Origin of the sequence: Micromonospora sp. C51 (genome assembly GCF_018070435.1) — a bacterium.
Lineage (GTDB): Bacteria > Actinomycetota > Actinomycetes > Mycobacteriales > Micromonosporaceae > Micromonospora > Micromonospora sediminimaris.
In genome coordinates this window covers 1-56,539 of record NZ_JAGPXQ010000024.1, presented here as the reverse complement: position 1 = coordinate 56,539, position 56,539 = coordinate 1, and the positions used below count along the sequence as shown (strand labels likewise).

Below are 56,539 nucleotides of genomic sequence, written 5' to 3'. Positions count from 1 at the left end.
CACCAGGTGCACCATGAGCGCCGGCTTGTCCTCCCGGTACACGGCGAGCAGATTCAGCTTCGCCGGCGAGCAGGGCCAGGCGGCCCCGCAGGCCCGGCACCGCCACGTCGGGCGGGACGGGACGTGTGCCTCGATCCGGCCGTTCATCCGGTCACGCTCGCGACGCCGGAGCGGGGCCGGGAGCGACGCTCGGCGTACGGGACGGGCGGGACGTTCACCGGCCGCATCCCCGCGGGCCGCAGGAACAGCGCCCGCCGCTGCGTCGCGTCCCCGTGCCGATCGAGCTGGTAGACGTCGACCCAGGCCCACCCGTCGTACGTCGTGCGTTCCAGGTGCCGGATCACTCGGACCAGGATCGGTTGGTGGAACTGCGGGGATGCTTCCCGGGCCAGGAGGTACACGCCGGGACGGACCCGAGGTGTTCCGCCCTCCCGCCCGGTCACCTGCCACGCGCCGGCTCTTGCACGGACATGGGTGCCTCCTCGGTCGTGGTTGGAGGGGGTCGCCCCGGTTGCTCGCCCAGGGGCGACCCCCGGCGACCCGGCGAGCGGGATTGCCGTCCCAAGGCCCGCACGCGCCGCCCACGAGAACCATCGCGTGGCGAATGTGGACGACTACAGGGCGTAGGCATAGGTTCTTCAGACGTCAAGGACGTCATGTGGGAGGCGGGCATGAATCAGGCGCTGAGGGCAGCCATGGCGGACGCGGGGGAAACCGCTGAGAGTCTCGCCGAACAGGTAGGCGTGGATCCCAAGACGGTCGCGCGGTGGGTTGCCCCGGGGCGGGTGCCGCATCCCCGACACCGCGCGGCGGCGGCTGCGGCACTAGGGCGGGACATCGAGGACATCTGGCCGGACGTTTTGAAGCGGCGCGAGCCGTCCTGGCTCCGGCCGTGGGTGGAGACGGAACTCCAGGCCACCGCGCTGCGGTCCTTTCAAGTCGCGGTCATCCCGGGCCTGTTGCAGACCCCCGAGTACGCCTCGGCGGTGCTCAGCAGCGGCCTGCTCGCCCCGGACGAGGTGGCCGGTTACGTCGAGACCCGGATGCGCCGGCAGTCGTCGGTCCTGGAACGGCGCAAACCGCCGCTCTTCGTCGCGGTCATCGACGAGTTCGCGCTTCGTCGCGGCGCCCCGGACATCATGCACCCGCAGCTGGATCACCTGGTGCGGTTGGCGCAGCGGCCCAACATCCTGCTGCACGTACTGCCGCTCGACGCCGGCCTGCACCCCGGGCAGGCGGGGCCGTTCGTCATCGCCACGACGGAGGACGGCGACGTCGCGTACCTGGACGACCAGGCCGCCGGCCGGCTGACCAACGACACCGCCGCGCTCTGGTCCATTTGGGATACGCTGCGCTCGGTGGCGCTGCCGCGCCGCCAGACCATCGACTTCCTTGAGGCACGATCATGGCTGACCTGACCGGCGCCGTGTGGCGCACAAGCACCCGTAGCAGCTCGAACGGTGGCGACTGTGTCGAGGTCGCCGACAATCTTCCCGGCGTCGTCGGTGTCCGCGACTCGAAGGACCGGACCGGTCCGGCGTTGGTCTTCGCCCCAGCGGCCTGGCAGGCGTTCGTCGCCCGGGCCGCCGGGCGGTCCTGACCCGACCCGCGCGCAAGCGCCCGTCCCCACCGGGCGGGCGCTTCATCGCGAGCGCAGCGACGCAACCCCCATCACCATCGCCCGATGATTCGGGTACCACGCTGAAATCTTGGACAGTTTCCGTTCTTCGCTAACGGATTCTGTCCAAGATTCACCCGGCGAGGTGCCGCGGCGGTGCCGCGACCGCGGTGGCTCCGGCGACCATCGCTGGGGCTGGGGGGGGGGGGGGGTGGGGGGGGGGGGGGGGGGGGGGGGGGGGGGGGGGGGGGGGGGGGGGGGCGGGGGCTGGGGCAGGTGACGGTGGCTCAGGTGATCGGGAGGGCCCGGGTGCCGGCGCCCTTCACCGATCGGGTCAGGGTGCGGTCGCTCATCCAGAGGAAGCATTGCACCGACCGGTTGCCGCTGCGCCACTCGCCTTCCGACGGGTGGTAGAAGATGGTGCCGACCCGGTACTGGAGATTGCCGTCGTCCGGCAGCTTGGCGTAGCGGGCGATGGCGCTGCGGCAACCGCGGTGGCTTCGCCCCGGGTTTTCCAGGAACTCCGACCAGCTGCTCTCCGGTGCCTGCCACAGACCCACGAACTCGGCCCGATGCTTCGCGGTGCACTCGACGGCGACCATCTCGGTCACCTCGTCGCCCTCGGTGCGGGCGTTGAAGCAGCCGTGCCGCAGCGGCGACGACCCGTCCAGCGCACCGGCCAGGCTGGCCGTGCGTCGTACCGGTATCGGGGTGTCGAGCCCGCGCAGCTCGTGGACGTCGCAGCGGAACCACCGGGCGCCACCGGTCCACGCCTGCGGCGAGGGTAGGACGACGGTGAGCCCGATCCGGGCGCCGCGCCAGTCGCCGCCCAGTGTCTCGCGGACCTCGCGGTCGCATTCGCCGAAGGCGGCGCGCATCCCCTTGCTGCCGACCGCCGGCAGCCGGGCCCCGGTCGCTTCGGTGAGCGTTCCGACGTGGAGGGTTTCGGCCCGGTGCGGCTGCGCGCAATCCACCGGTGCGTACGCGCTGAGGTAGCCGACCTCCTGCGGCTGCCCGTGGCAGGTGCCGGAGCCGGGCGTGAACACCGCCGGTGCGCCCATCGACGCCCAGTCGTCGACCAGATCACCATCGGTGCCGGCCGGCCTGGTGCAGCCGGTCGCCACCAGCGCCACCACGGTCGCCAGGGCGACTCCGGTCAGCCATCGTCGCATCCCCGTCGACCTCCCGCTCCCCGCCCGTCGAAGCGGCAGCATACGGCACGGGCTCAGCGACCGTTCGAGCCGTTTCCGCACCGTGCTCAGGTGACAGGCAGTCCCTGCGGGCCCACGCCGCGCATCGAGCCGGTGAGCTTGCGGTCGTCGCTCCACAGGATGCACCGCACCCCCCGGTCGCCCTCCTCCCACTCCCGCTGTGACGGCGGGTAGAAGATGGAACCGGCGCGGTAGGGCAGGTCGGCGTTGTTGGGCACGTCCGCGAAGGCGGCGATCAGTTCCATGCACCGCTTGTGGGCCTGGCCGGACGACCGGACGAACTGCTCCCAGCTCATGTCCTGCTCGACGTAGACGCCGACGAACTCGGCGCCGTGCGGCTCGGTGCAGAGCACCGGGGCCATGTAGTTGAGGCTGTCGCCGATGAGCTTCGGGTCGAAGCAACGGTGCACCAGCGGTGAGTCGCCGATCAGTGCGCCGCGCAGGCTGCCGGTGCGGTTGACCGGCCGGGTGTTGTCGATGCTGTCGGTCTCGCTCAGGTCGCAGCGGAACCAGCGGGCACCACCGTTCCAGGCCGGCGCCGACGGCAGCGAGATGTTGAGCGTCAACCGGGCGGTGTGCCAGTCACCTCCGAGCACCAGGCGCGCCCGCTGGTCGCATTCCGCGCGGGCGGTACGCAGCGCCGCCGACCCCGGTTCCGGGCGTTCGCCCTCGGCGGCGGCGTCGGTGAACGAGCCGACGTGGACCGTCTCGGCGAGATGGTTGCGAGCGCAGTCCACGGTCTCGTAGGTGCCCGCCTGGACCACCGCGGTGATCCGGGGCAGACAGGCGTCGGTGGCCGGCACGAACATGGTCGGTGCCCGCAGTGTCTGCCAGTCGTCGGTGAGATCGCCGTCGGTTCCGCCCGGCCGCACGCAGCCGCTGAGCACCATCGCAGCCACACTGGCCAGCGCCAGTGCCGCGAGCCACCGTCGCATCGTCCGCCCTTTCCGGGAGCTGCCGCCCGGCTGCCGGCTCCCGCGCCCACCGGCCTGCACGATACGTCACCGTCCCCGATGGAGTGTTGCCGCGAATCGGTTGTCTGGCCAGTGGAAGCTGAGCTTCATTCCGTTTCATCGGTACCGAAGGGGGTCATTCTGCACCATTGGTCACCTCCGGGTCACGGGGTGTCCCGGTTGCTGGCACGCTGCCGCGGCTGCTGGCCGCGTTCGTACACTGGCCCTGTGACCGTACCGCCGCCGATCGTCGCGCCCAGCATCCTCGCCGCCGATTTCTCCCGTCTCGCCGAGGAGGTCCGTGCCGTCGAGGACGCCGCGGACTGGTTGCACGTCGACGTCATGGACAACCACTTCGTGCCGAACCTGACCATCGGGCTGCCCGTGGTGCAGAGCCTGCGGGCCGCCACCAAGCTGCCCTTCGACGTACACCTGATGATCACCGACCCGAAGCGTTGGGCGCCCGGCTACGCCGACGCGGGGGCGTACAACGTCACCTTCCACGCCGAGGCCTGCGACGACCCGGTGGCGTTGGCCCGGGACCTACGGGCGGCCGGTGCCAAGGCGGGGCTGGCGATCGACCGGGACACCCCGATCGAGCCGTACCTCGACCTGCTGCCCAGCTTCGACACGCTGCTGGTCATGACCATCAAGGCCGGGTTCGGCGGGCAGCGCTTCCTCCCGCAGCTGTTGGACAAGGTCCGCACCGCGCGTCGCCACGTCGACGCCGGCCACCTGGAGCTGCGCATCGAGGTCGACGGCGGGATCGCCGCCGACACCATCGAGCAGGCGGCCGCGGCGGGCGCCGACGCCTTCGTGGCCGGCACCGCCGTCTACGGCGCCGACGACCCGGCCGAGGCGGTACGCCGGCTGCGCGGGCTGGCCGAGCGTGCGGCGGCCGGGGCCTGACGTGGACACCCCCGACGACGATCGCAAGGACGTGATCCTCGTCGTCGACGACGACGAGGACATCGCCCGCTTCGTCGAGTTCAACCTGCGTCTACAGGGCTTCGACGTGATCCTCGCCGCCGACGGCCAGGAGGCGTTGGAGCTGATCGAACGCCAGCGGCCCGACCTGGCCGTGGTCGACCTGATGATGCCCCGGGTGGACGGGCTGGAACTGACCCGGCGACTGCGCGCCGACCCGATGACCGCCGCCCTGCCGGTGATCATGCTGACGGCCAAGGGAATGACCCAGGACAAGGTCCACGGACTCAACGCCGGCGCCGACGACTATCTGGTCAAGCCCTTCGACAATGCCGAGCTGGTCGCCCGGGTCAGCTCCACGCTGCGGCGCAACAAGGAGTTCCGGGAGGTGTCCCCGCTGACCGGCCTGCCGGGCAACAGCCGGATCCGCCGGGAGATCGCCGACCGGGTCCGCGGCGGCGCGGACTACGCCGTCGGCTACATCGACATCGACCGGTTCAAGAGCGTCAACGACCGGTACGGATTCGTCCGGGGCGACGGCTTCATCTCCGCGCTCGCCCGCAGCCTGCACCGGGCGGTCGTCGCGGTGGCCCTGCCGCCGGCCTTCCTCGGCCACGTCGGTGGTGACGACTTCGTCTTCGTGTGCACGCCCGAGCAGGTACGGCCACTGACCCTGCGGGTGTCGTCGGACTTCGAGAAGGCCGCGGACGCCCTCTACGATCCCACCGACCGGGAACGCGGCTACGTGGAGTTGAAGGACCGGCGGGGCAACATCCGCCGGGCGGCGCTGGTCACCCTCTCCATCGGGGTCGCCATCTCCGACGCCGACAAGCGCATCACCAACCCGCTGGAGGCGATGACCGTCGCCTCCGAGATGAAGACCGTGGCCAAGAGCCAACCCGGCTCGTACGTGGCGGTGGATCGCCGTCGCGGCGTCGCCGACCCCGGTAACCGTCATGTGAAGTAGCTCGCCCGGGTGGCCCGGCACCCCGCCGGACGTGTAAGACTTTGCTCAGTACCCACCACGCGCTGGCGGGACTCGGTGTAATTCCGAACCGGCGGTGATCCACGGTCCGACCGTGGTAAGCCCGCGACCCGGGAGCGGTTCGTCCGCCCGGTGGACCTGGTGAGAATCCGGGGCCGACGGTTGGGGGCGGCTCGTCCGCGCCCAGACAGTCCGGATGGGAGACAGCGCGCGGGACGGAAGGGGGCCGTGTGGCTCGCCGGGCTCCGGCGTGCGCGCGTCCCGGCCGGGGCGGCTGTGCCGTACCCGGATTCCGCTGCCTGCCCGTGGCCACCCGGCCGACCTCCCCGCCCGCGCGTACGAGCGAGAGGGCAGCGGCAGGCGATGGCAAGCGTCTCCGTGGACGAGGCGATGCGTCGCGCGATCGAACTCGCGGCGCGCGGGCTCGGCACCACCAGTCCCAATCCGGTCGTCGGCTGCGTGTTGCTCGACGCCGACGGCGAGGTGGTGGGCGAGGGCTTCCACGCGTACGCCGGGGGACCGCACGCGGAGATCGTCGCGTTGGCCCAGGCCGGCCAGCGGGCCAAGGGCGGCACGGCGGTGGTCACCCTGGAACCCTGCGACCACGTCGGCCGCACCAGCCCCTGTAGCACCGCGCTGGTCCAGGCGGGGGTGGCCCGGGTCGTCATCGCGGTACCGGACCCCAATCCGGTCGCCACCGGCGGCGCCGCCACGTTGCGCGCCGCCGGGGTCCGGGTCGACCTGGGGGTACGCGAGGCCGAGGCGGAGAGCGGCAACGTGGCCTGGCTGACCGCCATGCGTCGGGGCTGGCCGTACGTGATCTGGAAGTACGCCGCGACCCTGGACGGCCGCTCCGCGGCGGCCGACGGCACCAGCATGTGGATCACGTCCGAGGCGGCCCGGATGGACGTGCACGCGCTGCGCGCCACCGTCGACGCGGTGGTCGTCGGCGTCGGCACGGTCCTCGCCGACGATCCCCGCCTCACCGTGCGCAACCTGCGCGACGGCAGCCTGGCCATCCGGCAGCCGCTGCGCGTGGTGGTCGACTCGGCCGGGCGTACCCCGGATGACGCCCGGGTCCGCGACGGCGCCGCCCGCACCTGGGTGGCCACCGCCGAGGAGGTGGGCACCGGCCCGGACGGTGGCGTCGACCTGCCGGCGCTGCTCGCCGCCCTGCACACCCGTGGGGTACGGGCCGTGCTGCTGGAGGGCGGGCCCCGGCTCGCCGGGGCGTTCCTCGCCGCCGGCCTGGTCGACCGGGTGGTCGGCTACCTCGCGCCCCGGCTGCTCGGGGCCGGGCCTGCCGCGCTCGTCGATGCGGGTGTGACCACCATCGCCGAGGCCATCGACCTGGAACTCACCGACGTTACGCAGGTCGGTCCCGACCTGCGGATCACCGCGCTGCCCCGGAAGAGGGAGGGCTAGGCATGTTCACCGGCATCGTCGAGGAACTGGGCGAGGTCGTCGGGGTGACCCCGACGGCGGAGGACTCGTCACTGGTAGCGGTCCGTGGCCCGCTGGTCACCTCCGACGCACGGCACGGCGACTCGATCGCGGTCAACGGGGTCTGCCTGACCGTCGTCGAGGTCGACGGCGGGGTGTTCACCGCCGACGTGATGGGCGAGACGCTGCGCCGCTCGGCGCTGGGCGCGTTGCGTACCGGCGACCGGGTCAACCTGGAGCGGGCCGCCACGCTGGGCAGCCGCCTCGGCGGTCACCTGGTGCAGGGGCACGTCGACGGCGTGGGTGAGGTGCTCTCCCGCGAGCCGGCGCCGCGCTGGGAGACGGTCCGGTTCCGGTTGCCCGCCGCTCTGTCCCGGTACGTGGTGGAGAAGGGCTCGATCACCGTCGACGGGGTCTCGCTGACCGTGGCCGAGGTGGGCGACGGCTGGTTCGCCGTCGGCCTGATCCCCACCACCCTCTCGGCGACCACGCTCGGCAACCGGTCGGTGGGTGACCCGGTCAACCTGGAGATGGACGTGCTGGCCAAGTACGTCGAACGGCTGCTGGCCGGCCGCACCGTCGACGGGGCGGAGGTGCCGGCATGACCTTCACCGATGTCGAGCAGGCCCTGGCCGAGATCGCCGCCGGTCGTCCGGTCGTGGTGGTCGACGACGCCGACCGGGAGAACGAGGGTGACCTGATCTTCGCGGCCGAGCTGGCCACCCCGGAACTGTTGGCCTTCATGGTGCGGCACACCTCGGGCTTCATCTGCGTACCGCTCACCGAGAGCGAGTGCGACCGGCTCGACCTGCCGCCCATGCACCACACCAACCAGGACCGGCGGCAGACCGCGTACACGGTGACCGTCGACGCCCGGGAAGGGGTCACCACCGGCATCTCGGCGGCCGACCGGGCGCACACCATCCGGCTGCTCGCCGACCCGGCCACCGGCCCGACGGACCTGGCCCGCCCGGGGCACGTGGTGCCGCTGCGGGCCCGCACGGGCGGGGTGCTGCGTCGTCCCGGGCACACCGAGGCGGCCGTGGACCTGACCCGGCTGGCCGGGCTGCGCCCGGCGGGCGTGCTCTGCGAGCTGGTCAACGACGACGGCACCATGATGCGGCTGCCGGACCTGGAGAAGTTCTGCGCCGAGCACTCGCTGGCCCTGGTCACCATCGCGGACCTGATCGCGTACCGGCGGCGTACCGAGAAGCAGGTCGAGCTGGTCGCGGACGCCCGGATGCCCACCGAGCACGGCGTGTTCCGGGCCCTGGGCTACCGCAGCGAGTACGACTCGGCCGAGCACGTGGCGCTGGTGATGGGCGAGATCGGCGACGGCCGTGACGTGCTGGTCCGGGTGCACTCGGAGTGCCTGACCGGCGACGTCTTCTCGTCGGTGCGCTGCGACTGCGGGCCGCAGCTCAACGCCGCCCTGGACCGGGTGGCCCGCGAGGGGCGGGGCGTGGTCCTCTACGTGCGCGGTCACGAGGGGCGTGGCATCGGGCTGCTGCACAAGCTCCAGGCGTACCAGTTGCAGGACCAGGGCCGCGACACGGTGGACGCCAACCTCGACCTCGGCCTGCCGGCCGACGCGCGTGACTACGGCACCGGCGCGCAGATCCTCTACGACCTCGGGGTCCGCTCGATGCGGCTGTTGACCAACAACCCGGCCAAGCGGGCGGGGCTGGAGGGCTACGGCCTGACCATCACCGGCCGCGAGGGGCTGCCGGTGCGTCCGCACCCGGAGAACGTACGTTACCTGCGGACCAAACGGGACCGGATGGGTCACCTGATAGACCAGCTTGACGAGGTGGCCGAGGCGCCGATGGGGCGTGCGGTTCCGGGCAGAGAGATCGGAGCATAGGAGAGATGGCGGGTTTCGGGGAGCCGGGTACGACTCCGGTGGACGCGGCCGGGATGACCGTCGGTGTGGTCGCCGCGCGCTGGCACGGTGACCTGACCGACCACATGCTCGACCGCGCGGTGGCCGCCGCGCGGGCGTGCGGTGCGCGGGCGGTGGTGGCTCGGGTGGCCGGCTCGGTGGAACTGCCCGTGGTGGCGCAGGCCCTGGCCCGGCGCTGTGACGTGGTGGTCGCCCTCGGCGTGGTGGTACGCGGTGCCACCGCCCACTTCGACTACGTCTGCCGCTCGGTCACCGACGGCCTGACCCGGGTCGCTCTGGACGAGGGCAAGCCGGTCGCTCACGGCGTGCTCACCGTCGACACCATCGAGCAGGCCCGCGACCGTGCCGGCCTGCCCGACTCCGCCGAGGACAAGGGCTGGTCGTCGACGGTGGCCGCCCTCGACGCCGCCCTCGCCATCCGCCAGACCGCCAGCGCCGGCAACCACCCCCTAGGCTTCACCACCTGACCCCACCCCACCCTCTCGACGATCATGAGTTGTTGTCCCGGGTAAACGCTCTCCGGGACAACAACTTCATGATCAACCGGGCGGGGCGTTGCTCACGTGAGTTCGGGCGCTCCGGCGTCCTGGGCGAGCCATCGCTCCTCCAACTGCTTGAGGACGCCCTCGGAGGCGAGCTGTCCGACCGTCGCGCTGACGCAACCGGTGAGCGGCGAGTCCTTCTCCAGCAGCAGCCCGAACGCCTCCGGGCTGCCCACCTGGGGTAGCTGTCCGACGATCACCGCGTCGTCGATCTCCGTCCCGACGATGGCGAACGCGGTGGGCAGATCCACCACCAGGCCGTCGATCCGCCCGTTCCGCAGCGCCTTCGTGGCCTCGTCGCGCGATTCGTAGGTCCGTGGATCGGAGCTCGGCCGCACCAGATCGGTGATGGCCTGGTGGCCGGTCGTGCCGGCCTGGGCGCCGAGCCGGGCGTCACGCAGCTCGGCCAGCGCGGCACTGCCGGCGATCTCGGCGGACTTCAGCGCGATCACCGCCTGCCGGACCAGGTGGTACGGCGCGGAGAAGTCGACCGCCTGCTTGCTCTCGTCGCTGATCGAGAATTGGTCGATGCCGAAGTCGAAGGTCTTCGGCCCGGGGGCGACGGCGGCGTCAGACCCCACCCGGGTCCAGGTGACGTCGTCGCGGGCGTAGCCGAGCTGTTCGGCCACCGCGTAGGCCACGGCGGACTCGAAACCCTGACCGTTGTCCGGCTTGTCGTCGACGAACCACGGCTGGCGGACCGCCTCACCGGTGGCGATGGTGAGCTTGCCCGCAGTCTCGGTGGGCAGGCTGTCCTTGGCGCACGGCATCGACACGGTCGGCATCGGCGCGGGCTGGGCCTGCGGCGTGCAGGCGCTGGCCGCGAGCAGAACGGCCGCCGCGGAGGCGAAGGCGAGGGTACGCGGGGTGGTGACCATGGCGGACAGCGTACGACCAACATAGGCGAGGATCGAAGGGTTGTCCCACCGTGCCGGTGGGGGATGCCGGTCCGTCCAGCGGTCACCACCGACCCGGTGCGCGGGGCGACCCGGGGCGACTGCGAGAATCCGTCTCCGTGAAGACGTTCGAGGAGTTGTTCGCGGAGTTGCAGGCCAAGGCCGCGGCCGGCACCCCCGGCTCGGGCACGGTCGCCGCACTGGAGAAGGGCGTGCACTTCATCGGCAAGAAGGTCGTCGAGGAGGCGGCCGAGTCGTGGATGGCCGCCGAGCACGAGGGGCCCGAGCGCACCGCCGAGGAGATCTCCCAGCTGCTCTACCAGGTCCAGGTGCTGATGCTCGCCACCGGTCTCGACCTGAAGGACGTCTACCGACATCTGTGAGTGCCCCCACCGTCGAACCGAAACCGATCGAAGGAGCACTCCGTCATGCTGCGTGTCGCCGTACCCAACAAGGGCGCCCTTGCCGACTCGGCCGCCCAGATGCTGCGTGAGGCGGGTTACCGCCAACGCACCGACACCAAGGACCTGGTCTGCCGCGACCAGGGCAACGACATCGAATTTTTCTACCTGCGGCCCAAGGACATCGCCACCTACGTCGGCTCCGGTGATCTGGACGTCGGCATCACCGGCCGGGATCTGCTGATCGACTCCGGCGCGCCGGCCGAGGAGGTCGTCGACCTGAACTTCGGCCGGGCCACCTTCCGGTTCGCCGCCCGGCCGGACGACGTCGACGACGTACGGGAGCTGGGCGGGCACCGGATCGCCACCGCGTACCCGGGGCTGGTCGAGCGGCACCTCGCCGAGCTGGGCGTCAAGGCTGACGTGATCCGCCTCGACGGTGCGGTGGAGAACGCCATCCGGCTGGGTGTCGCCGACGTGGTCGCCGACGTGGTCGAGACCGGGGCCACGCTGCGCCAGGCCGGTCTGGTGGTCTTCGGTGAGCCGCTGCTGCGATCCTCCGCGGTGCTGGTACGCCGCACCGGCGCGGCCTCCCACCCGCAGGCCGAGCAGCTGCTGCGCCGGCTGCACGGGGTGCTGGTGGCCCGCCGCTACGTGATGCTCGCCTACGACGTGCCGGCCGGGCTGCTGGAGCAGGCCAGCTCGCTCACCCCGGGCATCGAGTCGCCGACGGTCTCCCCGCTGCACCGGGAGGGCTGGGTGGCCGTGCAGGCCATGGTGCTCCGCGACGACGTGCACCGGATCATGGACGAACTCTACGAACTTGGCGCCCGCGCGATCCTGGTCACCAACATCCACGCCTGCCGGCTGTGAGCCGCTGCCCCGATGGCCCGTGAGGTCCACGTCAGTGTGGCGGCGGCCGACCGGCCGGAACCGGATGGCAGACTTGTGTCATGAGTGAGCGGCGGGACGCGACGCGGCCCGGTGCCGGCCCGGGCGAGCGCGAGCGGGCGACCGGCACCGAGTTGATCCGGCTGCGGCCGCGCCGGATCCGGCTGGTCTGCTGGGTGTCGGCCATCCTGCTGGTCGTGGTCTTCGCGCTGGTCGCCACCACGCTGACCGGCCCCACCGGCAACGGGTACGGCACCTTCCAGCGCGGTGACCAGTTCGCCATGATCGGGCTCGGGATCCTGTTCGCCCTGGGCACCCTGCTGTTCACCCGACCTCGGGTCGAGGCGGACGCGCGGGGGGTGCGGGTCCGCAACATCATCGGCTCGTACGAGCTGCCCTGGGAGGTCGTCCGGGGCGTCCGGTTCGACCGGGGCGCCCCCTGGGCGGCCCTGGAGCTGTACGACGACGACCTGTTGCCGGTGGTCGCCCTCCAGGCCGCCGACAAGCAGCTCGCCGTCGACGGGGTGCGCGCCCTGCGCCGGCTGCACCAGGAGCACCTGGCCGCGCTCGCCGAGCGGGCAGCGGGCCAGCGCCCGGTTTGAGGGGCCGCTGGCCGAGGGTGTAGTGTTGTCAAGTCGACCAGGCTGTCCGCTCCGGCGGATGGCCGTGAAAGCGGAGCGCCTGCTCCCACCCGAGTCGCCGCCTCTGGCGTCCGGGTCCGGTCACCGGTTCCGGGCACGTCCCGGCATCGGATGCGCGATCCTGTGATCGTGCCGACCGGTCGAGCAGGCCCTGGCATTCGCCGGGGCCTTCTACTTTCCGGGCCGGTTCCCACCGGGAGCCGCCGGGTCGGCCACGCATGAAGATCCGACTCGAGGAGGCCCCATCAGCGTCGAACCACGCGTGAACGATCAGATCCGGGCACGTGAGGTCCGACTGGTCGGCCCCGAGGGTGAGCAGGTGGGCATCGTCCCGCTGGAGCGCGCCCTTCAGCTGGCCGCGGACGTCGATCTGGACCTGGTCGAGGTTGCGCCGATGGCGCGCCCGCCGGTGTGCAAGCTCATGGACTTCGGCAAGTTCAAGTACGAGAGCGCACTGAAGGCGCGCGAAGCGCGGCGTAACCAGCAGCAGACCGTCATCAAGGAGATGAAGCTCCGGCCGAAGATCGATCCGCACGACTACGAGACCAAGAAGGGTCACGTGGTGCGGTTCCTCAAGGCCGGCGACAAGGTCAAGGTGACGATCATGTTCCGCGGTCGCGAGCAGAGCCGCCCGGAGCTGGGCTACCGGCTCCTGCGCCGGCTCGAGTCCGAGATCACGGAACTGGGATACGTGGAGTCCGCTCCGAAGCAGGACGGCCGAAACATGATCATGGTTCTCGCTCCGCACCGGGCCGTGAAGGCCTCCGCGGTCGCCGCCACGGCTTCCCGTGGTGGGCCTCGGGAGCGGACCGCGGAGGAGCCCGCCGCGACCGCCGAGCCTGCGGTGACCAGTGAGAGCGCAGCAGCCGGTGAGACCGGCACGACCGCTGACACCAGCGGTCAGTAACAGGGGAGAAGACGTTCCACATGCCGAAGATGAAGAGCCACACGGGGATGGGCAAGCGGGTCCGCGTGACCGGCAAAGGCAAGATCACGAAGCAGCAGGCCGGTCTGCGTCACAACCTGGAGAAGAAGCCCTCCACCCGCACCCGCCGGCTGACGGGCGTGGTCGAGGTGGCCAAGGCTGACGTCAAGCGCATCAAGAAGCTGCTCGGCCGCTGACGCGCGCCACCTGAATCCAAGAAGGAGTTGAGATGGCACGCGTCAAGCGGGCTGTTAACGCCCAGAAGAAGCGCCGTACCCTGCTGGAGACCGCGAGCGGATACCGCGGTCAGCGCTCCCGGCTGTACCGCAAGGCCAAGGAGCAGGTGCTGCACTCGATGCAGTACGCCTACCGGGACCGTCGCGACCGCAAGGGCGACTTCCGGCAGCTGTGGATCCAGCGGATCAACGCGGGTGCCCGCGCCAACGGGATGACCTACAACCGGCTGATCCAGGGCCTGCGCCTGGCCGGCATCGAGGTCGACCGCAAGATCCTGGCTGACCTGGCGGTCAACGACGCCGCCGCGTTCGCGGCGATCGTCGAGCTGGCCCGGGCTGCCGTGCAGGCCGAGGGCACCGGCGGCGCGCCCGCCCAGGCCGCCTGAGTCCCACACAGCGCAGCGAGGCGTCCCTCGGCCACGGGGGACGCCTCGCGCGTGTGGCGGAGAACATGCCTTTCACACCGCGTACGCCCCGGGTGGTGGCCGCGCGCCGACTTCAGCGTCGCCGCGAACGCGACGCCGCTGGTCGGTTCCTCGCCGAGGGACCGCAGGCGGTCCGGGAGGCGCTGAGCCGATTCCGCACCGTGCTGGAACTGTTCGGCACCCCCGCCGCCCTCGACCGGTACGCCGATCTCGCGGCGACCGCCGCCAACGACGACGTACCCGTCTCCGAGGTGACCGACGAGGCGCTCGCCGCGCTCGCCGAGACCGTCGCCCCGCAGGGACTGGTCGCCGTCTGCCAGCACCTCGACGTGTCCCTGACCGTGGCGTTGTCCCGCAGCCCCCGACTGGTGGCCGTACTCGCCGGCATCCGTGACCCGGGCAACGCCGGCACGGTGCTGCGTACCGCCGACGCGGCCGGCGCCAGCGCGGTGATCTTCGCGGGGGACGCCGTCGACCCGTACAACGGCAAGTGCGTCAGGTCGTCCGCGGGCAGCCTGTTCCACGTCGACGTGGTCCGGGAACGCGACCCGGTCGCGACGCTCACCGCGGCGCGGGCCGCCGGGCTGACCGTGCTCGCCGCGACCGGCCACGGCGAATCTGATCTCGACGACCTGGTCGACGCCGGCCGGCTGGCCGCACCGACCGCCTGGCTGTTCGGCTCCGAGGCGCACGGCCTGCCCATCGAGCTGGCCGAGGCCGCCGACGCCCGGGTCCGGGTGCCGCTGCACGGGCGGGCCGAGAGCCTCAACCTGGCTGCGGCGGCGGCCGTCTGCCTGTACGCTTCGGCCAGAGCACAGCGCTGACCTGAGGTCACGCGCATGACGGAGGAGATGCGGTCCCGATGATGAACGCACCACGGCGTTCGTTTAGCCAGCCCGCCGGTGTCGGCGGGCGGCGGGCCTGACCTGCTCTCCACGCGACTCCCACCGGCGGGCTGCGGCACAGCCGCGCGTCCGTAGACTCGCCTAGCCGCCCGCGAGGGCCGGCGCCGTCGTGAGGGAGTGCCCGTACGCCATGACCTACCGCAACGATCCGTACGACCCGAAGCAGGTCGCCCTGCTCGACCCGGCCGCGCTGGCCGAGGCCGTTACCGAGGCCGAGAAGGCGTTCACCGCCGCCGGTGACCCCGACGCGCTGGCCGCGGTGCGCCCGGCGCATCTGGGCGACCGGGCCCCGGTCTCGCTGGCCCGCCGCGAGATCGGCGCGCTGCCGCCGGCCGCCAAGGCCGACGCCGGCAAACGGGTCAACGAGGCCCGCCGCACCATCGAGCAGGCGTACGCCGCCCGCGCCGAGGTGCTGGAACGTGAGCAGGCCGAGCGGGTCCTGGTCGCCGAACGAGTCGACGTGACGCTGCCGTACGACCGGCACCCGCGTGGCTCCCGGCACCCGATCACCCTGCTGATGGAGCAGATCAGCGACCTGTTCATCGGGATGGGCTACGAGGTGGCCGAGGGGCCCGAGGTCGAACTGGAGTGGACCAACTTCGACGCCCTGAACATCCCCGCCGACCACCCCGCGCGTGGGCTGATGGACACCTTCCACATCGCACCAGAGGGCTCCGGTCTGGTGCTGCGTACCCACACCTCGCCGGTGCAGGCGCGCACCATGCTCACCCGCCAACCACCGATCTACGTGGTCGTTCCCGGCCGGGTCTACCGGACCGACGAGTTGGACGCCACCCACTCTCCGGTCTTCTACCAGGTCGAGGGTCTGGTGGTGGACAAGGGCATCACGATGGCCCACCTGCGCGGCACGCTCGACCACTTCGCCCGGGCCATGTTCGGCGCGGGTGCGAAGACCCGGTTCCGGCCGCACTACTTCCCGTTCACCGAGCCGTCGGCCGAGTTCGACGTGTGGTTCCCGGAGCACCGCAAGGGCCCACAGTGGGTCGAGTGGGGTGGCTGCGGCATGGTCAACCCGCGGGTGTTGCGGGCGTGCGGCATCGACCCGGAGGTCTACTCCGGCTTCGCCTTCGGCATGGGCATCGACCGGACCGTGATGTTCCGGCACGGGGTGGGCGACATGCGGGACCTGGTCGAGGGCGACGTCCGGTTCACCCGGGCGTTCGGCCACGGGGCTTAGTGCGGGCGCGAGTTACGGAGACGGTGGTTACACATCATGCGAGTTTCTCTCAGTTGGCTGCGGGAGTACGTCGACCTTCCCGACCTGTCTGTCGACGAGCTGGAGCGGGCCCTGGTCGACCTCGGCATCGAGGTCGAGTCCATCGTGGACCTATCCGGCACGGTCACCGGGCAGCTGGTGGTCGGTGAGGTCCTGGAGATCGAGGAGCTGACCGGCTTCAAGAAGCCGATCCGGTTCTGTCTGGTGAACGTGGGCGCCGCCAACGGCACCGGCGAGCCGCAGGAGATCGTCTGCGGTGCCCGCAACTTCGCCCCGGGCGACCGGGTCGTGGTCATCCTGCCCGGCGGGGTGCTGCCGGGTAACTTCGCCGTCGGCGCCCGCCGGACGTACGGGCGCAACTCCAACGGCATGATCTGCTCGGCCCGGGAACTGGGTCTGGGCGACGACCACGACGGCATCCTGGTGCTGCCCGAGCACGTGGTTGCCGAGCCCGGCGACGACGCCCGGCCGGTGATCGGTCTCAACGACATCATCGTCGAGGTGGAGATCACCCCGGACCGGGGCTACCAGATGTCCCTGCGCGGGCTCGCCCGCGAACTGGCGCACGCTCTCGGCCTCGACTACTCCGACCGTGGCCGGATGCCCGCGACGCCCGGCACGGCCGAGCCGGCGTACCCGGTCGAGGTGCGCGACCCGGTCGGCTGTGACCGGTTCGCGGCCCGGATGGTGCGCGGCGTCGACCCGGCGGCGCAGACCCCGGACTGGATGCGGCAGCGGCTGACCATCGCCGGCGTCCGCAGCATCTCGTTGCCGGTCGACATCACCAACTACGTGATGCTCGAACTCGGCCAGCCGATGCACGCCTTCGACGCGGACCGGATCGCCGGCCCGCTTGTGGTGCGCCGGGCGGTACCGGGGGAGAAACTGACCACGCTCGACGGGGTGACCCGCGCACTCGCCCCCGAGGACATGGTCATCTGCGACGCCGGGCTGCCGAACCCGCTCGCCGCCGAGGGCGACGGCATGCCGATCTCGCTCGCCGCCGTGATGGGCGGCGAGACCAGCGAGGTGCTGCCGGGCACCGTCAACGTGCTCTTCGAGGCCGCACACTGGGACCCGGCGATGGTGGGCCGCACCGCCCGTCGGCACAAGCTGTTCAGCGAGGCGGCGAAGCGCTGGGAGCGGGGGGTGGATCCGGCGTTGCCGCTGGTCGCCCTGGATCGGGCGGTCGGGCTGCTCACGTCGTACGCGGGCGGCACCGCCAGCGAGGAGGTGCTGGACATCAACCATGTCCGGCCGCGTACCCCGGTCACCCTGCCGGCCGACCTGCCCACCCGGCGGGTCGGGGTGGACTACCCGCCGGCCCGGGTGGCCGCCCTGCTGGAGCAGGTCGGCTGCACCGTGTCGCGCGGCACCGACCGGCTGGCCGAGGATCCGGGCGAGGTGGCGGTGGCCGCCGGTGGCGGCGAGACGCTCAGCGTCACCCCGCCCACCTGGCGGCCCGACCTGACCGACCCGGCGGACCTGGTCGAGGAGGTGGTCCGCCTCGACGGGTACGACAAGGTGCCGTCGGTGCTGCCGACCGCGCCGCCCGGCCGGGGTCTGACCGGGCAGCAGCGACGTCACCGGGCGGTGTCCCGCTCCCTGGCGGAGCGTGGCTACGTCGAGGTCCTGGCGCACCCGTTCGTCGCCACCGAGCTGGCCGACCAGCTCGGCCTGCCCGCCGACGACCCGCGCCGCCGGGCGGTGCGGCTGGCCAACCCGCTGTCGGAGGAGGAGCCGCTGCTGCGCACCACACTGCTCGGCCCGCTGCTCGGTATCGTCCGGCGCAACCTCGGCCGTGGCCTGCGGGACCTGTCCCTCTACGAGATCGGCACGGTCTTCCACCCCCGGCCGGACGCCGGCAGCCCGCCGGCGATGGGCGTGGATCGGCGTCCCACCGACGCGGAGTTCGCCGCCGCCGACGCGGTGGTTCCGCGCCAACCCCGGCACGTGGCCGTCGTGCTGACCGGCGACATCGAGCCGGCCGGCTGGTGGGGCGGCGGACGGGCGGCAGGCTGGGCGGACGCGGTCGAGGCGGGCCGCGCGGTGCTGGCCGCCGCCGGGGTGCCCGACCGGCAGGTCGAGGTGCGGTCGGCCGAGTACGCCCCCTGGCATCCGGGCCGCTGCGCGGAGCTGCTGGTCGACGGGACGGTGGTCGGCCACGCCGGTGAGCTGCACCCGCAGGTCGTGGCGACGCTGGAACTGCCGAGGCGGACCTGCGCCATGGAACTGGACCTGGACGCCCTGCCGTCCGCCCCGCCGGTCGGCGCGCCGACGGTGTCGACGTTCCCGCCGGCCCTGATCGACGTGGCGCTGGTGGTGGCCGAGTCGGTGCCGGCGGCGCAGGTGCGCCAGGCGCTCGTCGAGGGCGCCGGCGAGCTGCTGGAGTCGGTCAGCCTGTTCGACGTGTACGCCTCGGAGCAGATCGGCGCCGGCCGCAAGTCGCTGGCCTACAAGCTCACCTTCCGGGCACCGGACCGCACCCTGACGGTCGAGGAGGCGGTGGCCGCCCGCGACGCCGCCGTCGCCCGCGCCGCCGAACGCTGGGACGCCACCCTCCGCGGCACCTGACAGGCAGCGGAAGGGGCTCCTCCGCTACGACGTGTAGCGGAGGAGCCCCTTCCTTTCCAGGAGTGGGTACCGGCACTGACGATGTGTACGGTCGATGACGCCGGCAAGGCGCTCGGTGTGGGATCGACCGAAAGGTCGACACCGATGGCTGTTCGGTTACCCGCGAGTTACCTCAGAGCGGTTAGCCTGCTTGGATTCCGAGTGCCGTCATCCGCAGCACCCCCGCCACCCCCACGGGAGCCCCCTCATGTCCGATGATCCGCCCGCCTCGGTCGACGTCTGCATAGTCGGTGGTTGTGGCCGGGTGGGCCTGCCACTGGGCATCGCCTTCGCCGCCCGCGGGCTGTCGGTCGTGCTGTACGACATCAACGCCGAGGCTGTCGCGGGAGTCAACGCTGCCACCCTGCCCTTCGCCGAGCCCGGCGCGGCCGGTCCGTTGGCCGAGGCGGTGGCCGCCGGGCGGCTGCGCGCCACCACCGACCCCGCCGCTGTCGGAGCCTCGGAGCATCTGATCGTCGTGGTCGGCACACCGGTCGACGAGCACCTCAACCCGGATCTCCGTGCCGTGCCCCGCGCGCTGGAACGCTGCGCCGAGCATTTGCGCGATGGTCAGCTGATCGTGCTGCGCAGCACCGTCTACCCCGGAGTCACCGCGCTGACCGAGAAACTGCTGGCCGGCAAGGGCCTGCGCGCGGACGTGGCGTTCTGCCCGGAGCGGATCGCCGAAGGCCGGGCGATGACCGAGTTGTTCACCCTGCCGCAGATCGTCGCCGCACGGACCCCGGAGGCGCGGACCCGGGCGGAGCAGCTGTTCCGGCACCTGACCGACCAGATCGTCCCGCTCGAACCCGAGGAGGCCGAGCTGGCGAAGCTGTTCACCAACACCTGGCGGTACATCAAGTTCGCCACCGCGAACCAGTTCTGGATGATGGCCAACGACTTCGGGCTGGACTTCGCCCGGATCCGGCATGCGGTGGCGTACGACTATCCGCGCGCAGCCGACCTGCCGATGCCCGGTTTCGCCGCCGGACCGTGCCTGTTCAAGGACACCATGCAACTGGCCGCCTTCAACCGGAACAACTTCGTTCTCGGCCACTCCGCGATGTTGATCAACGAGGGGCTGCCGCTGTACCTGGTGTCCCGTCTGGAGGACCGGTTCGACCTGGCGACCTCGACGGTGGGTATCCTCGGCATGGCCTTCAAGGGCGGCAGCGACGACCCCCGGGAGAGCCTGGCGTACAAGCTACGCAAGATTCTGGCGTTGAAGACCCGGGAGACGCTCTGCACCGACCCGTACGTGGTCGACGAGCGCTTCGTCGATCTCGACGAGGTGTTGCGCCGGGCCGACCTGCTGGTCATCGCCGCACCGCACGAGCAGTACGCCCGCCTGGACACCGACAAACCGGTGATCGACATGTGGGGCCTCACCGGGCAGGGAGTGCGGGTGTGATGAACCCCCGGGTCTCGGTGATCGTGCCGGTCTACAACGAGGGCGAAGCGATCATCCGCTGCCTGGAGCGGATGTTGCGCGAACTGATGCTGCCCGCCGAGGTGCTGATCGTGCACGACATGCCCGAGGACACCACGGTCCCGTACGTCGAGCGGATCGCGCGTACCGACCCGAGGGTCCGGGCGGTGCTCAACACCTACGGCCGGGGCCCGGCCAACGCGATCCGGTTCGGCATCGACGTGGCCCTGGCGCCGGTCGCGGTGGTGACGATGGCCGACGGGTGCGACGATCCCCGCCAGATCGATGAACTGGCCCGGTTGGTGGACCGGGGCGTGGTGGTCGCCGCGGCTTCCCGGTACATGCCGGGTGGTCAGCAGGTCGGCGGACCGAGGCTGAAGCGACTGATGTCGCGCTGGGCGGGGCGCAGCCTCTACACCTTCGCGCGAGCGGGCACCCGGGACGCCACCAACAGCTTCAAGGCGTACGATACGACGTTCGTCCGCGAGGTCGGCATCGAGTCGCGGACCGGCTTCGAGATTGGGCTGGAACTCACCGCGAAGGCCACCCGGCTGCGCCTGCCCGTCGCCGAGATCCCGACCATCTGGCTGGACCGTCCGCTTGGCGAGTCCCACTTCGACCTCGGCCGCTTCCTCCCCGGCTACCTGCGTTGGTACCTGTTCGCCTACGGTCGACGGTTGAGCCGGGAGAAGTTGACCGCCCGGGTGCGGACGGCGGCCGTGCCGACCCCGCGTGGCACCGAGTACGAGAAGACGGCATAGGAGCGTACGTGGCGAAGGTCCTGGTAACTGGTTCGGCCGGATTCATCGGCGGCTATCTCGTCGCGGAGCTGCTCGACCGTGGCCACGAGGTGGTGGGCGTCGACAACTTCTCGAAGTACGGGCCGGTGACCCAGAGCCACGCGGGGCACCCCCGGTTCCGGTTCGTCGAGGGGGACGCCCGCGACACCGATCTGCTGACCGGGCTGCTCGACGGCTGCGACCACCTGGTCGCCGGCGCCGCGATGATCGGCGGGATCTCCTACTTCCACGCGTACGCCTACGACCTGCTCGCCACCAACGAGCGGATCATGGCGGCGACCTGCGACGCGGCGTTGCGGGCACACCGCGCCGGTCGCCTGTCGAAGGTCACCTACCTCTCCTCCTCGATGGTGTTCGAGTCCACCGAGCACTGGCCCAGCCGGGAGGGCGACGAGCGGCGCATCCCGCCGCCGCTGTCCTCGTACGGCTTCCAGAAGCTGGCCGTGGAGTACTACGCCCGGGCGGCCTGGGACCAGTACCAGTTGCCCTACACGATCGTGCGGCCGTTCAACTGTGTCGGCGTGGGGGAGGGGCGGGCGCTGGGCCAGGCCGAGGTGCACTCCGGCAACGTGAAGCTGGCCATGTCGCACGTGGTACCGGACCTGGTGCAGAAGATCGTCAAGGGGCAGGATCCGCTGCACATCCTCGGCGACGGCGACCAGGTGCGGCACTACACCTACGGCGGCGACCTGGCCCGGGGGATCGCGCTCGCCATCGAGCACCCGGCGGCGCGCAACGAGGACTTCAACCTCTCCACCGCCGAGTCGACCACCGTCCTGGAGCTGGCCGAGCTGATCTGGCGCAAGATCAAGGGACCTGACGTGCCGTTCCGGCATGTCAGCGACGAACCCTTCCAGTACGACGTACAAAAACGCGTACCGGACACCACGAAGGCTCGCGAGGTGCTCGGCTTCACCGCCACCACGACCCTGGACGAGATGCTCGACGAGGTCATCCCCTGGGTGACCCACGCGGTCGCCGAGGGCCGCCTCTGACCCCGGGAAGCTGTCGGGCCTGTTCCTGCCGCCGGGCGCCGGAACGGTACCCGGCTACCTCTCCTCGGCGTCGAGCTGCCCCACCGCCCGCAGCCGCGGCGGGTCGAGGACGGTCATCCGCCGGTAGTCAGTGTCGATGAGGCCCTCGGTTCGCAGATCACGCAGGCTCTTCTGGATCGAGGTCTCGGAGGCGCCGCAGATCGTGGCGAGTTCCGGTTGGGTGAGCCGAACATCGATGACGACACCGTCGGGCGCCCGCTGACCGTGGGTGCGGGACAGTTCCGCCACGACCCGTGCCACCCTGATCTTGACCGGGTACGAGGTGAAGTCGATCCGTCGCCGGTTCGACCAGCGCAGCCGGTCCGAGACCATGGCGGCGAGTTCGAGCGCCGCGTCGGGGTTCCCGCGTAGGAAGGTCCGGAAGCGGTCGCACGGGATCACGCTGTAGCGGGCCGGTCCGCACGCGGTGACCGTGGCCGACCGAGGCTGTTCGTTAAGCGCGGACATCTCGCCGACGAGGTCACCCCCGACCCGAAGTGACAACAGCGCGGTCCGGCCGTCCGGCAGCGCGGCGGTGACTTTGGTCAGCCCGTGCTCGATCAGAACCAGGTGTGACTCTTGACGACCCTCGTGAATCAGGATCTGACCGGCCGGCACCTGACGGCGGACGCCGAGTTCCAACAACGCCGCGCGGACTGTGGGACCCAGCCGCTGCAGGAATGTGCCGTAGGGCCACTGTGCGGGCTGAGGCGTTTCTCGCCGCATCAACGCTCCCACATTTCTCAACCAACGAAGGCGATCGAAGCGTAACCGTTCTCTCGCGGTGCGCGACGCCGGGCGGAACAGCGCCACCGCGAGCAGGTAGGCGACCAACAGCCCGAGCGTCGGCCACGCCGGTAGCCCCGACCCCAGGAGCAGGTCGATCGGCAGGGTCCACATGGGCCAACTCCATCCGTTCGGTCGGGTGGAGACACCCGCACAGGAAGGGATGACGGGTGGACGACAAACGCGGCGATGCCGTCTTTCTACGGGATCTCCGAGTTTCGTCGCGTCTTGGATGTCACCTGGTGCCCGGCTCTGACGGGCCATGGTGAGGAGGACCGACCACATGCGACATCCCGAGCGGCGCCTGCTGGTCTGCGTGGACATGGAACGCTACAGCCGGCGTACCAACCTTCAGCAGTACGAGGCTCAGCACGACTTTCACCGCCTGCTGCGGGAGGCAGCCGGCGACGTGGGCATGGACCGGGTGGGCTGGACGACGCAGCAGTCGGGCGATGGCGAACTGGCAATCCTGCCGCACGACATACCCGAGGCGAGAGTGATCGGCCGGTTCGTGCCGGAGCTGAATCGGCTGCTGCGGCGGTACAACGCCAGCCGGCTGCCGGCGGCCCGCATCCGGCTCAGGGTTGCGGTGCACCAGGGCATGGTGCACCTCGACGGTGCCAATGGATTTCCCGGGCAAGCGGTCGTGCTGGTCAGCAGGTTGTGCGACGCGGAGCCGGTCCGCCGGGCTCTGGCCGCCTTCCCCGAGGCCGGGATCGCGCTTGTGGTGTCCGCAGACATCTACCGTGACGTTGTCACCGAGTATCCCGAGGAGCTCCGCCCGGAACGGTTCCGTCGGATCGACGTGGTCCACGCGAGCAAGGGATTTCAGGAGCCGGCGTGGCTCTGCGTCGTCGACGAGGACCTGGCCTCCTGGGTGGACGGATCCCCGGAGTCCACCTCACCGGCTGGGGACACGTCGGATGTCTCTGCTCGCCGTTCGCGCGCGACCCGGGATGGCGACATCCCCGCCCCGGGCGGGATCCGAACCGGCGACATCACCGTCGAGGGGCAGAACGCCATCGGCCCGGGTGCCACGGCGATCGGGTCGATCGGTCGTGACGCGAATCTCGGTGGAGGTACGGACCGGTGAGCGACCACCGTCCGGATCCGGCGTGGTCCGCTTCCGAAGCCGTGCCGGCCGATGCTGGGCTGGAGCCACCGGGCGACCAGCCGCGGGAGGACCGCCCCGGACCCGCGCCGGACAGCGGCTCGACCGCTGCGGACCCACCATCCACGGAGCGGGAGCCGGAGGATGTCGAGGACACCGACGAGGCCGAGGAGCCGCTGGACTCCGCCGACGTGCTGCGTCGTCTCGCCGGTCTGCTCGGCGGCAGCGGGCGCATCGATGTCGGCGACATGCAGGTACAGGGGCAGAACGCGATCGGTCCTGGCGCGCTCGCCATCGGCACGGTCAGCGTCACCGCCGCGGCAACCGCCGGGGGTGGTCGCGTCTGGGCGGAGACACTGAGCGAATCGACCGTACGGGAGGTCGCCTTCGCGTACGCTCCCGCCGCGAGCGATCAGCAGCTCGACCGGCAGTTGAAGCAACGCCACCTGGTGTGCCTGTCCGGGCCGCCCGGCAGCGGCCGCTTCACCTCCGCGCTGGTCGCCTCGGCCCGCCGGCACGGCTTCGGCCGGGTAGGTGTTCTCGGCGTCGAGCAACTCGCCGACCTGCTCGGCACGAACTCCGTTCCCCGTAGCGGATGCGGCTACGTGCTGCGGCTCAGCGACGAGACGGTGCGCGCGGTGGACTCGTACACCCTCGTCGCCTTGGCGGCCCGCGCCGAGACCCACGGGGTGACCCTGCTTCTCGTCGGCGACTTCTCGCGGCGGATCCAGGATCTCAGCGGCCATGTGGTCGAGCATCGACCGCCGCCAGCGGAGGAGGTGTTTCGCACCCGGCTGCGTCGTGAGTTGACGGTGCCGTGCGTCGACTTCTGCGCGGACGGCTGTGACGGCGGGTGCGTCGAACGGTACGTCGACGAGGAGTGCGTCCGGCATCCCTTGCTGGCGACCTACCTCGGCGGGGAACCTCGGCCACGCGAGGTCGTTGCGGTGGTGCAGGCGATCGCCCGCACGGCACCACGCGCCGCGGCGCTGACCGCCCGGTTGGCGGAGCTACTGCCCCGGCAGCTGCGCGAGCGCGCGGCGCGCATTCTCGACGCGGAGGACGGCGCCGGTGCCTCGGTAGGTTGGTCCCGGGACCAGGTACGGGCGTTCCGGCTCTCCTGCGCGGTTCTGGTCGGCCTCTCCGCCTCGGAGATCCGCCTCGCCGCCGACCGGCTCGTGGCCGCTGACGGGCTCGGGTACGCCGACCGGCTCGTGTCGGCCGACGCGCCGATGCCACCGGCGACGGTTCCGCTGCGCCTACGCGGAACCACCGTCGATCAGCTGCTCGGCACGACGCTGCGGGCGGCGGTGGTGGCACCGGCCGACGGGTGGGCCGTGGGCGCTGCCCATCTCCAGTTCGCCGCAGGCAGCGAGCAACTGCGCTCCGCCGTGCTCGACGTGGCCTGGACGGACTGGTACCCACCTCGGGTGTTGCTCGGCTGGCTCGCGGATCTGGTCCGGGCCGAACAGCCGGCCGTACGCCAGGCGGCGGCCGGGGCGGTCGGTTGGACGGCGAGCAGAGACGTGCAGGCGGCCCTGGACACGGTACGGGATCTGGCCCGGGAGCGGCGGGCCGGAGTTCGGCAGGCGGCCGCGATCGTGCTGGTGGCGATGGCGATGCAACCCCATCTGAGACAGCGGGTCAGGGCCGAGCTGGATCGCTGGGCAGCCGGGCCGGCCGGCCATCTGCGGGACACCGTGGCCCGAGCCCACGAACTCGGGCTGGCCCGTCTCTGGCCTGACGCGGCGCTGGTGCAGCTACGCCTGGTGGCGTCAGCGCGCATGCAACGCTGGAACAACTCCGTGGTTCGGGGCCTGATCGAGGTGTATCAGAGTGGCCACGCCGCCGCCCTGGTGCCCGATCTGGTCGAGTGGACCCGGTCGCCCGACCGCGAGGTACCGCTGCACGCCGCCCGAACGCTGCGGGTTCTTGCCGAACGGTGGGCGCGGCCGCCTCGGGAACACTGGCCGGAACTGCTGGACCTCGCCCGTACGGGGGTTATCACCGACGAGGACCTGGCGACGCTTTGGGCGACGGCGCTGAGCCTGCCGGAAACGGCGTACCGGTCCTGGCGGACCCTCGGCTCCTGGCTCAACCGGGCGGACGGCCAACCGGAGGTCGCTGGGCACGTCCTGGCGCTGCTGCGACTCGTGGTGGCGGGACGGATTCCGTTGCGTCGGCGACTCCACCACCAGCTACGGCATGTGTGGCACCCGGTGATGCCCCGGAACGCCCTGCTTGCCGATGTCGGACAACTTATCGATGAGGACAACCGATGAGCACTCAACCCGCCGGGAACCCGCACGTCCACCACTCGGTGCCGAGGCAGGCCGATCGCCGATGGTGGCACTCCATCTTTCCGCCGTCTCCCGCTCCGCTGCCGCCCGTACCCGTTCGGGTGAGCTTTCGGCAGGACGTACCGCAACCCCTCCTGGTGCCGGCCAAGGGCGACGCTTTCGATTTCCGCCTGCACGTCGTCTACCTCTGGACCGCGTCGAACATGGGGTTCGAGGAACTGCGCCTGCGCGCCGAGCGGTTGTTGCCGTGGGCGGGTGGAATCGTCCGGGAGCGGGCGGTGGACCTCGCCCGCGAGCACGAACCGCACCGCGCTCACGACCTGGAGCGGGCGCTGAACAACCTCCTGATGCACCAACGGTGGCCGCAGGACGCGAGCCTGCCGCAGTTCGGAGTTCATCTACGGGTCAGCCCCGACGAGCGGGTGCGGGAGCGGCTGCGCCCGTACTGGGAGGAGCGGATCGAACTCGAGTGCCACCACGAGCTACAGAAGATCCGTGCCTGGCAGGCCGACGACCTGACCCGCCGGTGGGCTGCGGTGTTGCAGAGCCTGGAGGACGACCCGGTCACCGGGCATGCGGCGCGGCTGGCTGGGGAGCAGTTCGCCGAGGTCTTCCAGCGGTACGTGGTGGAGCGCCGTGACACCGTCCCGGATCTGGTGAGTCTGCTGCGGGAGGCGGTGAAGGGCCACGGTGATCTCGGTCTTGGGCCGTCCGAGTACACGCAGGCGTGGGACGCCGCGCTGCGGACGTACGAGCGTCAGCACGGGCTGTCGGGGCGAGCCAATTGATCGTGCGGTGGCCCTTCTTCGGCACCGGAGGGCCACCGCACCCGGCTTTACATCACCATGCGCACGACTGTATGACCTTGCAGTAACTTTCTTTCGAGGCTATCCTCGCTGCATAGTCATGCGGAGGTAGGTATGGGGATTCGGGCTGCGGTGGCCGGAGCGAGTGGGTACGCCGGTGGTGAACTGCTCCGCCTGCTCGCCGGACATCCCGAGTTCGACCTGGTCGCGGCGACCGCGCACAGTCAGGCCGGGCAACGGCTCGACGCGGTCCACCCGCAGCTGACCGGGCTGGACGTGACCCTCGGTGCGACCGCGCCGGAGGTGCTGGCCGAGGCCGATCTCGTCTTCCTCGCCCTGCCGCACGGCGAGTCCGCCGCCCTCGCGGCGCAGCTGCCCGCCGGGGTCCGGATCGTCGATCTCGGTGCCGACCACCGGCTCGTGGACGCCGACGCCTGGGCCCGTTACTACGGCGGCCCGCACGCGGGCGCGTGGACCTACGGCCTGCCCGAGTTGCCGGGTCAGCGGGAGCGGATCGCCGCCGCCGAACGGGTGGCCAGCACCGGCTGCTACGCGGCGACGATCATCCTCGCGCTGGCCCCGCTGATCGCCGCCGGTGTCGCCCGACCCGACGACGTGGTGGTCGTCGCCGCGTCCGGCACCTCGGGCGCGGGCCGGGCCGCCAAGGCGCACCTGCTCGCCAGCGAGGTGATGGGCGACCTGTCGCCCTACAAGGTGGGCGCGCACCAGCACGTACCCGAGATCAAGCAGGCCACCGGCGCGACCGGGCTGTCGTTCACGCCGGTGCTGGCGCCGATGCCGCGCGGCATCCTGGCCACGGTCACCGTGTTGCCGACCGGCGAGACCGACCCGCGCGCGGTGCTGGCGCAGGCGTACGCGGACGAACCGTTCGTGCATCTGCTGCCCGAGGGGCGGTGGCCGCACACCGCCGCCACGCTGGGCGGCAACTCCTGCCATCTGCAGGCCACCGTCGACGTCGATTCCGGTCGGCTGATCGTGGTCGCCGCGCTGGACAACCTCGGCAAGGGTGCCGCCGGTCAGGCGGTGCAGAACGCCAATCTGATGTTCGGTCTGCCCGAAGCCACGGGCCTGTCCGTCTGGGGGACCGCACCGTGACCGTGACCACACCCCGGGGTTTCCGGGCGGCCGGGGTGGCCGCCGGCCTGAAGAGCAGCGGCGAGCCGGATGTGGCGCTGGTGGTCAACGACGGCCCCGACGCTGCGGTGGCCGGGGTCTTCACCGCCAACCGGGTCAAGGCCGCGCCGGTGCTCTGGAGCCAGCAGGTCGTCCAGGGCGGCATCGTGCGGGCGGTGGTGCTCAACTCCGGCGGCGCGAACGCCTGCACCGGCCCGGCCGGCTTCCAGGACACCCATGCCACCGCCGAGCACACCGCCGCCGTGTTGGCCTCGGCCGACGTGCATCAGATCGGCGCGGGCGAGGTGGCGGTCTGCTCCACCGGCCTGATCGGCGAACGGCTGCCCATGGACCGGCTTCTGGCCGGGGTCGCCGCTGCTGTCGGCAGCCTGGGCGACAACGGTGGTGCCGCCGCTGAGGCGATCATGACGACGGACACCCGGCCGAAGACCACAGTCGTCTCCGGCGCCGGCTGGAGCGTCGGCGGCATGGCCAAGGGCGCCGGCATGCTGGCCCCGGCGATGGCGACCATGCTCTGCGTCCTCACCACCGACGCGGTGGCCGGGCCGGAGACGCTCGACGCCGCGCTGCGGGCGGCCACCCGGGTCACCTTCGACCGGGTCGACTCCGACGGCTGCCTGTCGACAAACGACACGGTGCTGCTGCTGGCCAGCGGTGCCTCGGGCGTCGCGCCGAGCGAGACGGAGCTGGTCTCGGCGGTCACCGCCGCCTGTCACGATCTGGCCCAGCAACTGATCGCCGACGCCGAGGGCGCCACCAAGCAGGTCGCCATCGAGGTCGTCGGCAGCGCCGACGAGGACGACGCGGTCGAGGTGGGCCGGACGGTGGCCCGCAACAACCTGGTGAAGACCGCGCTGTTCGGCAACGACCCGAACTGGGGCCGGATCCTCGCCGCTGTCGGTACCACCACCGCCGCCTTCGAGCCGGACGCCGTGGACGTGGCAGTCAACGGCATCTGGGTCTGCCGGGGCGGTGCGGCGGCCGAGGACCGCTCGAAGGTCGACCTCTCCGGCCGGGACGTCACGATCCGGATCGACCTGCACGCCGGTACCGCCGAGGCGACGGTGTGGACCAACGACCTGTCGCACGCCTACGTGCACGAGAACTCGGCCTACTCAACGTGAGCGCGAGGAACGCAGCGCAGCGGAGTCCCGCAGTCGCGAACGAAAGGTCGACCCGGTGACCCTCAGCTCTGATCTGACCCGCGCCCAGGCGAAGGCCGCCACGCTGATCGAGGCGCTGCCGTGGCTGGCCCGCTTCTCCGGTTCCACGGTCGTGATCAAGTACGGCGGCAACGCCATGGTCGACCCGGAGTTGCAGCGGGCCTTCGCCGCCGACATGGTGTTCCTGCGGTACGTCGGGCTCAAGCCGGTGGTGGTGCACGGCGGCGGCCCGCAGATCTCGGCGATGCTCGGCCGGCTGGGCATCGACAGCGAGTTCCGGGGTGGCCTGCGGGTGACCACCCCGGAGGCGATGGACGTGGTCCGGATGGTGCTGGTCGGCCAGGTGGGCCGGGAACTGGTCGGTTTGATCAACGCGTACGGGCCGTTCGCGGTCGGTCTCTCCGGCGAGGACGCCGGGCTGTTCACGGCGGTGCGGCGGCCCGCGTACGTCAATGGTCAGCCGGTCGATGTCGGCCAGGTCGGCGACGTGGAGTCGGTGGACGTCTCGGCGGTGGACGACCTGATCGCCGCCGGCCGGATTCCGGTGATCTCCACGGTGGCGCCGGACGCGGACGGGGTGTTGCACAACCTGAACGCCGACACCGCCGCCGCCGCGCTCGCGGTCGCCCTGCGGGCGCGCAAGCTGGTGGTGCTCACCGACGTACCCGGCCTGTACGCCGACTGGCCCGACAAGTCCAGCCTGGTCAGCGAGATCAGCACCGATGAGCTGGCGAAGCTGCTGCCGTCGCTGGAGTCGGGCATGGTGCCGAAGATGGAGGCGTGCCTGCGGGCCGTCAACGGGGGAGTGCCGGCCGCGCACGTCGTGGACGGTCGGGTCGCCCATTCCACCCTGCTGGAAGTGTTCACCTCGGAAGGGTTCGGAACGATGGTGATTCCCTCATGAGTGCTCTGGTCAGCCGGTGGCGGCAGGCGATGATGGACAACTACGGCACGCCGCCGATGGCGCTGGTGTCGGGCTCCGGCGCCGTCGTGGTCGACGAGGCCGGCCGGGAGTACGTCGACCTGCTCGGCGGCATCGCGGTCAATTCGCTCGGCCACGCCCACCCGGCGGTGGTGGCGGCCGTGTCGAAGCAGGTCGCGACGCTCGGCCACGTCTCCAATCTGTACGTCTCCGAGCCGCCGGTGGCCCTGGCCGAGCTGCTGCTGGCGTTGGCCGGCCGGCCGGGGCGGGTGTTCTTCGCCAACTCGGGAGCCGAGGCCAACGAGGCCGCGTTCAAGCTCTCCCGCTGCACCGGCCGCACCCAGGTGGTGGCCACCGTCGGCGGCTTTCACGGCCGCACCATGGGCGCTCTGGCGTTGACCGGTCAGCCGGCCAAGGCGGACCCGTTCCGTCCGCTGCCGGGCGAGGTCACCCATGTCCCGTACGGTGACGTCGCCGCCCTGGCCGAGGCGGTGACCGACGCCACGGCCATGGTGATCCTGGAGCCGATCCAGGGTGAGAACGGCGTGCTGGTCCCGCCGGCCGGCTACCTCGCCGAGGCCCGGCGGATCACCGCGCGGCACGGTGCCCTGCTGGTGCTCGACGAGGTGCAGACGGGCATCGGCCGGACCGGGCACTGGTTCGCCCACCAGGCCGACGGCGTCGAACCGGACGTGGTGACCCTGGCCAAGGGGCTCGGGGGCGGCCTGCCCATCGGCGCGACCCTGGCCTTCGGCCCGGCGGCCGACCTGCTCGGCCCTGGCTCGCACGGCAGCACCTTCGGCGGCAACCCGGTCAGTTGTGCCGCCGCCCTGGCGGTGATCTCCACCATCGCCAGTGAGGGGCTGCTCGACCACGTCAAGCGGATCGGTGAGCGGCTGCGTCGGGGGATCGAGACGCTCGGTCATCCGCTGGTGGGCGGGGTACGCGGTGTGGGGCTGCTGCTCGGCGTCACCCTGACCGCTCCGGTGTCCGCGGCCCTCGCCGGCGCGCTGCGCGAGGCCGGCTTCCTGGTCAACCCGATCCAGCCCGACGTGATCCGCCTGGCCCCGCCGTTGATCCTCACCGCCGCTCAGGCCGATGCCTTCCTGGCGGCGCTGCCGGCCGCCCTGAGCGCCGCCACGAGCGCTCCGGATCGCGGTGCCCAGGATGCGCCGTCCCGCGGCGCGTTCTCGACCGCCGCTCCGGCGGTCGCCGCGGATCCGGTTACGGAAACGCCCTCGCAGGGGCGCTCCCGCACCGAGATCCCAACCGAACCGGTGACGCCGACGGAGGCTTCCGCATGACCCGGCACTTCCTGCGCGACGACGACCTGTCTCCGGCCGAGCAGTCCGCGGTGCTCGACCTGGCCGGCCGGATGAAGGCCGACCGCTTCGCGTTCGCGCCGTTGGCCGGGCCCCGCTCGGTGGCGGTGCTCTTCGACAAGCAGAGCCTGCGTACCCGGGTCTCCTTCGACGCCGGCATCGCCGAACTCGGTGGTCACCCCCTGGTGGTGGACACCCAGGTCACCCACTTCGGCAGGGGTGAGTCGCTCGCCGACGCCGGTCGGGTGCTGTCCCGCTATGTGGCCGCGATCGTGTTGCGTACCCACGGCGACGACCGGATCGCGGCGGTGGCCGCCGGTGCCACAGTGCCGGTGGTAAACGCGCTGACCGACGGGTTCCACCCCTGCCAGTTGCTCGCGGACCTGCTCACCATCCGCGAGTGGTGTGGCGGTACCGCCGGGCGGACGCTGGCCTACGTCGGGGACGCGGCGAACAACATGTCCCACTCGTACCTGCTGGCCGGCGCGACGGCCGGGATGCACGTGCGGGTCGCCGGCCCGGCCGGCTTCCATCCGGACGCGGACGTGGTGACCCGCGCCGAGGCGATCGCCGCCGGCACCGGCGGTTCGGTCCGGGTACTCACCGACCCGGTGGCGGCGGTGCGGGACGCCGATGTGGTGGCCACCGACACCTGGACCTCGATGGGACAGGAGGGTGACGGGTTGGACCGCAGCACCCCGTTCCTGCCGTACCAGGTCAACAAGGCGTTGCTCGGGCACGCCGCGCCGGAGGCCGTCGTGCTGCACTGCCTGCCGGCGCATCGCGGCGAGGAGATCACCGACGAGGTGCTCGACGGCCCGCGCAGCGCCGTCTTCGACCAGGCGGAGAATCGGCTGCACGCCCAGAAGGCGCTGCTGACCTTCCTTCTCCAAGGAGAGCCGACATGACGGCACCACTGACCCGGGGCGCTCGGCACGCCCGCATCGTCGAGCTGATCCGCGACAAGCCGATCCGGTCGCAGACCGAGCTGGCCGAGCTGCTCGGCGACGAGGGCGTGCAGGTCACCCAGGCCACCCTCTCCCGGGATCTGAAGGAACTCGGCGCGGTCACCGCCCGGGGTGGTGACGGTCGAGCCGTCTACGTCATCCCCGAGGACGGCCATCGCCCGCTGCGCGACGCCGAGGCGGCGCCGGCCCGCCTGGTACGGCTGCTGCGCGAACTGCTCAACGAGGTCGACTCCAGCGGCAACATCGCGGTCCTGCGTACCCCGCCGGGAGCCGCCCACTACCTGGCCAGCGCGTTGGATCGGGCAGGTCTGTCGGAGGTCGTCGGCACCATCGCCGGCGACGACACCATCTTCGTCGTGGCGCGCGCCGTTGACGGTGGCGCCGCGCTCGGTGAACGGCTCGCCGGCTGGGCCCGCCGGGACGACAGCGCCGAAGGGAGCGGTACGCCATGAGTGAGGTCGTGTCGGACGTGGGTGCCCGGTGGGGAGGCTGCTGATCGTGGGGACCACAATTGACCGGGTGGATGACAAGAGCCTGACCGAGAACAGCGCAGCGGCCAACCGGACGAGCCTGTGGGGAGGGCGCTTCGCCGGCGGCCCGTCCGAGGCCCTGGCTCGGCTGTCGGTGAGCGTGCAGTTCGACTGGCGGCTGGCCCCGTACGACATCGCCGGTTCTCGGGCACACGCCCGGGTGCTGGCCGGTGCCGGCCTGCTCGACCCGGAGGAACTGGGCCGCATCCTCGCCGCCCTCGACGACCTGGAGGCCGCCTGCGCCTCGGGCACGTTCCGTCCCACCGTCGACGACGAGGACGTGCACACCGCTCTGGAGCGCGGGCTGCTGGAACGGCTCGGCAGCCTCGGCGGCAAGCTGCGCGCCGGCCGGTCCCGTAACGACCAGGTCGCCACCGACCTGCGGCTCTACCTGCGTGACCATGCGCGGGGCGTGGCCGCGCGGCTGGTGGAGCTGGCCGAGGCGCTCGTCGAGCAGGCCGGACGGCACGTGGACACCGCCGCACCCGGCATGACGCACCTGCAACACGCCCAGCCGGTCACCTTCGGCCACTGGCTGCTCGCCCACGTGCAGCCACTGCTGCGGGACCTGGAACGGCTGCGCGACTGGGATCACCGCGCCGCCGTCAGTCCGCTCGGCGCGGGGGCGCTGGCCGGATCGGGGCTGCCGCTGGATCCGGTGGCGGTCTCGAAGGAGCTGGGCTTCCGGACGTCCTTCGCCAACTCGATGGACGCGGTCGCCGACCGGGATTTCGTCGCCGAGTTCCTCTTCGTCACCGCGATGATCGGGGTGCATCTGTCCCGGCTCGGTGAGGAGGTGGTGCTCTGGACGTCGCAGGAGTTCGGCTGGGTCGAGTTGGACGACGCCTTCGCCACCGGCTCGTCGATCATGCCGCAGAAGAAGAACGCGGACATCGCCGAGCTGGCCCGGGGCAAGTCCGGTCGGCTCGTCGGCGGGCTGGTCGCGGTGCTGACCATGCTCAAGGGCCTGCCGATGACGTACGACCGGGACATGCAGGAGGACAAGGAGCCGGCCTTCGACGCGGTCGACACCCTGGAACTGCTGCTGCCGGCGCTGGCCGGGATGATCTCCACCATGACGGTACGCGTCGACCGCCTGGTCGCCGCCGCGCCGGTGGGCTTCTCCCTCGCCACCGAGGTGGCTGACTGGCTGGTCCGCAAGGGCGTGCCGTTCCGTGACGCGCACGAGATCACCGGCAAGCTGGTGGCGCTCTGCGCGGCCCGGGACTGCGCCCTCGACGAGGTCTCCGACGCCGACCTGGCCACCGTCAGCGAGCACCTCGACCCGAGCGTCCGCGACGTGCTCTCGGTCCGTTCCGCCCTCGCCGCCCGGATCACCCCCGGCTCCACGGGCCCCGGCCCGGTAGCCGACCAACTAGCCACCGCCGCAGACCAGCTGACCACCTGGCGCGCCTGGACTGCCGAGTCAGTGGTCCCCCGCTGACCCGCACCCCTTCGCGATCTCTCGTGCAGTTTCGGGGGAAACTGTCGCCACCGGGCACGCTGAGACGACAGTTTCCCCGAAACTGCTGCCTCAACGCGCCCGGGTCAGGTGGTGGGGGAGGTACGGGTGGAGAGGCGGTGCGGGAAGAGGGCGAGCGCCTCGTACAGGTTGGCGGCGTACTCAGGCGTCCCGGCGACGGAAGGCAGCCACGGCCCCACTCCCGATGACAACGACCCAACCGAGCAGCACGAGCAGGCCGGTGGCGGGCGTCAGGACCCGTGCCGGGTCGGGAAGGTAGAGCAGGCCACCAGCCCGGTCTGGCAGGTAACGAGCGTGCGGGGTGACGGCGTCCAGCACCGGCGAGGCGACCAGAACCAGGCTGAGCGTGACGACGAGAGCGGAAACGACGGCTCGCAGGAGCGCGGCCAGAGCCAGCCCGAGCAACCCGATGAGCGCGAGGTAGGCCGCCGCGCCGACGACTTTCCACGGGAAACCGTCGGTGACCACCGGGACGTCCCGCGTGGCCAGCGCGATTCGGGCCGTGAGCAGCCCGACGGCGAGCGCCGCGACGGCGGTTACGACAGCCCAGGCCAGGTAGGCGAAGGTCTTGGCAGCCGGCACGGCCAGGCGGTCCGGCACACACAGCAGGGTGGTGTGGATCTGCCCATCGGCGTACTCGGTCCCGACCGCGAGGACGCCGAGCGAGATGGTGCCGGCCTGGAGGTACGGCACCGCTTGGAGGACGACTGCGACCGGCTCGTTCGCCCCGACCGGCGAGGCGGCCAACGCCCCGGTGATGGCGACGGCTGCGCCGATCGTGCCGAAGACCGCGGCCAGCGCCGCAGGCAGTCCGAACAGCTTGGTCAACTCCGCGACGGTGGCGCGGGCGCAGGAGCGGATCACGCGTCCCGCCGCAGGAAAACCGCACTGGCCAGCGCGAGCAGCCCTGCCGTCCAGGTGGCCATGACCAGGCCGCCCGTGACCGGGGCGAGCGCGTCGTCGAACGCCAGCAGGTCACCGGCGAACATGCTCATGCCCGCGAGATCGGGCAGGAACCTCGCGAGCGGGGTGAGGTGCGACAGCAGCACGGAGACCGAGACGAGGCTGCTGTTCACCACGAGCACGATGATCGGGACGATCCCGTTGCGGGTGAAGACGGTGACGGCGAGGGCGATCAGCGCCGCGAGCATCCAATAGATCCCGGCACCGACGGAGCGGGACAGCACCCCTTCCGGGGCCGGCGGAGCGTCGGTGCCGACTATCCCGCCGGCCAGCGCCAACGAGGCGGGAATCACCACCAGAGCCGCTACCGCGACCAGCAGGACGACGCTGGCGACCTTGGCGGCCAGCACGCCGAGGCGGTTGGGGGTAGCGGTGAGGGTCGTGGTGATCTGCCGACCGCCGCCGATCCTGGCACTGTTCGCGGTGTACTCGCCGCCTACGGCGACGACGCCGAGGACCACCGCGCCGACCGTGCCGATCGGCACCGCGGAGAAGACCGCCTCAACAGGCGAGGTGTAGGCCGTCAGCTCGGGCCGTCCGCTGCGCAGCGCGGCGCGGACGCCGACGGAGTTGATCAGAGTGATCGCGACCGGACCGAGCACCGTGACAGCCAGCGCGACAGCGGTCGCCGGCAGCGTCGCCGTCTTTCGAATCTCGGCGACGACCGTGTCGAAGAAGGTCATCGCCCACCTGCCGTCGGCCCGGTGAGAGCGAAGAAGGCATCCTCCAGGGTCGGGTAGCCGGCCGTGACCTCGCGGATCGGGCCGGCGGCGACGACCCGGCCGTGGGCGATGACGACCAGGTCGTCGGCGATCTCGTCCACCTCCCTCATCAGGTGGCTGGAGAGCAGCACGGTGCCACCGGCATCCGCGTGCCCGCGCAGCAGAACGCGGATCCAGCGAATGCCCTCCGGATCGAGCCCGTTCACCGGCTCGTCGAGCACAAGTGCACGGGGTTCGCCGAGCAGCGCGGCGGCCAGCCCGAGCCGCTGGCACATGCCGAGCGAGAACCGGCTGACCCTGGTTCCTCCGGCGGCACCGAGCCCGACCTGATCGAGCACCTCGGCCACCCGCCGGATCGGGATGCCGTTGCTGCGCGCCATCCAGGTGAGGTGGTTGCGCGCGGTACGGGAGCGGTGTGCGCCGGAACCCTCCAGCATCGACCCGACGGTGCGTAACGGCTGGCGCAGGCGCCGGTACGGTTGGCCGTCGACCAGGGCCGTGCCGGCATCCGCCCGGTCCAGGCCCAACAGGATGCGCAGGGTGGATGACTTGCCCGCACCGTTCGGCCCCAGCAGACCTGTCACCCGGCCCGGTGCGGCCCGGAAGGTGACATCGGTGAGGATCTCGCGGGAGCCGCGCCGCTTGACCAGACGCTCGACTGACAGCATGAGCACCATGTCAGCTCAGGGTGCCGATCCGCGTCATCGGACCAGAGCCGGGACTTCCGCCAGCCCTCCCACCTCAGGTCGCTCCGACCCAGGTCCGATGTCAGGCCACGGTCCGGGTTCCTAGACTCGCGAGATGGCACCTGACGGGCGACCGACACGGCGGCCCTGGCTGTCCGCCGTCGCAGTCTCGGTGCCGGTGGCTCTGCTCCTCTGCCTGATGACGGCGGGCACCGTGGGGCCGGCCGGGACGCTCCTGCTGACGGTGATCACCACGACCGCCGTCGCAGCGTTGCTCTGGGCGGTGATTGGCGCCCGTCAGGAACGGCGGGTGTACGAGGACCGGTTGACCGCCTGGGCGGCTGAGCGGGCCGCGGCGGCGGAACGGTTGCGCATCGCCCGTGAGCTTCATGATCTCGTCTCGCATGGCCTGGGCCTGGTCACGGTGCGTGCCGCCACGGCCGCCCGGGTGACCGGGCCAACCGGTGAGGCCGAACGGGCGAACGCCCTGTCCGACATCGAACAGGTCGGTCGGGAGACCACGGCCGAACTGCGGCGGATGCTCGACGTGCTCCGCGCACCTGGCGCCGAGCCCGCTCCCTTGCGGCCGCCCGACACACTCGACGCCCTACCGGAGATCGTGCGCTCCACGACCGCCGCCGGGATCGCCGCCACTGTCGAGGTGCGGAAGGTCGGTGAGGTGCCACCGGGCGTGCAGCTCACCGTGTGCGCGATCGTCCGCGAGGGCCTGAGCAACACGGCCCGGCACGCCGGGCCGACCTGCGTGCACGTCACCGTGGATCGCGACGGCGACGCGATCGTGGTGGAGGTACGGGACACCGGTCCCCGTCCCGGCTGGCGAGCCCGCCCCGGGGCCGGCCACGGCCTGGACGGTCTGCGCGAGCGGGTGAGCATGCTCGATGGTGCCCTGCGCGCTGGCCCGTCCGGGCCGGGCTTCCAGCTCACGGCGCGCCTGCCGGCCCGGCGGTCCGGATGACAACTGAATCAGCGGGCCGATCCACAAGCATCCGGGTGCTCGTCGCGGACGACCAGCCGCTCCTGCGGCACAGCCTCGCCCTGCTCATCGACGGCACCCCGGGCCTCACCGTCGTCGGTCAGGCTGCCACCGGACACGAGGCCGTGTCGCTCACCCGTGAACGCCGCCCCGACGTCGTCCTGATGGACATCCGGATGCCCGACGGCGACGGCATTGAAGCGACCGGACGCATCGCCGCCGCCACCGACCTGAGCGGTACCAGGGTCCTCGTGCTCAGTATGTTCGCGCTCGACGAGTACGTGGCTGCCGCGCTGCGCGCCGGGGCGCACGGGTTCCTGCTCAAGGACGCCCACCCGGACCAACTCGTCGACGCAATCCGACGGACCCACGCGGGCGAGTCCCTCTTCGCTCCCAGCATTCTCACTCGCTTCGTCGCGCACTACCTCGACCGGCCCGGCCCACCCGAGGTCCGTAAGATCGACAGGCTCACCGGCCGCGAGACCGAGGTGCTGTCTCTCGTGGCCCGCGGCCTGTCCAACGACGAGATCGCTCGGACACTCACCATCTCGATCAAGACTGTCAAGACTCACGTCGGCAACCTGCTCACCAAGCTCGACGCCCGGGATCGAGCCCAGCTCGTCATCGCCGCCTACGAGAACGATCTCGTCGCACCTCGATCCTCTGCGTGATCTTCGCGTCCTGCCTGCCGGATGTCGCGGCCGTGGCCCTGGATCAGCACGGGAGCGCGGCTTGCCGGTTGGACCCCGGCCGGGTTATCTGGAGGCGTGGACCATCCCTGGCTGACGACCCCGGCCGCCGACGTCGCGCAGACGGCGCGGCAGCTGCTGGGCTGGGAGGTGTCGGCCAACGGGGTCCGGATCAGACTGACCGAGGTCGAGGCGTACGCCGGCACCGGTGTGGATCCCGCCTCGCACGCGCATCGCGGACCGACGCCCCGGACGACTGTGATGTTCGGTCCCGCGGGCTACGCCTACACCTACTTCGTCTTCGGGATGCACTGGTGCCTGAACGTCGTCTGCGGCGACGAGGGGGAGGCGGCGGCGGTCCTGCTGCGCGCCGGCGAGGTGGTCGACGGTATGGACCTGGCCCGCAAGCGGCGTGGCGAGGTGGCCGACCGGGATCTCGCGCGCGGACCCGCACGGCTGGTGGTCGCGCTCGGCGTCGACGCGGCGGCGAACGGCACCTGCATGCTCGACGGGACCGGACCGTTGCTGCTGACGCCGCCGACCCGCCCGGTCACGCCGTCGGCCATCTCCGTCGGCCCACGCGTCGGCGTGGCCGCCGCGCACGACGTGCCGTGGCGGTTCTGGATCACCGGCGACCCCACCGTCAGTCCGTACCGGCGGCACGTGCCCCGCCGACGAGCCTGAGGGCCGCCCGCGACCGGCGTCGTCGATCGGCCTCGGGGATGAGACGGGCGTGACGGGGGACACTGGTGTGCGGCGGGCTCGCGGAATAGTTGATTCGTCAAATATGTTGTCGGGGGCGTCGGGCAGCACCGCCCGGTCGGACGACACGAGGGAGCGGTCATGCAGTTCGGAGTCTTCACCGTCGGCGACGTCACGGTCGACCCGACAAACGGCCGGGAGCCCACCGAAGCCGAACGGATCAAGGCGATGGTGACCATCGCGCTGAAGGCCGAGGAGGTCGGCCTCGACGTCTTCGCCACCGGCGAGCACCACAACCCGCCGTTCGTGCCCTCGTCGCCCACCACCATGCTGGGCTGGATCGCCGCCCGCACCGAGCGGCTGCTGCTCTCCACCGCGACCACCCTGATCACCACCAACGACCCGGTGAAGATCGCCGAGGACTACGCGATGCTGCAACACCTCGCCGACGGTCGGGTCGACCTGATGATGGGCCGGGGCAACACCGGGCCGGTCTACCCCTGGTTCGGCCAGGACATCCGCAACGGTATCCCCCTCGCCATCGAGAACTACGACCTGCTGCGCCGGCTGTGGCGCGAGGACGTGGTCGACTGGAAGGGCAAGTTCCGCACCCCGTTGCAGTCGTTCACCTCGACGCCGCGCCCGCTCGACGGGGTACCCCCGTTCGTGTGGCACGGCTCCATCCGCAGCCCGGAGATCGCCGAGCAGGCCGCCTACTACGGCGACGGGTTCTTCGCCAACCACATCTTCTGGCCCGCTGAGCACACCCGGCGGATGGTCGGCCTGTACCGGCAGCGTTTCGAGCACTACGGTCACGGCTCGGCCGACCAGGCGATCGTGGGTCTCGGTGGCCAGGTGTTCATGCGGCGCAACTCCCAGGACGCGGTACGTGAGTTCCGCCCCTACTTCGACAACGCGCCGGTCTACGGCCACGGCCCCTCGCTGGAGGAGTTCACCGCGCAGACCCCGCTGACCGTGGGCAGCCCGCAGCAGGTCATCGACCGTACGCTCAGCTTCCGCGACTACGTGGGTGACTACCAGCGGCAGTTGTTCCTCGTCGACCACGCCGGGCTGCCGTTGAAGACCGTCCTGGAGCAGCTCGATCTGCTCGGCGAGGAGGTCGTGCCGGTGCTGCGCAAGGAATTCGAGTCGCTGCGGCCGGCGCACGTGCCGCTGGCGCCGACCCACGCCTCGCTGCTGGCCGCCGCCGGGGGCGGCAGCGACAGCACCGTCCACGCCATCGACGACGTCACCGGCCGGGCACCGGAGGCCGCGCGATGACCGTGCGTACCCTCGCCGTGGTCTCGGCCGGTCTCAGCCAGCCCTCATCGACCCGGCTGCTGGCCGACCAACTCGCCGTGGCCACCCGCGACGAGTTGGTCCGGCACGGCGAGCAGGTCGAGCTGCGCCCGGTGGAACTGCGCGAACACGCCCACGACATCGTCAACCACCTGCTCACCGGTTTTCCGTCGGAGCCGCTGCGGCAGGTGCTGGACGAGGTCACCGGCGCCGACGGGCTGATCGCCGTCAGTCCGATCTTCAACGCCTCGTACAACGGTCTGTTCAAGTCGTTCTTCGACCTGGTCGACGCCGACGCGATCGGCGGCCGTGCGGTGCTGGTCGGCGCGACCGGCGGCACCGCACGGCACTCCCTGGCGCTGGAGCACGCGCTCCGTCCGATGTTCACCTACCTGCGGGCGGTGGTGACGCCGACCGCGGTCTTCGCCGCACCGGAGGACTGGTCCGGCGGGACCGTCGACGGTGCGCTGCGCGCCCGGATCGAGCGCGCCGGTCGGGAACTGGCCGAGCTGGTGCGGCGCAGTACCCCGTCCAGCGGGCCCGTCGACCCGTTCGCCCTCACCACCAGCTTCGATCAACTGCTCAACGGCCGGGACGGCTGATCCCGCCGGCCGGGCCGCCGACGTGGCGGCGGCCCGGCCGAGCGGTACTCACTGCTCCGGCTGGTGCGGGTGGGCGATGAGCACCGGGCAGCGGGCGTGGTGCACAAGCGTCTGGCTGACCGAGCCGAGCAGCAGCCCGGCGAAGCCACCCCGACCGCGCGATCCGGCCACCACGAGCGCCGCGTCCCCGGTCGCCTCGATCAGCGCCTGATCGGGCTTGGGCGCGACGATCACCCGCTCCTCCACGATCAGCCCTGGGTGGCTGCCCCGCGCCGCCGCGCCGGCGGTGGCGAGCAGGGCCGCCGCCTCCCCGTCGTCGTCGCCTTCGTCGGCGACGTGCATCAGCACCAGCGTCCCGCCGCGCCGGCCGGCTTCCTCCGCGCCGTAACCGACGGCGAGTTCGGCCGACTCCGAACCATCCACACCGACCAGCACCGGACCTTCGGTCGGGATCGGACGGTCGGGCGGGCGGATCACCAGCACCGGGCAGTGCCCGTGCGCGGCGACCTGGGTGCCGACCGAGCCGAGCAGCAGCCCGGCGAAACCGCCCAGGCCCCGGCTGCCCACCACCACCAGCTCCGCCCGCCGGGACTCCTCGACCAGGGTCGCGCCCGGCCCGCCGGCCACCTGACGCACCTCGACCGTCAACCCCGGCCACCGGTCCACCAGTTCGGCGGCGGTCTGTTCGAGCATCTTGCGGCCGTCCTCCGACGCTGCCGGCACGCCCACCTCGTACGGGTTGATCGGCACGCCGTAGCCGAGCGGATGCAGGTAGCCGTGTACCAGGTGCAGCGGGCGGGACCGCCACACCGCCGCCTGTGCCGCGTGCTCCGCGGCCACCAGGCTCGGCGGTGATCCGTCCACCCCCACCACGACAGGTCGGTTCATCGTCACTCCATGAGTCGGTCAGGGCTCATTGTCGACGCGTCCCGCCGCCGGGACGCGTCGACACACCACCGGTCAGGTCCCCTCGACCGTACGCAGCCTCCGGACGATCGCCAGCGGGGAGTGGGCGTGGTGCAGCACGGCGTGGCTGACCGAGCCGAGCAGCAGCCCGGCCAGCGCCCCGCGCCCGCGCGCGCCCACCACCACCAGTTGGGCGGTGCGGGACTCCTCCACCAGCGCCCGCCCCGGGGAACCGCGCACCAACCGCCGCCGCACCGGCACCTCCGGATAGCGCTCGGACCAGCCGGCCACCGCCTCGGCGAGGAGGCGTTCCTCCTCGTCCCGGAAAGCGTCCAGGTCGTAGACCAGGGGCAGGATGTCACCGGGACCGGCCGGGGTCGGATAGAGCCAGGCGTGCACCGCGACCAGGTCGGTGCCGCGCCACGCCGCCTCCTCGAAGGCGAACCGGACGGCCTCCCGGGACAGCTCCGAACCGTCGACGCCGACCACCACCGGCCCATCCGCCCTCGACTCGCCGCGAACCACCAGCACCGGACCGTCCGCGTGGGCGCTGACCTGCACGGCCACCGACCCGAGCAGCAGCCCGGCGAAGCCGCCCAGCCCCCGGTTGCCGAGGACGACCAACGCCGCGTCCCGGGCCTCGGCGAGCAGGACGGTGCTCGCCGCTCCGTCGACCACCTCACCGGTCACCGCCACCTCCGGGGCCACCTTGCCGGCCTCGGCGACGGCGTCGGCCAGGCACCGTTCGGCCTGGTGACGCAGCCCGCCGTCGGCCGGCGCACCCGGAGCGGGGCCCAGCGGCACCCCCATCAGCGGCCAGATGAACGCGTGCACGATCCGCAGCGGACGATGCCGGTACGCCGCCTCCCGCGCGGCGGCGCGCACCGCGTGCAGGGCGATCTCGGAACCGTCCACGCCCACCACGACGGGGGCGCCGGTGTTGCTGGTCATCACATCTCCTTCTCGACTCCACTGTCAGCCTCGCTCACTGACGGCGGAAAGGTGGACAGATCGGTGTCCGGCGTACGTCGAGTCAGCCGCAGCACCAGACCGGGCAGGACGCTGACCGCAGCGCAGGCCAGCAGCTCGGTGACGCCGAGGACCTCGGTGCCGAGCAGCTCCCGCAGCGACGGCAGCAGCACTCCGGCCACCTGGAGCAGTGCGGAGGCGGCGACCGCGAGCGGCAGTGCCAGGTTGCCCCGCCGCTGTCCGCCCGGCCGTGGCGCGCGGACCGCCAGGGCCACGCCGAGCTGGGCCAGGCCGAGAACGATGAAGATCACCGACTGCCACGGCCGGTCCCAGTGGGCGGCGAGCACGCCGGCTCCCAGGGTCACCGCCGCGATCAGCGCGCCGCCGACCAGGATCTGCCGGCCCAGCCCCGCGCCGAGCACCGACTCCTGCGGTGAGCGGGGCACCCGACGCAGGGCGCCGGGTTCGGCCGGTTCGGCGCCCAGGGCAACCCCGGGCACCCCGTGGGTGAGCAGGTTGATCCAGAGGATCTGGGCCGGCAGCAGCGGCACGGGCAGGCCGAACAGCGGCCCGAGCAGCATCACCGCGATCTCGGCCACTCCGCCGGAGAGGGCGTAGCGCAGGAACCGGCGGATGTTGTCGTAGATCCTGCGGCCCTCGCCGATGGCGGTGGCCACGGTGGACAGGTCGTCGTCGACCAGTACCAGGTCGGCCGCCTGCCGGGCCACCTCGGTGCCGCCGCCCATCGCCACCCCGATGTCGGCTCGGCGCAGCGCCGGTGCGTCGTTGACGCCGTCGCCGGTCATCGCCACCACATGCCCTCGGGACTGCAACCCGGCGATGATGTCGAGCTTCTGCTCCGGCTGGGTACGCGCGAACACCCGCGCCGCCGCCGGTGCCTCGGCGGGGTCACCGTCGTCGCCGCGTACCACCGGGTCGCCGTCAGCCCACAGGCCCAGCTGACCGGCGATGGCCGCCGCGGTCGCCGGGTGGTCCCCGGTGACCAGCACGAGCCGCACACCGGCGTCGGCGAAACCGTCGGCGATGTCCGGTGCTCCGGCACGCAGCGGGTCGCCGACGGCGACCAGACCCACCGGACGCAGTCCCTCGGGGTGGGCGAGGTCGGCCGGTGGGGCGTCCACCAGGGCGGCGGCCACCGCCAGCACCCGCAGCCCGTCACCGGCCAGCCGGTGCGCGGCGGCGGTCAGGGCGGCCAACTCGTCGACGTCGGCGTCGAGCAGTGGCGTGGTGAGCACGTTCTCCGGGGCACCCTTGCACACCACCAGGTAGCGACGGTCGCAGGAGCGGTGCACCGTGGTCATCCGGCGCAACTGCTGGTCGAAGGGGTGCTCCGCGACCCGGGGCCAGGCGTTGCGGGTGGTCTCCGGATCCAGGCCGCAGCGGGCCGCGAAGGCCACCAGGGCCGCCTCCAGCGGATCGCCCACCGCGCCCCAGCGGGGTCGCTCCTCGGTCGGCGGGGCGAGGGTCGCGTCGTTGCAGAGCAGCCCGGCCCGAGCCAGCCGGCGCAACTCGTCCGGCACCGCCACCGGCGCGCCGTCCCGGTGCACGGTGCCGTGCGGGGCGTACCCGCTGCCGGTGACACCGAACCGCTCGCCGTCGCCGGTGACCGCCGACTGCACGGCCATCCGCCCCTCGGTCAGCGTGCCGGTCTTGTCCGAGGCGATCACGGTGACCGAGCCGAGCGTCTCCACCGCGTGCAGCCGGCGGGGGATCGCCCGGGCCGCCGCCATCCGGCGGGCACCCAGCGCCAGGGCCAGCGTCACCACCGCCGGCAGCGACTCCGGCACCGCGGCCACCACCAGGCTCACCGCGGTGACCGCCATGTCCACCAGGGGCCGACCGCTGAGCACACCGATGGCGAAGACCAGGCCGGACAACGCCACGGCGGCGAGGCCGAGGATCCGGCCGAGCGAGGCGAGCCGGCGTTGCAGCGGCGTGGCCGCCGGCCGGGTGGTGGCCGCCAGGGTGGCGATCCGGCCCAGGGCGCTGGCCGCGCCGGTGCGTACCACGGTGCCGGCGGCCCGACCGGTCGTCACCACCGTGCCGGCGCTGGCCTCCTCGCCCGCCGCCCGGGACACCGGCACCGACTCGCCGGTCAACGCCGACTCGTCCAGGTGCAGCCGGCTCGCGTCGTGCAGCAGCAGGTCGGCCGGCACCACGTCGCCGGATTCGACCCGGACCAGGTCACCCCGGACCAGCTCGGTGGCGGGCAGCACCGCGTCCCGACCGTCGCGGACCACCCGGGCGGTCGGTGCGGCGAGCTGATCGAGCGCGGCGATGGCTCGGTCGGCGCGTACCTCCTGCACCACCCCGATCGCCGTGTTGACGGCGACCACGAGCAGGATCACCGCGGTGTCGGGGTAGTCCCGCAGCACCGTGGTGACCACGGCGGCGGCGAGCAGCAGCGCGACCAGGGGATCGGAGAGCTGATGCACGACCCGGGCAGCCAGGTGCCGGCGGGGCGGTGTCGCGGCGGCGTTCGGTCCGTCGACCCGCAGCCGCCGGGCGGCCTCGGTCCCAGCGAGCCCGGTGTCGGGTGCCGCCGCGACGATGCTCTCCGTGCGTACGTCACCGTCCGCGACCTGGACCTGTCCGGCCACCGTCCGCTCCGCCCTGTGCATCGGGCGTACCCCGGACGGCACGCCCCTTCGACACCAGCCTCGCTGGGACCGGCACCGCCCGGCAGGGGCGATCCGCCCGCGCTGCCCGGGACCAACGGCCCTGCCAGCCCGTCCCACCGTGGAGTCGGTGATGCCCGCGCGCCGCTGGCCCGTCGGGCCCGCACCGACTGCCGCCCGACCGACGTCGGTCATGATCCGAGCAGCATCCGTGCTGCTGCTGCCTCCGTCCGGTCCGAGGCAGCAGCAGCATCGAAAGTGCTCGCCGTGTTCCGCCCGACGCTGCGGCTCAGTGCTCGACGACCAGGCGGCGGGCCCGCAACAGGCGGGCCCACCAGGGACGGGCAGCCCGGGGAGCCGGAGCGCGTACCCCTCGGAAGCTGACCCAGCCGCCCGGGCCCATGGTCAACCGCGCGACCGCGGGTGGCCTGCGCCGACCCAGCACCGTCACCCCGGCGGTGACCAGCCCGACGGCCAGCACCCCGGCGGTGGCGACCAGCAGCCGATCCGGGTCGGGCAGCGGCCGGTACCGCACCCGCCCGCCGATCGCGACGAACACGCCGACCGGACGTCCGTCGCGGGTCACCGGCACCAGCGCCGCCGGCGGCGTGCCGGGCAGCTCCAGCACCGGCCCGACCGACAGCGGTGCTGCCGGCTGCGGTGCCGCTTCCGGAGCCGGTCGGGGCTGGGCCAGCGGCACCGACCCGGTGGCATTGAAGATCGCAGTCATCTCGGGTACCTCCTATCGAGCGTCGGAGCCGGCGCAGTCGCGGGCCACCGCGGCCCGACCGGCGGCCAACCGGGCGATCGGCACCCGGTACGGCGAGCAGGAGACGTAGTCGAGTCCGGCGTCGGCGAAGAACTCCACCGACTCCGGGTCACCGCCGTGTTCGCCGCAGACCCCCACGGTCAGCCCGGGTCGCGCGGCCCGGCCCTCGGTCACCGCCAGGCGGACCAGCCGGCCCACCCCGGCGACGTCGACGGTCTCGAACGGCGACGCCTCGACGATGCCCCGCTCCAGGTAGTCACCGAGGAACGAGCCCTCCCCGTCGTCGCGGGAGAACGCCCAGGTGGTCTGGGTCAGGTCGTTGGTGCCGAGGGAGAAGAACTCCGCCTCGCCCGCGATCGCCCCGGCGGTCAGTGCCGCCCGCGGCGTCTCGACCATCGTGCCGACCGGGATCGGCGGCGCCCCCGGCACGGTGGCCAGCACGTCGGCCACCTCGGCCCGCACCGTGGCCAGCTCGTGCACGTCGACGACCAGCGGCACCATGATTTCCGGACGCGGGTCGCCGCCCTCGGCCACCCGCCGGGCCGCCGCCTCCGCCACGGCCCGGACCTGCATCGCGAACAGGCCCGGGACCACCAGGCCCAACCGGACCCCGCGCAGGCCCAGCATCGGGTTGCTCTCCTGCATCCGGCGGACGGCGGCCAGCAGCACCGCGTCGCGGCCCGGGTCCTGCCCGAGCGCCTCCGCCCGGGCCACCCGCGCGGCCAGCTCGGGCAGCGGGGGGAGGAACTCGTGCAGCGGCGGGTCGAGCAGCCGGATGGTCACCGGCCGGCCGTCCATCGCCGCGAGGATCGCGACGAAGTCCTCCCGCTGCAACGGCAGCAGCTCCGCCAGCGCGGCGTGGATCTCATCCAGCCCGTCGGCCAGGATCAACCGCTCCACCAGGGCCCGGCGGGGGCCCAGGAACATGTGCTCGGTACGGCACAGCCCGACGCCGTCCGCGCCGAGCCTCCGCGCCCGCGACGCGTCGTCGGGGGTGTCGGCGTTGGCGCGTACGCCGAGCCGCCGCACCGAGTCGGCGTGCCGCAGCAGCCGATCCACCGCCGAGACCAGCCGGTCGGACTGCGGCGCCAGCTCACCGGCGAGGTAGCGGGTCACCGGGGACGGACGCACCGGCACCTCGCCGAGGTAGATCCGGCCGGTGGTGCCGTCGATGGAGATGAGGTCGCCGGCCCGCACCGTCCGGTCGCCGACGCGGAACTCGCCCCGTTCCGGGTCGATCTCCAGTGCCTCCGCCCCGCACACACAGGTGCGTCCCATGCCCCGGGCGACCACCGCCGCGTGCGAGGTCTTGCCACCCCGGGCGGTGAGGATGCCGGCGGCGGCGATCATGCCGGGCAGGTCGTCCGGGTTGGTTTCCCGGCGGACCAGGATCACCGGCCCGTCCGCCGCGGTGGCGGCGGCGTTGTCGAAGACCACCCGGCCGGCGGCGGCTCCGGGCGAGGCGCCGACGCCGGTGGCCACCGGCTCCGGCGTGGCTTCCGGGTCGAAGGTGGGGAACATCAGCTGGGCGAGCTGTGCCCCGCTGACCCGGGTCAACGCCTCGTCCCAGCTGATCAGACCCTCGTCGGCCAGCTGCGCGGCGATCACGAACGCCGCCGCCGGGGTGCGCTTGCCGACCCGGGTCTGCAACATCCACAACCGGCCCCGCTCGATGGTGAACTCCACGTCGCACAGGTCCCGGTAGTGCCGCTCCAGCGTCGTCATGATCCCGGTCAGCCGGCGGAAGCTGGCCGGGTCGAGCCGGGACAGTTCGTCCAGCCCCACCGTGTTGCGGACCCCGGCCACCACGTCCTCGCCCTGGGCGTCGGACAGGTAGTCGCCGTACACGCCGGGCGCGCCGGTGGCCGGATCACGGGTGAACGCCACCCCGGTACCCGAGTCCGGGCCCAGGTTGCCGAAGACCATCGCCATCACGTTGACCGCGGTGCCCAGGTCGTCGGGAATGTGTTCGCGGCGTCGGTAGAGCACCGCCCGAGAGGCGTTCCACGACTCGAAGACCGCCCGGATCGCCAGGTACAGCTGCTCGTGCGGGGCCTGTGGGAAGTCGTGACCGACCCGGTCGGCGAACACCTTCTTGTACGTCTCGACCAGCCCGCGCAACTGCTCCGCCGTCGGGCCGTCCGGCCCGGCGCTGGCCCGCAACGCGTCCAGTTCTCGGTCGAACTCCTCGGCCGGCACACCGTGCACCGTCCGACCGAACATCTGAATCAACCGTCGGTACGAGTCCCAGGCGAACCGCTCGTCGCCGCTGATCCGGGCCAGCCCGGTCACGGTGGCATCGTTGAGCCCGATGTCCAGGATGGTCTCCATCATCCCGGGCATCGAGTAGCGTCCGCCGGAACGGACGGCCAGCAGCAGCGGCTCAGCCGGGTCGCCGAGCCGCCGGCCCAGCCGCCCCTCGACCTCTCGCAGGTGGGCGTTCACCTCGTCGAACAGTCCTTCCGGCACCGCCCGGTCGACGAGGTACGCCCGGCACGCGTCGGTGCTGACGGTGAAGCCGGGCGGCACCGGCAACCCGAGCCGGGTCATCTCGGCGAGGTTGGCGCCCTTGCCGCCGAGCAGGTCCGCCATGCCTCGACCGCCCTCGATGAAGTCGTACACGTACCTGGTCATGACCCGGCCTCCACTTCGCCGTCGATGCCTCTGCCTCGTTGGTAGCAACGCCGCCGCTGGTGGGGGCAGGGCCGAAAGCCGATCCGAACAGGGTCGCTGGTCCTCAACCGGGCCGCGTATGGTCGGCCGGTGACCGATGACCTGCGGCTCCGCCCGGTACGCGAGGACGACCTGGTGGAGTTCTTCGTCCACCAGCTCGACCCGGAGGCCAACCGGATGGCCGCCTTCGGCGCCGAGGACCCGACGGACCGGCGGGCGTTCGCCGCGCACTGGGTCCGCATCCTCACCGGCCCGGAGAACCTGGCCCGCACGGTGACCGTCGACGACACGGTGGTCGGTCACGTGCTGGCCTTCCCCGTCGACGACGCGTTCGAGGTCAGCTACTGGATCGACCGGCCGCACTGGGGCCGTGGGTACGCCACCCGTGCCCTGGCCACGCTGCTGCGGGAGGTCACCCGCCGGCCGCTGTTCGCGCGGACGGCCACCGACAACGCCGCGTCGCTGACGGTGCTTCGCCGCTGCGGCTTCGTCGTGCGCGGCACCGACCGGGCGTACGCACCGGGACGCGGCCACGAGATCGACGAGTACGTCCTGGAGCTGCCGCCGTCACCCGGCACCGACCCGGCGTGATCCGCCCCCTGACACCGGGGCTGACCAGGGCGGCGACTACCCTCGCGGGGTGAACTGGCTGGAACTGGTCGGCTGGGCCGGCTCCGCGTTGCTGGTCTGGTCGCTGCTGCAGACGCGCATCCTGCGGCTGCGCGCCCTGAACCTGGTCGGCTGTGCCGTCCTGATCGGCTACAACGCCACGATCCGGGTGTGGCCCATGGTCGGGCTGAACGTGGTGCTGGCCGTGATCAACATCTGGTATCTGCGGCGGCTGCTCACCACCCGCCACGACGAGCAGACCTACCAGGTCGTCGAGGTGGGGGCCGACGACGCGTTCCTGGCCCACACGCTGCGGGTGCACGCCGCCGACATCGCCCGGTTCAACCCGGGCTTCCACCCGGACCGGCTGGCCGGCCGTGCGGCCTTCCTCGTCGTACGCGCCGACGAGGTCGTCGGTGTGGTGCTGGTACGCGACGCCGGCGACGGGGTGGCCCAGGTCGACCTGGACTACGTCACCCCGCCGTTTCGTGACTTCACCCCCGGCGAGTTCGTCTACCGGCGCAGCAGCCTCTTCACCGACCGTGGGTTCCACCAGGTGGTGAGCCCGCCGGGCATGATCGCCCCGTACTACCACCGCCTCGGGTTCCGCCGTGCGGGGGAGTCGTACATCCTGGACCTGCCGGCACCGGTGCTGCCACCGGGCTGAGCGGGCCGACGGGTCCGACCGCCCTGGCCGAACGTTGATCCACCGCCCCGGCCGGGGCGATGATTCACCGCCGGGGCGAGTGGGCATAGGCACCGCTACGTCGGCGGGGCCACCACCGGCGGCGCCGCGGGGCGCGGTCCAGCGAGGGAGAACCAGGCGTGCAGAGCTACTGGAGCCAGCTGGCCCTGGTCGCAGTCCTGATCGTGGTGAACGCGATCTTCGCCGGCAGCGAGCTGGCGCTGGTGTCGCTGCGCGACAGCCAGGTTCAACGGCTGGAGCGCACCGGGCGCACGGGCCGGGTACTGGCCCGGCTGGCCCGCGACCCCAACCGGTTTCTGGCCACCATCCAGATCGGCATCACGCTGGCCGGCTTTCTCGCCTCGGCCGCCGCCGCGGTGTCGCTGGCCCGACCGCTGGTTCCGCTGTTGGAGGGTGTCGTCGGCCGGGCCGCCGGCCCGGTGTCCGTGGTACTGGTCACGTTGGTGCTGACCTTCGTCACCCTGGTCTTCGGTGAGCTGGCCCCGAAACGGATCGCCATGCAGGTCCCGGAGCGGTGGGCGCTGCTCGTCGCCCGCCCGCTCGACCTGCTCGCGGCCCTCACCCGGCCGGTCGTCTGGGTGCTCGGCGCCACCAGCGACCTGGTGGTACGGCTGTTCGGCCTGGACCCGAAACCCGAGCGGGACGAGATCAGCCCGGACGAGCTGCGGGAGATCGTGTCCGGTCATCACGGCTTCACCAAGGAGCAGCAGACCATCATCGCCGGCGCGGTGGAGATCGCCGAGCGGCGGCTGCGGGCGGTGCTGGTGCCGAGGTTGCAGGTCTTCTGCCTGGACAGCGGCACCACGGCAGAGGCCGCCCGACTCGTGCTGGCCGCCTCCGGGCACTCCCGCGCGCCGGTGGTACGCCACGGCGGCCTCGACGATTCGGTGGGCGTCATCCACCTGCGGGATCTGGTCGGCGTCGGTGACGATCAGCCGGTCGACGAGTACGCCCGCCCGCCGCTGCTGCTGCCGGACTCGGTACCGGTGGTCGACGCGCTGCGCCGGTTCAAGGCGGAGCGCCAGCACATGGCCCTGGTCGTCGACGAACGCGGTGCCGTCGAGGGCATCGTCACCCTGGAGGACATCCTCGAGGAGATCGTCGGAGAGATCTACGACGAGACCGACCGGGACGTCGGTGCGGTACGCACCGACGACGACGGGGCGCTGCTGCTGCCGGGCACGTTTCCCGTCCACGATCTGCCCGACATCGGCGTGGAGCTGCCCGGGCGTCCGGACGGCGACTACACCACCGTGGCCGGGCTGCTCCTGGCCGGTCTCGGTCGGATTCCCCGAGCCGGGGAGCATCTCACCGTCGACGCCTGGCGGCTGGAGGTGACGCTCGCCGACGACCGGGCGGTCTCCGGCATCCGGTTGTACCGCGCGACGGCGGCACCCGAGGACCCGGACGCCCCCGAGACAGCGACGCCCGCGGCCGCCGGCGCGGCCGAGACAGCTCCGCCTGCCATCTCCGACGCGCCCGAGTCGCAGCCGGACGACAGGTCGGGTACGCCGACCGACGGCTCTTCGGTGCTGGACGGCACCCGGCGCTGAGCGGGTTGCGCGCCTGGCTCGCCCGTGGTGGCGTCGTCCGGGGCGGCACGGCCTGCTCAGGCACGCTTCGAGTCAGCGCCGTCCGGCCCGTCCGGCCCGGGTGGGCCGGGTAGCGGCGGGTCCAACCGCACCCGATCCATCGGCACCTGCCAGGTGCTCCGACCGAGCAGCCGGGCCAGCGCCCGGATCGCCCAGGGGCCCGACGGATGCCGCTGCGGACCGATCAGCCGCCCACTCAACCGGCCGTACCAGTGCCGGGTGACCACCAGGTCGGTCAGCCGTAGCGGGCCGTCAGCGGGGCCGCGCAGCACGAGGTCCACCACCCGACCCAGACGGCGGCCCTGATGGTCGTACGCGGTCCGGCCCAGCAGCTCACCCGCTCGCACGGCCGGCCCCCGGGATCCGATCGATCAGGTGTCGGCGCAACCACTCCTCCACCGGCGAGGTGGGCAGCTCGTCGGCCCGCACCCGCAGCCAGACCGCACTGTCCACCCGCGTGACCAGGGCGTACGGGATGCGCAGTGGCGCAAGCGGCCGGTCCGTGACGAATCGTTCGGCGGTCAGCACCAGCATCCGGCCCAGCCGACCGCCGACCCGCTGCCCGAGCGCACCCGGGCCGGTGAGCAACGACCGCAGGTACGGCACCCCGTCCGCGCCGAGCCCGAACTCCACGTCGTCGACCTTGCCGACCAGTCGCCCGTCCCGGTCGACGAGTTGACGATCGAGCAGTTCCTGGCTGACCTGGATTCTCACTGGCCCATCCTCGTACCGATCGCCAGCGGTACGGCGACGATCGAGGCGGCGAGGATGACCAGCAGCAGCACCGCGCCCAGCAGATTGAGTGCCCGGCCGTTGACCCGGTCGCCCAGGTAGGTGCGGTCGTTGGCGACCACCAGGATCGGCAGGTAGGTCAGCGGCAACGCCACCGCACTGATGATCAGCATGTATTCGGTGAGCGTCACCGGGTCGACCGTGGTGAGCAGCAGGAGCACGCCCAGCAGCACGCTGACCAGCAGCACCGTGTGGAATCGGGCCGCCTCGCGCGGGCTGACCCGTTTGCCCCACTGCCAGCCGAAGTACTGCGCGGCGGCGTACGCAGCGGACAGTCCGGTCTCCAGCGCGGCGCCGAAGGTGACCGCGAAGAACGCCAGTGCCGCCACCGCCAGGCCGGCCGCGCCGAAGGCCAGCACCACCGGATGCGCGACCTGGTCGAGGCTGTCCACCGACAGGCCGGCGGGGCGCAGCACCACCGCCGCCGTGGCGATCAGCGACAGGGCGAGGAAGCCGCCAATCGGGAAGCCGACCAGCACGCTGAAGCGGGCATCGGCCAGGTCGTCGGCGCTCCAGCGTTCCTCGACCCCGCCGGAGGAGAAGAAGAAGACCTCGTACGGGCTCACCGTCGAGGCGAACAACGCCACCGCGACGAACCAGTACGCCCCCCAACCCTGACCCGCGTCGTCGGGTGCCACCGCGCTGCGCCCGAGCGCCGCCCAGTCGGTCGGCAGCCAGAACAGGGCGACGGCGAACACCACCAACGCGAGCCCGGCCAGCCCGAAGACCCGTTCCATCACCGGGAACCGCATGCGCCACAGCACCAACCAGACCGCGAACCCGGCGACAGGCACCCAGAGCAGGTACGGCACGCCGGTGGCCAGTCGCAACGCCAGCGCCACCCCGCCCAGCTCGGCGGCCAGGGTGATCACCGTGACCAGGTACGACGCCACCAGGTTGAGCAGTGCCATCCGGGCGCCGAGCCGTTCCCGGACCAGGTCGAACACCGCCCGGCCGGTCACCGCCGCGATCCGTCCGGCCATTTCCGCGTACGCGCAGATGGCGACGACCCCGAGCAGCAGCACCCAGGCGTGCGCCATGCCGAAGCGGGCACCGGCCTGGCCGGCGGCAACCAGGTCGCCGATGTCGACGAAGCCACCGACCGCGGACAGGATGCCGAGCGTGGCGGCGAGGAGCTTCCTCACGTCGGCGGTGCGGGCTCGGTCATCGACGCGACGATAACGCCGCGAAAGACGCCATCTACCCGAAACCGCCTTCAGCGCTGCCCAGGCGTGGCGGCGACGATGAAAGGCGGTCGGGCTGCGCCCAGTTCCCGGGCCGACGGTGTTCTGCCCGCTCGGCGAGCCCTGTCAGCCGGCCGCCCGTGTCGGTCCCGGCTCCGGCCAGTGAGTCCCGGCTTCTGTCAGTCGGCGGTCGGGTAGAGGTTCTGCAGGCGGACCTGGCCGCGGGCGACCAGCCGCCCGTCCGCGTCCGTGATCTCGACCTGCCACAGCTGTTGGCTCCGCCCCCGGTGCACCGGGGTGCCGACGGCAACCAGCTCACCCTCGTCCACGGCCCGCAGGAAGTCGGTCTGGTTGGACACCCCGACCACCCGCCCGCGCTCACCCAGCCAGACACCGGCACCCAGACTCGCCGCCGTCTCCACCACCGAGCAGTGGACCCCGCCGTGCAGGATCCCGTACGGCTGGTGCAGCTCCGGACGGACCCGCCAGCGGATCGTGACCCGGTCCCCGCTGATCTCGTCCAACTCCAGCCCGAGCAGGGCGAAGAAGCCACCCGACATCGTCGACACGTCCACGGCCACCTCCACGATCTTGGACTCGCCAGCCTAGTGCCGGTGCCTTCCGCCGGAACCCGGTAGGGCCGGACCGGGCTGATGGGGGACAATCGGTGACCGTGACCGACAGCACCCTCCCGCCGGTCCGGCGGGATTCCCTGACCGATGACCTGCGCTGGCGGGGTCTGCTCCAGGACTCCACCGACCCGGACGAGCTGCGCGCGTTGCTCGACGGCCCGGGAGCCGCCTTCTACGTGGGCTTCGACCCGACCGCGCCGAGCCTGCACGTCGGCCACCTGATGCAGGTCACCACCGCTCGTCGTCTCCAACTCGCCGGGCACCGGCCACTGCTGCTGGTCGGGGGCGCCACCGGGCAGATCGGCGATCCGAAGGAGAGCGCGGAACGGACCCTCAATCCGCCCGAGGTCGTGGCGAGCTGGGTGCAGCGGATCCGTGACCAGCTCGCGCCCTTCGTGTCGTACACTGGGGACCACGCCGCCCGCCTGGTCAACAACCTGGAGTGGACCGGCGAGATGTCGGTGGTGGAGTTCCTGCGTGACGTGGGCAAGCACTTCCCGGTCAACCGGATGCTGGCTCGCGAGGTGGTCCGGGCCCGGCTGGAGAGCGGCATCAGCTTCACCGAGTTCAGTTACCAGCTGCTCCAGGCCAACGACTTCTTCGAGCTGCACCGGCGGCACGGCTGCCAGCTCCAGTTCGGTGGCTCCGACCAGTGGGGCAACATCACCGCCGGTGTCGACTACGTCCGGCGACGCGGGCTCGGGCCGGTCCAGGCGTTCACCACCCCGCTGGTGACCAAGTCGGACGGCTCGAAGTTCGGCAAGACCGAGGGCGGCGCGATCTGGCTCGATCCCGAGATGACCAGCCCGTACGCCTTCTACCAGTTCTGGATCAACGTCGACGATCGGGACGTGGGTCGTTACCTGCGCTACTTCAGCTTCCGCAGCCGGGAGGAACTGGAGGAGCTGGAGAAGGAGACCGCGGAGCGGCCGGCGTCCCGGGCCGCGCAGCGTGCCCTCGCCGAGGAACTGACCACCCTGGTGCACGGTGAGCGGGAAATGGCTCAGGTGGTCGCCGCCAGTCAGGCCCTGTTCGGCCGGGGATCGCTGGACGACCTGTCCGCGGTGACGCTGCGCGCCGCGCTCACCGAGGCCGGGCTGGTACGCCTCGACGACCTTCCCGAGGTGGCCGCACTGTTCAAGGAGTCCGGCCTGGTGCCCAGCATGAAGGAAGCCCGGCGGGTGATCGCCGAGGGCGGTGCCTACGTGAACAACGTCCGCGTCGTCGCGGCGGACGCTGTGGTCTCTCCGGCGGAGCTGCTGCACGGCAGGTACCTCGTGCTGCGTCGGGGGAAGCGGTCCTTCGCCGGGGTGGAGGTCGGCCCCTGACCACCAACCGGCAGATGTGACGCGGGACGCGCCCGGCGGATTTGACGATCAATCCACCGGGCGCGTAACTTTCTCTCTGCCAGCGCGGAACGGACGAAACAGGGTGAAAGCCCAAGGCCGGAGCGCAGGTAGACCTTTCGGACCGGGTGGCTGAGTCCACCATGTCGGAGCCGGGCGGTGCCCCAGATTCGTCGGGAGGCGGATTTGGCGGGGCGAAACCGACCGGGTATGGTTGACGACCGGCAGGGCCCCAGGCGCGCTAGCGGGAGACCGCAGCGGCTGGCCTGCCAAACCACGATCGAATCGGCGGAAGCCGGCTTGATCGTGGTGCCCGGAGAAATGGGTTGAAGCGTGACAAAGCGGTGTGAGCCGGTTTGACACGGCAGAAACCACCGGGTAACGTAGTAAAAGTGCCCGGCGCGGGAGCGGTGGGTGGGATGGTTGCCCCGGATGGGATCCACGGTGTGGGTTTCGGATGGTGTGTGGTTGTTCTTTGAGAACTCAACAGGGTGCTTGATATGC

57 protein-coding genes (1 of these 57 cut by a window edge) are annotated in these 56,539 nt (G+C 71.9%); 39 read left to right on the top strand and 18 right to left on the bottom strand.

Annotated elements, in window-relative coordinates; translation table 11 throughout:
* Together KBX50_RS21840 and KBX50_RS21835 are read right to left on the bottom strand one after the other, a co-directional pair.
* Positions 1-147, bottom strand: partial view of a flavin reductase gene (locus KBX50_RS21840; protein WP_210939317.1) — the 5' portion only. Its footprint begins 111 nt before the window's first position; the window shows 147 of its 258 coding nt (coding positions 1-147); its start codon is at positions 145-147; the stop codon falls past the left edge of the window.
* Positions 144-443: a hypothetical protein gene (locus tag KBX50_RS21835; protein ID WP_210939315.1), complete on the bottom strand. Its 300-nt coding sequence runs from the start codon at positions 441-443 to the stop codon at positions 144-146. The genes KBX50_RS21840 and KBX50_RS21835 overlap by 4 nt, the downstream gene beginning before the upstream one ends.
* Positions 444-671: 228 nt before the next feature.
* On the opposite strand from KBX50_RS21835, the gene KBX50_RS21830 reads away from it, so the two are divergent.
* Positions 672-1,418, top strand: a complete 747-nt coding sequence (locus KBX50_RS21830; RefSeq protein ID WP_210939313.1) for a DUF5753 domain-containing protein — start codon at positions 672-674, stop codon at positions 1,416-1,418.
* The gene (locus tag KBX50_RS21825; RefSeq protein WP_093404304.1) at positions 1,406-1,600 is read left to right on the top strand and encodes a DUF397 domain-containing protein; all 195 of its coding nucleotides are present in this window, start codon (positions 1,406-1,408) and stop codon (positions 1,598-1,600) included. Before KBX50_RS21830 ends, KBX50_RS21825 begins: the two co-directional genes overlap by 13 nt.
* 305 nt (positions 1,601-1,905) lie before the next feature.
* On the opposite strand, the gene KBX50_RS21820 is transcribed toward KBX50_RS21825, so the two are convergent.
* Together KBX50_RS21820 and KBX50_RS21815 are read right to left on the bottom strand one after the other, a co-directional pair.
* On the bottom strand, positions 1,906-2,790 hold the full coding sequence (locus tag KBX50_RS21820; RefSeq protein WP_210939312.1) for a septum formation family protein: 885 nt from the start codon (positions 2,788-2,790) through the stop codon (positions 1,906-1,908).
* A gap of 86 nt (positions 2,791-2,876) precedes the next feature.
* Complete coding sequence (locus KBX50_RS21815) at positions 2,877-3,764, bottom strand: septum formation family protein (protein WP_210939310.1); 888 nt, start codon at positions 3,762-3,764, stop codon at positions 2,877-2,879.
* A 246-nt stretch (positions 3,765-4,010) separates the two neighbouring features.
* On the opposite strand from KBX50_RS21815, the gene rpe reads away from it, so the two are divergent.
* The 6 genes from rpe to ribH all read left to right on the top strand — a co-directional run bounded on the left by rpe (position 4,011) and on the right by ribH (position 9,507).
* Positions 4,011-4,691, top strand: a complete 681-nt coding sequence (rpe, locus tag KBX50_RS21810; RefSeq protein ID WP_093404294.1) for a ribulose-phosphate 3-epimerase — start codon at positions 4,011-4,013, stop codon at positions 4,689-4,691.
* Positions 4,672-5,676: a response regulator gene (locus KBX50_RS21805; RefSeq protein WP_210939308.1), complete on the top strand. Its 1,005-nt coding sequence runs from the start codon at positions 4,672-4,674 to the stop codon at positions 5,674-5,676. The genes rpe and KBX50_RS21805 overlap by 20 nt, the downstream gene beginning before the upstream one ends.
* 381 nt (positions 5,677-6,057) lie before the next feature.
* Positions 6,058-7,119 (top strand): bifunctional diaminohydroxyphosphoribosylaminopyrimidine deaminase/5-amino-6-(5-phosphoribosylamino)uracil reductase RibD, encoded by a 1,062-nt coding sequence (gene ribD / locus KBX50_RS21800; RefSeq protein WP_210939306.1) that lies wholly within the window; start codon positions 6,058-6,060, stop codon positions 7,117-7,119.
* Positions 7,120-7,121: 2 nt separating this feature from the next.
* The gene (locus KBX50_RS21795; protein WP_210939304.1) at positions 7,122-7,742 is read left to right on the top strand and encodes a riboflavin synthase; all 621 of its coding nucleotides are present in this window, start codon (positions 7,122-7,124) and stop codon (positions 7,740-7,742) included.
* Positions 7,739-9,001: a bifunctional 3,4-dihydroxy-2-butanone-4-phosphate synthase/GTP cyclohydrolase II gene (locus KBX50_RS21790; protein WP_210939302.1), complete on the top strand. Its 1,263-nt coding sequence runs from the start codon at positions 7,739-7,741 to the stop codon at positions 8,999-9,001. Before KBX50_RS21795 ends, KBX50_RS21790 begins: the two co-directional genes overlap by 4 nt.
* A 5-nt stretch (positions 9,002-9,006) precedes the next feature.
* On the top strand, positions 9,007-9,507 hold the full coding sequence (gene ribH, locus KBX50_RS21785) for a 6,7-dimethyl-8-ribityllumazine synthase (RefSeq protein WP_210939300.1): 501 nt from the start codon (positions 9,007-9,009) through the stop codon (positions 9,505-9,507).
* A gap of 92 nt (positions 9,508-9,599) precedes the next feature.
* Here the strand turns inward: ribH and KBX50_RS21780 are convergent, their stop codons facing one another.
* Positions 9,600-10,460: an ABC transporter substrate-binding protein gene (locus KBX50_RS21780; protein ID WP_210939298.1), complete on the bottom strand. Its 861-nt coding sequence runs from the start codon at positions 10,458-10,460 to the stop codon at positions 9,600-9,602.
* 119 nt (positions 10,461-10,579) lie between these two features.
* On the opposite strand from KBX50_RS21780, the gene KBX50_RS21775 reads away from it, so the two are divergent.
* The 12 genes from KBX50_RS21775 (at position 10,580) to KBX50_RS21720 (ending at position 21,976) form a co-directional block, all read left to right on the top strand.
* Positions 10,580-10,861: a phosphoribosyl-ATP diphosphatase gene (locus KBX50_RS21775; protein ID WP_210939356.1), complete on the top strand. Its 282-nt coding sequence runs from the start codon at positions 10,580-10,582 to the stop codon at positions 10,859-10,861.
* A 45-nt stretch (positions 10,862-10,906) separates the two neighbouring features.
* Positions 10,907-11,752 (top strand): ATP phosphoribosyltransferase, encoded by an 846-nt coding sequence (hisG, locus tag KBX50_RS21770; protein WP_210939296.1) that lies wholly within the window; start codon positions 10,907-10,909, stop codon positions 11,750-11,752.
* Between the two features lie 152 nt (positions 11,753-11,904).
* The gene (locus KBX50_RS21765; RefSeq protein WP_210939354.1) at positions 11,905-12,372 is read left to right on the top strand and encodes a PH domain-containing protein; all 468 of its coding nucleotides are present in this window, start codon (positions 11,905-11,907) and stop codon (positions 12,370-12,372) included.
* Between the two features lie 301 nt (positions 12,373-12,673).
* Positions 12,674-13,318 (top strand): translation initiation factor IF-3, encoded by a 645-nt coding sequence (infC, locus tag KBX50_RS21760; RefSeq protein ID WP_093404276.1) that lies wholly within the window; start codon positions 12,674-12,676, stop codon positions 13,316-13,318.
* A 20-nt stretch (positions 13,319-13,338) separates the two neighbouring features.
* Positions 13,339-13,533 carry a 50S ribosomal protein L35 gene (rpmI, locus tag KBX50_RS21755; protein WP_093404274.1) on the top strand — a complete coding sequence of 65 codons (195 nt, stop codon included), beginning with the start codon at positions 13,339-13,341 and terminating at the stop codon, positions 13,531-13,533.
* Between the two features lie 32 nt (positions 13,534-13,565).
* Positions 13,566-13,958, top strand: a complete 393-nt coding sequence (gene rplT, locus KBX50_RS21750) for a 50S ribosomal protein L20 (RefSeq protein ID WP_093404272.1) — start codon at positions 13,566-13,568, stop codon at positions 13,956-13,958.
* A gap of 65 nt (positions 13,959-14,023) precedes the next feature.
* The gene (locus KBX50_RS21745; RefSeq protein WP_210939294.1) at positions 14,024-14,821 is read left to right on the top strand and encodes an RNA methyltransferase; all 798 of its coding nucleotides are present in this window, start codon (positions 14,024-14,026) and stop codon (positions 14,819-14,821) included.
* Between the two features lie 211 nt (positions 14,822-15,032).
* Complete coding sequence (gene pheS, locus KBX50_RS21740) at positions 15,033-16,100, top strand: phenylalanine--tRNA ligase subunit alpha (RefSeq protein WP_210939292.1); 1,068 nt, start codon at positions 15,033-15,035, stop codon at positions 16,098-16,100.
* A gap of 36 nt (positions 16,101-16,136) precedes the next feature.
* Positions 16,137-18,713, top strand: coding sequence for a phenylalanine--tRNA ligase subunit beta (pheT, locus tag KBX50_RS21735; RefSeq protein WP_210939290.1), 2,577 nt, complete (start codon positions 16,137-16,139; stop codon positions 18,711-18,713).
* A gap of 247 nt (positions 18,714-18,960) precedes the next feature.
* Complete coding sequence (locus KBX50_RS21730; protein WP_210939288.1) at positions 18,961-20,163, top strand: nucleotide sugar dehydrogenase; 1,203 nt, start codon at positions 18,961-18,963, stop codon at positions 20,161-20,163.
* On the top strand, positions 20,163-20,942 hold the full coding sequence (locus KBX50_RS21725) for a glycosyltransferase family 2 protein (RefSeq protein WP_210939352.1): 780 nt from the start codon (positions 20,163-20,165) through the stop codon (positions 20,940-20,942). Before KBX50_RS21730 ends, KBX50_RS21725 begins: the two co-directional genes overlap by 1 nt.
* A gap of 8 nt (positions 20,943-20,950) precedes the next feature.
* Positions 20,951-21,976 carry an NAD-dependent epimerase/dehydratase family protein gene (locus KBX50_RS21720; protein ID WP_210939287.1) on the top strand — a complete coding sequence of 342 codons (1,026 nt, stop codon included), beginning with the start codon at positions 20,951-20,953 and terminating at the stop codon, positions 21,974-21,976.
* A gap of 54 nt (positions 21,977-22,030) precedes the next feature.
* Here the strand turns inward: KBX50_RS21720 and KBX50_RS21715 are convergent, their stop codons facing one another.
* Entirely contained in the window at positions 22,031-22,915 is an 885-nt protein-coding gene (locus KBX50_RS21715) for a Crp/Fnr family transcriptional regulator (RefSeq protein WP_210939286.1), read from the bottom strand.
* Between the two features lie 169 nt (positions 22,916-23,084).
* Here KBX50_RS21715 and KBX50_RS21710 point away from each other — a divergent pair, with 169 nt between their 5' ends.
* The 10 genes from KBX50_RS21710 (at position 23,085) to argH (ending at position 34,522) form a co-directional block, all read left to right on the top strand.
* Positions 23,085-23,894 (top strand): hypothetical protein, encoded by an 810-nt coding sequence (locus KBX50_RS21710; RefSeq protein ID WP_210939285.1) that lies wholly within the window; start codon positions 23,085-23,087, stop codon positions 23,892-23,894.
* A complete protein-coding gene (locus KBX50_RS21705; RefSeq protein WP_210939284.1) occupies positions 23,891-26,194 on the top strand; it encodes a hypothetical protein in 2,304 nt (767 codons plus the stop codon). The genes KBX50_RS21710 and KBX50_RS21705 overlap by 4 nt, the downstream gene beginning before the upstream one ends.
* Complete coding sequence (locus KBX50_RS21700) at positions 26,191-27,000, top strand: hypothetical protein (protein WP_247674174.1); 810 nt, start codon at positions 26,191-26,193, stop codon at positions 26,998-27,000. The genes KBX50_RS21705 and KBX50_RS21700 overlap by 4 nt, the downstream gene beginning before the upstream one ends.
* Before the next feature lie 132 nt (positions 27,001-27,132).
* On the top strand, positions 27,133-28,134 hold the full coding sequence (gene argC / locus KBX50_RS21695) for an N-acetyl-gamma-glutamyl-phosphate reductase (protein ID WP_210939283.1): 1,002 nt from the start codon (positions 27,133-27,135) through the stop codon (positions 28,132-28,134).
* On the top strand, positions 28,131-29,297 hold the full coding sequence (gene argJ, locus KBX50_RS21690; protein ID WP_210939282.1) for a bifunctional glutamate N-acetyltransferase/amino-acid acetyltransferase ArgJ: 1,167 nt from the start codon (positions 28,131-28,133) through the stop codon (positions 29,295-29,297). Before argC ends, argJ begins: the two co-directional genes overlap by 4 nt.
* Before the next feature lie 55 nt (positions 29,298-29,352).
* Entirely contained in the window at positions 29,353-30,240 is an 888-nt protein-coding gene (gene argB / locus KBX50_RS21685) for an acetylglutamate kinase (RefSeq protein WP_210939280.1), read from the top strand.
* Positions 30,237-31,562, top strand: coding sequence for an acetylornithine transaminase (locus KBX50_RS21680; protein ID WP_247674173.1), 1,326 nt, complete (start codon positions 30,237-30,239; stop codon positions 31,560-31,562). The genes argB and KBX50_RS21680 overlap by 4 nt, the downstream gene beginning before the upstream one ends.
* Positions 31,559-32,488, top strand: a complete 930-nt coding sequence (argF, locus tag KBX50_RS21675) for an ornithine carbamoyltransferase (RefSeq protein WP_210939278.1) — start codon at positions 31,559-31,561, stop codon at positions 32,486-32,488. The genes KBX50_RS21680 and argF overlap by 4 nt, the downstream gene beginning before the upstream one ends.
* Positions 32,485-33,000 (top strand): arginine repressor, encoded by a 516-nt coding sequence (locus KBX50_RS21670; protein WP_210939276.1) that lies wholly within the window; start codon positions 32,485-32,487, stop codon positions 32,998-33,000. Before argF ends, KBX50_RS21670 begins: the two co-directional genes overlap by 4 nt.
* A gap of 58 nt (positions 33,001-33,058) precedes the next feature.
* The gene (argH, locus tag KBX50_RS21665) at positions 33,059-34,522 is read left to right on the top strand and encodes an argininosuccinate lyase (protein WP_210939348.1); all 1,464 of its coding nucleotides are present in this window, start codon (positions 33,059-33,061) and stop codon (positions 34,520-34,522) included.
* A 180-nt stretch (positions 34,523-34,702) separates the two neighbouring features.
* Here the strand turns inward: argH and KBX50_RS21660 are convergent, their stop codons facing one another.
* Genes KBX50_RS21660 through KBX50_RS21650 form a run of 3 tightly spaced genes read right to left on the bottom strand, consistent with a single transcriptional unit; the run spans position 34,703 to position 36,923 of the window.
* Entirely contained in the window at positions 34,703-35,425 is a 723-nt protein-coding gene (locus KBX50_RS21660) for a hypothetical protein (RefSeq protein WP_210939274.1), read from the bottom strand.
* Positions 35,422-36,207, bottom strand: a complete 786-nt coding sequence (locus KBX50_RS21655) for a hypothetical protein (protein ID WP_210939272.1) — start codon at positions 36,205-36,207, stop codon at positions 35,422-35,424. The genes KBX50_RS21660 and KBX50_RS21655 overlap by 4 nt, the downstream gene beginning before the upstream one ends.
* Positions 36,204-36,923, bottom strand: a complete 720-nt coding sequence (locus tag KBX50_RS21650) for an ABC transporter ATP-binding protein (RefSeq protein ID WP_247674172.1) — start codon at positions 36,921-36,923, stop codon at positions 36,204-36,206. The genes KBX50_RS21655 and KBX50_RS21650 overlap by 4 nt, the downstream gene beginning before the upstream one ends.
* Positions 36,924-37,047: 124 nt before the next feature.
* Between KBX50_RS21650 and KBX50_RS21645 the strand changes: the two genes are divergently transcribed.
* The 5 genes from KBX50_RS21645 to KBX50_RS21625 all read left to right on the top strand — a co-directional run bounded on the left by KBX50_RS21645 (position 37,048) and on the right by KBX50_RS21625 (position 41,218).
* Positions 37,048-37,908, top strand: coding sequence for a sensor histidine kinase (locus tag KBX50_RS21645; protein WP_210939270.1), 861 nt, complete (start codon positions 37,048-37,050; stop codon positions 37,906-37,908).
* A complete protein-coding gene (locus tag KBX50_RS21640) occupies positions 37,905-38,597 on the top strand; it encodes a response regulator transcription factor (protein ID WP_210939268.1) in 693 nt (230 codons plus the stop codon). Before KBX50_RS21645 ends, KBX50_RS21640 begins: the two co-directional genes overlap by 4 nt.
* Before the next feature lie 96 nt (positions 38,598-38,693).
* On the top strand, positions 38,694-39,299 hold the full coding sequence (locus KBX50_RS21635) for a DNA-3-methyladenine glycosylase (RefSeq protein ID WP_210939266.1): 606 nt from the start codon (positions 38,694-38,696) through the stop codon (positions 39,297-39,299).
* Positions 39,300-39,458: 159 nt separating this feature from the next.
* Positions 39,459-40,598: an LLM class flavin-dependent oxidoreductase gene (locus KBX50_RS21630; RefSeq protein WP_210939264.1), complete on the top strand. Its 1,140-nt coding sequence runs from the start codon at positions 39,459-39,461 to the stop codon at positions 40,596-40,598.
* Positions 40,595-41,218 (top strand): FMN reductase, encoded by a 624-nt coding sequence (locus KBX50_RS21625; protein WP_210939262.1) that lies wholly within the window; start codon positions 40,595-40,597, stop codon positions 41,216-41,218. Before KBX50_RS21630 ends, KBX50_RS21625 begins: the two co-directional genes overlap by 4 nt.
* 48 nt (positions 41,219-41,266) lie before the next feature.
* Here the strand turns inward: KBX50_RS21625 and KBX50_RS21620 are convergent, their stop codons facing one another.
* The 5 genes from KBX50_RS21620 to ppdK all read right to left on the bottom strand — a co-directional run bounded on the left by KBX50_RS21620 (position 41,267) and on the right by ppdK (position 49,135).
* A complete protein-coding gene (locus tag KBX50_RS21620; protein WP_210939260.1) occupies positions 41,267-42,112 on the bottom strand; it encodes a universal stress protein in 846 nt (281 codons plus the stop codon).
* A gap of 66 nt (positions 42,113-42,178) precedes the next feature.
* Positions 42,179-43,075: a universal stress protein gene (locus KBX50_RS21615; protein WP_210939258.1), complete on the bottom strand. Its 897-nt coding sequence runs from the start codon at positions 43,073-43,075 to the stop codon at positions 42,179-42,181.
* Positions 43,075-45,714 carry a cation-transporting P-type ATPase gene (locus KBX50_RS21610; RefSeq protein ID WP_307871032.1) on the bottom strand — a complete coding sequence of 880 codons (2,640 nt, stop codon included), beginning with the start codon at positions 45,712-45,714 and terminating at the stop codon, positions 43,075-43,077. Before KBX50_RS21610 ends, KBX50_RS21615 begins: the two co-directional genes overlap by 1 nt.
* Before the next feature lie 307 nt (positions 45,715-46,021).
* Positions 46,022-46,462 carry a hypothetical protein gene (locus tag KBX50_RS21605; RefSeq protein WP_210939254.1) on the bottom strand — a complete coding sequence of 147 codons (441 nt, stop codon included), beginning with the start codon at positions 46,460-46,462 and terminating at the stop codon, positions 46,022-46,024.
* A gap of 12 nt (positions 46,463-46,474) precedes the next feature.
* Positions 46,475-49,135 carry a pyruvate, phosphate dikinase gene (gene ppdK / locus KBX50_RS21600; protein ID WP_210939252.1) on the bottom strand — a complete coding sequence of 887 codons (2,661 nt, stop codon included), beginning with the start codon at positions 49,133-49,135 and terminating at the stop codon, positions 46,475-46,477.
* Positions 49,136-49,264: 129 nt separating this feature from the next.
* Between ppdK and KBX50_RS21595 the strand changes: the two genes are divergently transcribed.
* From KBX50_RS21595 to KBX50_RS21585, 3 genes are all read left to right on the top strand, one after another.
* Positions 49,265-49,765 (top strand): GNAT family N-acetyltransferase, encoded by a 501-nt coding sequence (locus tag KBX50_RS21595; protein ID WP_210939250.1) that lies wholly within the window; start codon positions 49,265-49,267, stop codon positions 49,763-49,765.
* Positions 49,766-49,814: 49 nt separating this feature from the next.
* Complete coding sequence (locus tag KBX50_RS21590) at positions 49,815-50,450, top strand: hypothetical protein (protein WP_210939248.1); 636 nt, start codon at positions 49,815-49,817, stop codon at positions 50,448-50,450.
* 158 nt (positions 50,451-50,608) lie between these two features.
* Positions 50,609-52,042: a hemolysin family protein gene (locus KBX50_RS21585; RefSeq protein WP_210939247.1), complete on the top strand. Its 1,434-nt coding sequence runs from the start codon at positions 50,609-50,611 to the stop codon at positions 52,040-52,042.
* Between the two features lie 56 nt (positions 52,043-52,098).
* Here KBX50_RS21585 and KBX50_RS21580 read toward each other — a convergent pair whose 3' ends face one another.
* The 4 genes from KBX50_RS21580 to KBX50_RS21565 form a co-directional block, all read right to left on the bottom strand.
* Entirely contained in the window at positions 52,099-52,428 is a 330-nt protein-coding gene (locus tag KBX50_RS21580; protein ID WP_210939246.1) for a PRC-barrel domain-containing protein, read from the bottom strand.
* Complete coding sequence (locus tag KBX50_RS21575; RefSeq protein WP_210939245.1) at positions 52,415-52,795, bottom strand: hypothetical protein; 381 nt, start codon at positions 52,793-52,795, stop codon at positions 52,415-52,417. Before KBX50_RS21575 ends, KBX50_RS21580 begins: the two co-directional genes overlap by 14 nt.
* Complete coding sequence (locus KBX50_RS21570; RefSeq protein ID WP_210939244.1) at positions 52,792-54,018, bottom strand: NRAMP family divalent metal transporter; 1,227 nt, start codon at positions 54,016-54,018, stop codon at positions 52,792-52,794. The genes KBX50_RS21575 and KBX50_RS21570 overlap by 4 nt, the downstream gene beginning before the upstream one ends.
* A 218-nt stretch (positions 54,019-54,236) precedes the next feature.
* Complete coding sequence (locus KBX50_RS21565) at positions 54,237-54,617, bottom strand: PaaI family thioesterase (protein ID WP_170863436.1); 381 nt, start codon at positions 54,615-54,617, stop codon at positions 54,237-54,239.
* A 107-nt stretch (positions 54,618-54,724) separates the two neighbouring features.
* On the opposite strand from KBX50_RS21565, the gene tyrS reads away from it, so the two are divergent.
* Positions 54,725-56,017: a tyrosine--tRNA ligase gene (gene tyrS / locus KBX50_RS21560; RefSeq protein WP_374224691.1), complete on the top strand. Its 1,293-nt coding sequence runs from the start codon at positions 54,725-54,727 to the stop codon at positions 56,015-56,017.
* The last annotated feature ends 522 nt before the right edge of the window (positions 56,018-56,539 follow it).

Coding starts and splice junctions, on each gene's coding strand:
- KBX50_RS21700 (WP_247674174.1), top strand. CDS start 26,191: ATGAGCACTCAACCCGCCGGGAACCCGCACGTCCACCACTCGGTGCCG.
- rplT (WP_093404272.1), top strand. CDS start 13,566: ATGGCACGCGTCAAGCGGGCTGTTAACGCCCAGAAGAAGCGCCGTACC.
- KBX50_RS21725 (WP_210939352.1), top strand. CDS start 20,163: ATGAACCCCCGGGTCTCGGTGATCGTGCCGGTCTACAACGAGGGCGAA.
- argC (WP_210939283.1), top strand. CDS start 27,133: ATGGGGATTCGGGCTGCGGTGGCCGGAGCGAGTGGGTACGCCGGTGGT.
- hisG (WP_210939296.1), top strand. CDS start 10,907: ATGCTGCGTGTCGCCGTACCCAACAAGGGCGCCCTTGCCGACTCGGCC.
- KBX50_RS21795 (WP_210939304.1), top strand. CDS start 7,122: ATGTTCACCGGCATCGTCGAGGAACTGGGCGAGGTCGTCGGGGTGACC.
- KBX50_RS21780 (WP_210939298.1), bottom strand. CDS start 10,460: ATGGTCACCACCCCGCGTACCCTCGCCTTCGCCTCCGCGGCGGCCGTT.
- KBX50_RS21565 (WP_170863436.1), bottom strand. CDS start 54,617: ATGTCGGGTGGCTTCTTCGCCCTGCTCGGGCTGGAGTTGGACGAGATC.
- KBX50_RS21615 (WP_210939258.1), bottom strand. CDS start 43,075: ATGACCAGCAACACCGGCGCCCCCGTCGTGGTGGGCGTGGACGGTTCC.
- KBX50_RS21830 (WP_210939313.1), top strand. CDS start 672: ATGAATCAGGCGCTGAGGGCAGCCATGGCGGACGCGGGGGAAACCGCT.
- KBX50_RS21715 (WP_210939286.1), bottom strand. CDS start 22,915: ATGTGGACCCTGCCGATCGACCTGCTCCTGGGGTCGGGGCTACCGGCG.
- KBX50_RS21625 (WP_210939262.1), top strand. CDS start 40,595: ATGACCGTGCGTACCCTCGCCGTGGTCTCGGCCGGTCTCAGCCAGCCC.
- KBX50_RS21650 (WP_247674172.1), bottom strand. CDS start 36,923: ATGGTGCTCATGCTGTCAGTCGAGCGTCTGGTCAAGCGGCGCGGCTCC.
- pheS (WP_210939292.1), top strand. CDS start 15,033: ATGACCTACCGCAACGATCCGTACGACCCGAAGCAGGTCGCCCTGCTC.
- ribH (WP_210939300.1), top strand. CDS start 9,007: ATGGCGGGTTTCGGGGAGCCGGGTACGACTCCGGTGGACGCGGCCGGG.
- argF (WP_210939278.1), top strand. CDS start 31,559: ATGACCCGGCACTTCCTGCGCGACGACGACCTGTCTCCGGCCGAGCAG.
- KBX50_RS21825 (WP_093404304.1), top strand. CDS start 1,406: ATGGCTGACCTGACCGGCGCCGTGTGGCGCACAAGCACCCGTAGCAGC.
- KBX50_RS21815 (WP_210939310.1), bottom strand. CDS start 3,764: ATGCGACGGTGGCTCGCGGCACTGGCGCTGGCCAGTGTGGCTGCGATG.
- KBX50_RS21655 (WP_210939272.1), bottom strand. CDS start 36,207: ATGACCTTCTTCGACACGGTCGTCGCCGAGATTCGAAAGACGGCGACG.
- ribD (WP_210939306.1), top strand. CDS start 6,058: ATGGCAAGCGTCTCCGTGGACGAGGCGATGCGTCGCGCGATCGAACTC.
- ppdK (WP_210939252.1), bottom strand. CDS start 49,135: ATGACCAGGTACGTGTACGACTTCATCGAGGGCGGTCGAGGCATGGCG.
- KBX50_RS21710 (WP_210939285.1), top strand. CDS start 23,085: ATGCGACATCCCGAGCGGCGCCTGCTGGTCTGCGTGGACATGGAACGC.
- pheT (WP_210939290.1), top strand. CDS start 16,137: ATGCGAGTTTCTCTCAGTTGGCTGCGGGAGTACGTCGACCTTCCCGAC.
- KBX50_RS21745 (WP_210939294.1), top strand. CDS start 14,024: ATGCCTTTCACACCGCGTACGCCCCGGGTGGTGGCCGCGCGCCGACTT.
- KBX50_RS21645 (WP_210939270.1), top strand. CDS start 37,048: ATGGCACCTGACGGGCGACCGACACGGCGGCCCTGGCTGTCCGCCGTC.
- rpmI (WP_093404274.1), top strand. CDS start 13,339: ATGCCGAAGATGAAGAGCCACACGGGGATGGGCAAGCGGGTCCGCGTG.
- KBX50_RS21820 (WP_210939312.1), bottom strand. CDS start 2,790: ATGCGACGATGGCTGACCGGAGTCGCCCTGGCGACCGTGGTGGCGCTG.
- KBX50_RS21640 (WP_210939268.1), top strand. CDS start 37,905: ATGACAACTGAATCAGCGGGCCGATCCACAAGCATCCGGGTGCTCGTC.
- KBX50_RS21670 (WP_210939276.1), top strand. CDS start 32,485: ATGACGGCACCACTGACCCGGGGCGCTCGGCACGCCCGCATCGTCGAG.
- KBX50_RS21605 (WP_210939254.1), bottom strand. CDS start 46,462: ATGACTGCGATCTTCAATGCCACCGGGTCGGTGCCGCTGGCCCAGCCC.
- KBX50_RS21730 (WP_210939288.1), top strand. CDS start 18,961: ATGTCCGATGATCCGCCCGCCTCGGTCGACGTCTGCATAGTCGGTGGT.
- KBX50_RS21630 (WP_210939264.1), top strand. CDS start 39,459: ATGCAGTTCGGAGTCTTCACCGTCGGCGACGTCACGGTCGACCCGACA.
- KBX50_RS21680 (WP_247674173.1), top strand. CDS start 30,237: ATGAGTGCTCTGGTCAGCCGGTGGCGGCAGGCGATGATGGACAACTAC.
- KBX50_RS21790 (WP_210939302.1), top strand. CDS start 7,739: ATGACCTTCACCGATGTCGAGCAGGCCCTGGCCGAGATCGCCGCCGGT.